Origin of the sequence: Pseudomonas sp. SC3(2021) (assembly GCF_019856535.1) — a bacterium.
Classification (GTDB): domain Bacteria; phylum Pseudomonadota; class Gammaproteobacteria; order Pseudomonadales; family Pseudomonadaceae; genus Aquipseudomonas; species Aquipseudomonas monsensis.
The window spans coordinates 3,689,348-3,747,018 of record NZ_CP082236.1; the positions used below are offsets into that span (position 1 = coordinate 3,689,348).

Annotated in this window: 47 protein-coding genes (2 of these 47 running past the window's edge); 15 read left to right on the top strand and 32 right to left on the bottom strand. The window is 62.1% G+C overall.

The features are described from left to right. Nucleotides 1-225: the 5' end (the start) of a sensor histidine kinase gene (locus tag K5Y35_RS16540; RefSeq protein WP_123466469.1), read on the bottom strand. The gene continues 669 nt to the left of window position 1, outside the view; 225 of the gene's 894 nt are visible here — the first part of the coding sequence; it begins with the start codon at nt 223-225; its stop codon lies beyond the left edge, outside the window. 492 nt (nt 226-717) lie between these two features. Beyond that, nucleotides 718-1,188: a hypothetical protein gene (locus tag K5Y35_RS16545; RefSeq protein WP_123466468.1), complete on the bottom strand. Its 471-nt coding sequence runs from the start codon at nt 1,186-1,188 to the stop codon at nt 718-720. 453 nt (nt 1,189-1,641) lie between these two features. Here K5Y35_RS16545 and K5Y35_RS16550 point away from each other — a divergent pair, with 453 nt between their 5' ends. Both K5Y35_RS16550 and K5Y35_RS16555 read left to right on the top strand, forming a co-directional pair. Next, nucleotides 1,642-2,577 (top strand): chemotaxis protein CheV, encoded by a 936-nt coding sequence (locus tag K5Y35_RS16550; RefSeq protein ID WP_123466466.1) that lies wholly within the window; start codon nt 1,642-1,644, stop codon nt 2,575-2,577. A 142-nt stretch (nt 2,578-2,719) separates the two neighbouring features. After that, nucleotides 2,720-3,526 carry an MOSC domain-containing protein gene (locus tag K5Y35_RS16555; RefSeq protein WP_222832368.1) on the top strand — a complete coding sequence of 269 codons (807 nt, stop codon included), beginning with the start codon at nt 2,720-2,722 and terminating at the stop codon, nt 3,524-3,526. Between the two features lie 70 nt (nt 3,527-3,596). Here the strand turns inward: K5Y35_RS16555 and K5Y35_RS16560 are convergent, their stop codons facing one another. From K5Y35_RS16560 to K5Y35_RS16595, 8 genes are all read right to left on the bottom strand, one after another. After that, the gene (locus tag K5Y35_RS16560) at nt 3,597-3,881 is read right to left on the bottom strand and encodes a pyrimidine/purine nucleoside phosphorylase (RefSeq protein ID WP_007940055.1); all 285 of its coding nucleotides are present in this window, start codon (nt 3,879-3,881) and stop codon (nt 3,597-3,599) included. A 106-nt stretch (nt 3,882-3,987) separates the two neighbouring features. Continuing rightward, the gene (locus K5Y35_RS16565; protein ID WP_123466462.1) at nt 3,988-4,530 is read right to left on the bottom strand and encodes an exonuclease domain-containing protein; all 543 of its coding nucleotides are present in this window, start codon (nt 4,528-4,530) and stop codon (nt 3,988-3,990) included. A gap of 70 nt (nt 4,531-4,600) precedes the next feature. Beyond that, nucleotides 4,601-6,562, bottom strand: a complete 1,962-nt coding sequence (locus tag K5Y35_RS16570; protein WP_222832369.1) for an acetyl/propionyl/methylcrotonyl-CoA carboxylase subunit alpha — start codon at nt 6,560-6,562, stop codon at nt 4,601-4,603. Between the two features lie 119 nt (nt 6,563-6,681). Next, nucleotides 6,682-7,479 (bottom strand): enoyl-CoA hydratase/isomerase family protein, encoded by a 798-nt coding sequence (locus K5Y35_RS16575; protein ID WP_128615832.1) that lies wholly within the window; start codon nt 7,477-7,479, stop codon nt 6,682-6,684. Further along, on the bottom strand, nt 7,476-8,633 hold the full coding sequence (atuD, locus tag K5Y35_RS16580; RefSeq protein ID WP_222832370.1) for a citronellyl-CoA dehydrogenase: 1,158 nt from the start codon (nt 8,631-8,633) through the stop codon (nt 7,476-7,478). The genes K5Y35_RS16575 and atuD overlap by 4 nt, the downstream gene beginning before the upstream one ends. 30 nt (nt 8,634-8,663) lie before the next feature. Further along, nucleotides 8,664-10,280, bottom strand: a complete 1,617-nt coding sequence (gene atuC, locus K5Y35_RS16585) for a geranyl-CoA carboxylase subunit beta (protein ID WP_186746419.1) — start codon at nt 10,278-10,280, stop codon at nt 8,664-8,666. 3 nt (nt 10,281-10,283) lie between these two features. Next, nucleotides 10,284-11,153 (bottom strand): SDR family oxidoreductase, encoded by an 870-nt coding sequence (locus tag K5Y35_RS16590; protein WP_123466451.1) that lies wholly within the window; start codon nt 11,151-11,153, stop codon nt 10,284-10,286. A gap of 12 nt (nt 11,154-11,165) precedes the next feature. Then, nucleotides 11,166-12,950 (bottom strand): acyclic terpene utilization AtuA family protein, encoded by a 1,785-nt coding sequence (locus K5Y35_RS16595; RefSeq protein ID WP_222832371.1) that lies wholly within the window; start codon nt 12,948-12,950, stop codon nt 11,166-11,168. A 183-nt stretch (nt 12,951-13,133) separates the two neighbouring features. Here K5Y35_RS16595 and K5Y35_RS16600 point away from each other — a divergent pair, with 183 nt between their 5' ends. From K5Y35_RS16600 to K5Y35_RS16610, 3 genes are all read left to right on the top strand, one after another. Next, nucleotides 13,134-13,757 carry a TetR/AcrR family transcriptional regulator gene (locus K5Y35_RS16600; RefSeq protein ID WP_186746415.1) on the top strand — a complete coding sequence of 208 codons (624 nt, stop codon included), beginning with the start codon at nt 13,134-13,136 and terminating at the stop codon, nt 13,755-13,757. A 92-nt stretch (nt 13,758-13,849) separates the two neighbouring features. Further along, a complete protein-coding gene (locus K5Y35_RS16605; protein WP_222832372.1) occupies nt 13,850-14,647 on the top strand; it encodes a substrate-binding periplasmic protein in 798 nt (265 codons plus the stop codon). Nucleotides 14,648-14,725: 78 nt separating this feature from the next. Further along, a complete protein-coding gene (locus tag K5Y35_RS16610; RefSeq protein WP_222832373.1) occupies nt 14,726-15,739 on the top strand; it encodes a GNAT family N-acetyltransferase in 1,014 nt (337 codons plus the stop codon). Nucleotides 15,740-15,835: 96 nt separating this feature from the next. Here the strand turns inward: K5Y35_RS16610 and K5Y35_RS16615 are convergent, their stop codons facing one another. Next, entirely contained in the window at nt 15,836-16,390 is a 555-nt protein-coding gene (locus K5Y35_RS16615; protein WP_123466439.1) for an RNA polymerase factor sigma-70, read from the bottom strand. Between the two features lie 368 nt (nt 16,391-16,758). Between K5Y35_RS16615 and K5Y35_RS16620 the strand changes: the two genes are divergently transcribed. Both K5Y35_RS16620 and K5Y35_RS16625 read left to right on the top strand, forming a co-directional pair. Continuing rightward, nucleotides 16,759-29,757, top strand: a complete 12,999-nt coding sequence (locus K5Y35_RS16620; protein WP_222832374.1) for a non-ribosomal peptide synthetase — start codon at nt 16,759-16,761, stop codon at nt 29,755-29,757. Between the two features lie 217 nt (nt 29,758-29,974). After that, the gene (locus K5Y35_RS16625; RefSeq protein ID WP_222832375.1) at nt 29,975-30,799 is read left to right on the top strand and encodes an alpha/beta fold hydrolase; all 825 of its coding nucleotides are present in this window, start codon (nt 29,975-29,977) and stop codon (nt 30,797-30,799) included. A 99-nt stretch (nt 30,800-30,898) separates the two neighbouring features. On the opposite strand, the gene dsbG is transcribed toward K5Y35_RS16625, so the two are convergent. The 4 genes from dsbG to K5Y35_RS16645 form a co-directional block, all read right to left on the bottom strand. Further along, nucleotides 30,899-31,669 carry a thiol:disulfide interchange protein DsbG gene (dsbG, locus tag K5Y35_RS16630; RefSeq protein ID WP_123466433.1) on the bottom strand — a complete coding sequence of 257 codons (771 nt, stop codon included), beginning with the start codon at nt 31,667-31,669 and terminating at the stop codon, nt 30,899-30,901. Next, nucleotides 31,645-32,526 carry a TlpA disulfide reductase family protein gene (locus K5Y35_RS16635; RefSeq protein ID WP_186746411.1) on the bottom strand — a complete coding sequence of 294 codons (882 nt, stop codon included), beginning with the start codon at nt 32,524-32,526 and terminating at the stop codon, nt 31,645-31,647. The genes dsbG and K5Y35_RS16635 overlap by 25 nt, the downstream gene beginning before the upstream one ends. Beyond that, on the bottom strand, nt 32,526-34,262 hold the full coding sequence (dsbD, locus tag K5Y35_RS16640) for a protein-disulfide reductase DsbD (protein WP_222832376.1): 1,737 nt from the start codon (nt 34,260-34,262) through the stop codon (nt 32,526-32,528). Before dsbD ends, K5Y35_RS16635 begins: the two co-directional genes overlap by 1 nt. Before the next feature lie 82 nt (nt 34,263-34,344). Then, nucleotides 34,345-35,055 (bottom strand): hypothetical protein, encoded by a 711-nt coding sequence (locus K5Y35_RS16645; protein WP_222832377.1) that lies wholly within the window; start codon nt 35,053-35,055, stop codon nt 34,345-34,347. A 253-nt stretch (nt 35,056-35,308) separates the two neighbouring features. Here K5Y35_RS16645 and K5Y35_RS16650 point away from each other — a divergent pair, with 253 nt between their 5' ends. The 5 genes from K5Y35_RS16650 (at nt 35,309) to K5Y35_RS16670 (ending at nt 39,780) form a co-directional block, all read left to right on the top strand. Continuing rightward, nucleotides 35,309-35,989 (top strand): response regulator, encoded by a 681-nt coding sequence (locus tag K5Y35_RS16650; protein ID WP_007908710.1) that lies wholly within the window; start codon nt 35,309-35,311, stop codon nt 35,987-35,989. Further along, nucleotides 35,989-37,311: an ATP-binding protein gene (locus K5Y35_RS16655; RefSeq protein WP_123466424.1), complete on the top strand. Its 1,323-nt coding sequence runs from the start codon at nt 35,989-35,991 to the stop codon at nt 37,309-37,311. Before K5Y35_RS16650 ends, K5Y35_RS16655 begins: the two co-directional genes overlap by 1 nt. 120 nt (nt 37,312-37,431) lie before the next feature. Further along, the gene (locus K5Y35_RS16660; protein ID WP_222832378.1) at nt 37,432-37,917 is read left to right on the top strand and encodes a GNAT family N-acetyltransferase; all 486 of its coding nucleotides are present in this window, start codon (nt 37,432-37,434) and stop codon (nt 37,915-37,917) included. 142 nt (nt 37,918-38,059) lie between these two features. Next, entirely contained in the window at nt 38,060-39,472 is a 1,413-nt protein-coding gene (locus K5Y35_RS16665) for an aspartate aminotransferase family protein (RefSeq protein ID WP_222832379.1), read from the top strand. Nucleotides 39,473-39,555: 83 nt separating this feature from the next. Beyond that, a complete protein-coding gene (locus K5Y35_RS16670) occupies nt 39,556-39,780 on the top strand; it encodes an MbtH family protein (protein WP_123466418.1) in 225 nt (74 codons plus the stop codon). 132 nt (nt 39,781-39,912) lie between these two features. Here K5Y35_RS16670 and K5Y35_RS16675 read toward each other — a convergent pair whose 3' ends face one another. Genes K5Y35_RS16675 through K5Y35_RS16710 form a run of 8 tightly spaced genes read right to left on the bottom strand, consistent with a single transcriptional unit; the run spans nt 39,913 to nt 46,191 of the window. Continuing rightward, a complete protein-coding gene (locus K5Y35_RS16675; RefSeq protein ID WP_222832380.1) occupies nt 39,913-40,818 on the bottom strand; it encodes a metal ABC transporter substrate-binding protein in 906 nt (301 codons plus the stop codon). Further along, nucleotides 40,819-41,718, bottom strand: a complete 900-nt coding sequence (locus tag K5Y35_RS16680) for a metal ABC transporter permease (RefSeq protein ID WP_123467302.1) — start codon at nt 41,716-41,718, stop codon at nt 40,819-40,821. After that, nucleotides 41,718-42,581 (bottom strand): metal ABC transporter ATP-binding protein, encoded by an 864-nt coding sequence (locus K5Y35_RS16685; RefSeq protein ID WP_261991198.1) that lies wholly within the window; start codon nt 42,579-42,581, stop codon nt 41,718-41,720. Before K5Y35_RS16685 ends, K5Y35_RS16680 begins: the two co-directional genes overlap by 1 nt. Continuing rightward, entirely contained in the window at nt 42,578-43,507 is a 930-nt protein-coding gene (locus K5Y35_RS16690) for a metal ABC transporter substrate-binding protein (protein ID WP_222832381.1), read from the bottom strand. The genes K5Y35_RS16685 and K5Y35_RS16690 overlap by 4 nt, the downstream gene beginning before the upstream one ends. A gap of 35 nt (nt 43,508-43,542) precedes the next feature. Then, on the bottom strand, nt 43,543-44,118 hold the full coding sequence (locus tag K5Y35_RS16695) for a DUF6162 family protein (RefSeq protein ID WP_123466410.1): 576 nt from the start codon (nt 44,116-44,118) through the stop codon (nt 43,543-43,545). Beyond that, nucleotides 44,115-44,456 (bottom strand): hypothetical protein, encoded by a 342-nt coding sequence (locus K5Y35_RS16700; protein ID WP_123466408.1) that lies wholly within the window; start codon nt 44,454-44,456, stop codon nt 44,115-44,117. Before K5Y35_RS16700 ends, K5Y35_RS16695 begins: the two co-directional genes overlap by 4 nt. Then, nucleotides 44,453-44,995, bottom strand: a complete 543-nt coding sequence (locus K5Y35_RS16705; RefSeq protein ID WP_186746382.1) for a thiamine pyrophosphate-binding protein — start codon at nt 44,993-44,995, stop codon at nt 44,453-44,455. The genes K5Y35_RS16700 and K5Y35_RS16705 overlap by 4 nt, the downstream gene beginning before the upstream one ends. Further along, a complete protein-coding gene (locus K5Y35_RS16710) occupies nt 44,992-46,191 on the bottom strand; it encodes a PepSY-associated TM helix domain-containing protein (protein WP_186746380.1) in 1,200 nt (399 codons plus the stop codon). The genes K5Y35_RS16705 and K5Y35_RS16710 overlap by 4 nt, the downstream gene beginning before the upstream one ends. A gap of 311 nt (nt 46,192-46,502) precedes the next feature. Between K5Y35_RS16710 and leuC the strand changes: the two genes are divergently transcribed. Both leuC and leuD read left to right on the top strand, forming a co-directional pair. Further along, nucleotides 46,503-47,921 carry a 3-isopropylmalate dehydratase large subunit gene (gene leuC / locus K5Y35_RS16715; RefSeq protein ID WP_222832382.1) on the top strand — a complete coding sequence of 473 codons (1,419 nt, stop codon included), beginning with the start codon at nt 46,503-46,505 and terminating at the stop codon, nt 47,919-47,921. Continuing rightward, complete coding sequence (gene leuD / locus K5Y35_RS16720; RefSeq protein WP_222832383.1) at nt 47,918-48,532, top strand: 3-isopropylmalate dehydratase small subunit; 615 nt, start codon at nt 47,918-47,920, stop codon at nt 48,530-48,532. The genes leuC and leuD overlap by 4 nt, the downstream gene beginning before the upstream one ends. A 117-nt stretch (nt 48,533-48,649) precedes the next feature. On the opposite strand, the gene K5Y35_RS16725 is transcribed toward leuD, so the two are convergent. The 5 genes from K5Y35_RS16725 to soxR all read right to left on the bottom strand — a co-directional run bounded on the left by K5Y35_RS16725 (nt 48,650) and on the right by soxR (nt 53,178). After that, complete coding sequence (locus tag K5Y35_RS16725) at nt 48,650-49,564, bottom strand: LysR substrate-binding domain-containing protein (RefSeq protein WP_185015805.1); 915 nt, start codon at nt 49,562-49,564, stop codon at nt 48,650-48,652. A gap of 57 nt (nt 49,565-49,621) precedes the next feature. After that, on the bottom strand, nt 49,622-50,923 hold the full coding sequence (locus K5Y35_RS16730) for a dicarboxylate/amino acid:cation symporter (protein WP_222832384.1): 1,302 nt from the start codon (nt 50,921-50,923) through the stop codon (nt 49,622-49,624). A 96-nt stretch (nt 50,924-51,019) separates the two neighbouring features. Then, nucleotides 51,020-51,895 carry an alpha/beta fold hydrolase gene (locus tag K5Y35_RS16735; protein ID WP_222832385.1) on the bottom strand — a complete coding sequence of 292 codons (876 nt, stop codon included), beginning with the start codon at nt 51,893-51,895 and terminating at the stop codon, nt 51,020-51,022. Between the two features lie 207 nt (nt 51,896-52,102). Continuing rightward, the gene (locus K5Y35_RS16740) at nt 52,103-52,561 is read right to left on the bottom strand and encodes a VOC family protein (RefSeq protein ID WP_186746370.1); all 459 of its coding nucleotides are present in this window, start codon (nt 52,559-52,561) and stop codon (nt 52,103-52,105) included. A gap of 161 nt (nt 52,562-52,722) precedes the next feature. Next, nucleotides 52,723-53,178: a redox-sensitive transcriptional activator SoxR gene (gene soxR / locus K5Y35_RS16745; RefSeq protein WP_123466391.1), complete on the bottom strand. Its 456-nt coding sequence runs from the start codon at nt 53,176-53,178 to the stop codon at nt 52,723-52,725. A 92-nt stretch (nt 53,179-53,270) separates the two neighbouring features. On the opposite strand from soxR, the gene K5Y35_RS16750 reads away from it, so the two are divergent. Beyond that, nucleotides 53,271-53,624, top strand: coding sequence for an antibiotic biosynthesis monooxygenase (locus K5Y35_RS16750; protein ID WP_123466389.1), 354 nt, complete (start codon nt 53,271-53,273; stop codon nt 53,622-53,624). Here K5Y35_RS16750 and K5Y35_RS16755 read toward each other — a convergent pair. The 4 genes in view from K5Y35_RS16755 to msuE are tightly spaced (at most 44 nt apart) and all read right to left on the bottom strand, a layout consistent with a single transcriptional unit that may run on beyond the window. Beyond that, nucleotides 53,621-54,724, bottom strand: a complete 1,104-nt coding sequence (locus tag K5Y35_RS16755; protein ID WP_222832386.1) for a sigma-54 interaction domain-containing protein — start codon at nt 54,722-54,724, stop codon at nt 53,621-53,623. The genes K5Y35_RS16750 and K5Y35_RS16755 overlap by 4 nt on opposite strands. Before the next feature lie 24 nt (nt 54,725-54,748). Continuing rightward, on the bottom strand, nt 54,749-55,936 hold the full coding sequence (locus K5Y35_RS16760) for an acyl-CoA dehydrogenase family protein (protein ID WP_222832387.1): 1,188 nt from the start codon (nt 55,934-55,936) through the stop codon (nt 54,749-54,751). A gap of 44 nt (nt 55,937-55,980) precedes the next feature. Further along, on the bottom strand, nt 55,981-57,120 hold the full coding sequence (gene ssuD, locus K5Y35_RS16765; RefSeq protein WP_222832388.1) for an FMNH2-dependent alkanesulfonate monooxygenase: 1,140 nt from the start codon (nt 57,118-57,120) through the stop codon (nt 55,981-55,983). Between the two features lie 10 nt (nt 57,121-57,130). Next, nucleotides 57,131-57,671, bottom strand: partial view of an FMN reductase gene (gene msuE / locus K5Y35_RS16770; RefSeq protein ID WP_222832389.1) — the 3' portion only. It continues 23 nt past the right edge of the window; the window shows 541 of its 564 coding nt (coding positions 24-564); its start codon lies off the right edge, out of view; it ends in the stop codon at nt 57,131-57,133.

Sequence of the window (57,671 nt, forward strand, 5' to 3'; positions counted from 1 at the left end):
TTCCTGTGGCTGGAACTTGATCGATTTGCGCGACAGTCGATATTGCACCCAGACACACGCGGTCGCGGCGAAGTTGAGCAGCAGCAGCCCGACGTGAACGGGTGCGGAAAAACCATAGGTCAGCAGACTGCCAAGCGCTGCCGCGATACACAGTATGAGTGTGAACCGGCGGGCGTTTTCCCGGGAAGGTGGCCATGTGATGATTGACTTGAGGCTGGCGTACATAACGGATGGAGCCAATGGATGTTCGCTGCGGGTAGATCGACCGGTCGCGGGCGGATCTCTGTCTGGAAATACTGTCAATAATGTTATTGGTTTCAACGCGGATCAGTAAGCGAAAGTTGACGGCAAACTTTGCATGATTGTCGATCACTGAAGTCACTGTGCCATTAATTGAAAGCAACTAATGGGCGGCATAATACCACTTAAGATACCGTTGGTCGCGTTTGCTATATATGTCCAATGAGTCAGGAAATACGCCGTGTTGGACGCGAGTTCCATTATGGAAACCCCGTTTAATTGTCTTGCGTGGATATCGCCGGCAGCGCAATTTGATGGCTTTAGCTGCACACAGGAAAACCCTGAGGTCGCCGGAAAAGATCCGTCTCGGTCAGGCGCAATTATTTAATTCGTTATGTCGCTGGCAGGTATGAACTATTCATTTGCGACATGTGGCATGGCAGTCTCACTGAGCAGCTCAGTGTGTACTCGCGCCGGTCAGGCCTGTCGCTCCGACCAGGAAAGGGGCGCCAAACGTTTGCCCGTCATGGCTGGCTGGAACCGGGTCTGGCCGACCTGGAAAGCAAATGCCTCGATCAGCGAAGCCTGTTCGCTTTCATCGAGGCTCAACTGGCCGGTGCTCGGATCGACCAGCTCAAGCTGCCAGGCCATCAAGGTCAGGCAGTCCTGCAAGGCTTGCAGCGCCTGTTCGTGCAGGTCGATCTGATCCTGGGCCTGAATGAGCAGATCGTGGATATTCAGGGAAAACTCGGACACCGCCTCAAGCGCCAGGGCCTGGGCCCGGCTCGCGAGTTTGAGCAGCGTGCTGAGCATGCAGTCGATGGCGTCCTTGTCATTGCTGATCAGTTGCAGGTGACTGAGGCATTCTTCGGACTTGGCCAGGAGCGTTTCGGCCTCGACGAGAAATTCGGGGAACCGCTGGGTCCACTCTTTACGGTCGATAGGCATGCTTATCTCCACAACGTCATGTCTGATGAGGGAATGCCGTGTGTGCCGACGATCATGCACCGTCGCGAGATCGCGCCCCACTGCGCAGGTGCACAGATCCGGGGTTTCGAGAGGATGTGTTTCCACTGACCTGCGATCGCACACAATAGCCTGACTCCGTTCATGCAATGAGAATGGCGTCACATTAATGGCTATTGGATATTGCGAACATCAGGTTGGGCCTGATTGTGACTAGGGGAATCCCTTAGGCGCGGGAACCTAACGTGCGAACCGAGGTCGCGCCGTCAGGACTGTAGCAGATGAAATCACGAGAGCCAGTAAAGCATGATGTTAATGTGACATCAATGCCCGGCTGTGGCATTTTGATGGCGAATTTTGCGGGAATCAAGATTCGTTATTTACCGCCGATAACCCTTCTTAGTGAATTCAACAGAACAAGCCCAGGAGTCATTGATGGCCGGCATTCTCGACACGGTAGACCAACGCACGCAACTGGTGGGTGAGAATCGCCTGGAAATTCTCATGTTTCGACTGGCCGGACGCCAATTGTTCGCAATCAACGTGTTCAAGGTGCAGGAAGTCCTGCAACTGCCGAAACTGACCTTGATGCCACAACGTCACCCGTTCGTGTGCGGTGTGGTCAATCTGCGCGGGCAGACCTTGCCGGTGATCGACCTGTCCCAGGCGATCGGCATGCGTCCGTTGGTGCCCGGGCCGAACAGCACGATTATCGTGACCGAGTACAACCGTTCGGTACAGGCGTTCCTGGTCGGTGGCGTGGACCGCATCGTCAACATGAACTGGGAAGCGATCCTGCCGCCGCCGACCAGCGCCGGCCGCCAGCATTACCTGACGGCCATCAGCAAGGTCGACGATCAACTGGTGGAAATCATCGACGTCGAGAAAGTGCTCGCCGAAATCGTCCCGTACAACGCCAAGGTGTCCCGCGACAAACTCGATGATCCGGTGCTGGAGCGCGCCCGTGGCCGTGAAGTGCTGCTGGTGGACGACTCCAACGTGGCGCTCTCGCAATTGCGCGACACCCTCGGCCAGCTCGGGGTGAAAATGCACATTGCCAGCGACGGTCTGAAGGCGCTGAACATGCTCAAGGCCTGGGCTGACACCGGCGTGAGCATGACCGACAAATTGCTGATGGTCTTCACCGACGCGGAAATGCCGGAAATGGACGGCTATCGCCTGACCACCGAAATCCGTAACGACCCGCGCCTGCGTGGGCTGTACGTGGTGTTGCACACGTCGCTGTCGGGCAGTTTCAACGACTCGATGGTGAAGAAGGTTGGCTGTGACAACTTCCTCTCCAAATTCCAGCCGGACAAACTGGTCGATGTAGTGCGTCAGCGTCTGATGCTGGATGAAGTGCCGGCCTGATCACACCACCCCACGGCATCCGTAGGCGCTGTCGAGTGAAGCGACGCTGCGCCTGCGTTGTCGTGCAGTGCCCGGACTCAGGCTTTGATTCGCAGATAAAGCTCGTATAGGGTGGCTTTCTTTAGCCACCAGGGAGCTGGCCATGCTGCGTCTGAGCGCGCTTTATCGTTACCCGTTAAAATCCGGCAAGCCCGAGGTTCTGCAATCGATTGGCCTGGACAAACTGGGCCTTGAAGGTGACCGCCGCTGGATGCTGGTGGACGAGGCCAGCGGACGGTTCCTGACCCAGCGCGCCGAAGCGAAAATGAGCCAGCTGTCGGCGCTGTGGAATGCGCAGGGCGGGTTGACCCTGAGCGCTCCCGGGCACGCAGCGCTGGAGGTGCCATTGCCTGAGGCTGATTCCGACCTGCGCGGCGTGACCATCTGGCGCGATACCTTGCGCGTTCCGGATGCCGGCGACGATGCGGCCCGCTGGGTCAGCGAGTTCATTGGCAAACCCACGCGGCTGGTGCAGGTGCCACTGAGTCGCGCTCGCATGACTCAATCCGGTTATGGCCATGAGGACGACCAGGTTGCGTTTGCCGACGGCTTCCCGTTGTTGCTGATCGGTGAGGCGTCGTTGCAGGACCTGGTACAAAAGGTTGGGCGGCCGCTGGAGATGCTGCGTTTCCGACCGAATCTGGTGATCGAGGGCAGCGAAGCGTTCGCCGAGGATGGCTGGAAGCGGATCCGTATCGGTGATGTTGAGTTCCGGGTCGTGAAGCCGTGCTCGCGGTGCATTCTGACCACCATCGATCCGCAGACCGGCGAGCGCAGTGCCGATCGCGAACCGCTGGCGACCTTGCAGAAATACCGTGCCCAGGCCGACGGCGCAATGTTCGGGCAGAATCTGGTCAACGACAGCAAGGGTCAGTTGCAAGTCGGAATGCCGGTGGAAATCCTCGAGTAACCGGCCCTGAAATGAAAATGCCCGTGTCCTTGGACACGGGCATTTTTTTGCGCCGGGAAAAACCGCGGTATCAGCCGCGGTATTCGCACAGGTAAGCGGTGTCGACGGCGACTTTCAGCTGGAACTTGCTGTTGGCCGGAACGTTGAACTGGCTGCCGGCGGCGAAGGTTTCCCAGTCGCTGCTGTCCGGCAGTTTGACCGTCAGAGCGCCGGAAACGACGTGCATGATTTCGCGCTGGCTGGTGCCGAATTCGTATTCGCCCGGGGCCATGACGCCGATGGTCGCCGGACCTTCAGCAGTGCCAAAGGCGATCGACTTGACGGTGCCGTCGAAGTACTCGTTGACTTTAAACATGGGCGATTCCTCGAAAAAGGGCTAAAAAATGGAGGCGGCCAGTATGCACAAGGCTTCTGGCGCCGTCACCTGCCTGGCGACTGTCCAGTGAGTTCTCGAATTGACCCTAGAGTGGCAAGACCAGCGGCAGCAACCGCGCAGTGTTGCGCGCATCTTCCAGGGCGCGATGCTGTTGGCCAGTGAACTGCAAGCCGGCCAGTTGCAATGCACCGTTGAGGCCCAGCGGCCGCTCCAGGCGTCGCGCCTTGGCAAAGCGCTGCTTGAGGTTCATGTGCGGCACCCGGCTCAAACCGCTGTCGAGTTGCAGGCGCTGCCACTCTTGCAGCAATTGCTTTCGGTCGTAATCGCCCCAACTGGCCCAGCCTTCGAGCCGAGCCTGATGCTGGGCGAGCCAGCGTTCGAACGCCGGCCAGACTTCGCTTAACGGCTGCGCAGCGTCGATATTGGCCTGGGTGATGTGCGTCAGTTCACGGCAAAACGGCGTCAGCAAGGGCCGCCGAGTCGGTTTGACGAAGCGCTGAAAGTGATCCTGCTCGCGTCCGGCGCGATCGACGAGTGTTGCGCCGATCTCGATAATTTCCATCTCGGTGACCGGCCAGCCCCCCTCATCGGTGGTGGCTTCCAGATCTATGACCAGCCAGTGTGGCATCGCAGGGTTCCTGATTTCCGCGTCCTGATTCATCAGAGCGTAGTCAAACCCGGCGTTTGTGTCTGGGCGACTACTCGACCTGCAACAGAACCTGACGATTTTTTACCTGATCGCCAACCTTGACCTGCACCCGCTTGAGCACGCCGTCGATGCCGGCCTTGAGCGGATGCTCCATTTTCATTGCCTCCAGCACCACCAGCAGCTGACCTTTGCTGACCGCGCTGCCTTCGCTGACCAGGACGTCGACGATGGCGCCGTCCATCGGTGCCTTGAGGGTGCCGGAACTGACGCTGATCTGACTGCTGATGATGGCGTGAGTTCGATCCTCCAGATGCAGACTGCCGGGATGGCTGAACAGCCAGAGGTGCCCGCTATCCAGTCGATACGCGTGACGCTGGCGCAAACCATCGATTTCCAGTGTCAGCGACTGCGTGTTCTGGTCGATGAGTGTTAGCTCGAGCGTGCGCTCGGCAACCTGCACGGTGAAGGCGCCTTGCGCGTGAGCGAGCAGTTGCACTGTCCAGTTCTGCTCATCGAGCCCGAGTCGATAATGCAGCGGCACACTGGCGTTGTTGCGCCAGCCGGTGAGTGGCGCGCGGTGGGCAAGGGCGCTGGTTTGATAAAAAAGCACTGTTGCGATCGCCAGTTCCTCGGCATCGGGGATGTAGCGGTGCAGACAAGGGTGTTCGCTGAAGTGCCGGGCAATGAATGCCGTACTGAATTCGCCACTGATGAACTGCGGATGTTGCAACAGGCTGACGAGCAGGCGCTGATTGCTTTGCACGCCCAATAACACCGTGTCCTGTACCGCGCGCAAGAGTTTGCGCCGGGCTTCTTCGCGGGTGGCGCCAAAGGCGATGAGTTTGCCCAGCATCGGGTCATAGAACGGGCTGACCGATTGCCCTTCAAGCAAGCCATGATCGATTCGTGCACCGTGTTGCAGCGCCGGTTCCCACGCGGTGACGCGACCGGTCTGCGGCAGGAAATCCTGCGCCGGATCTTCGGCATAGAGGCGCACCTCCATGGCATGGCCGTCGAGCACGACCTGGTCCTGCGTCAGCGGCAGCGGTTGCCCTTCGGCGACCAATAGCTGCCAGGCGACCAGGTCCAGCCCGGTGATCAGTTCGGTCACCGGATGCTCCACCTGCAGCCGGGTATTCATCTCCAGAAAATAAAACTGCCCACGTGCGTCGAGCAGAAACTCCACGGTGCCGGCGCCGACATAGTTGACAGCGCGTCCGCCCTTGAGCGCCGCTTCCCCCATGGCCTGACGCAGCTCGGCGGTCATCACCGGGCACGGTGCTTCTTCGATGACTTTCTGATGGCGGCGCTGGACGGAGCAGTCACGTTCGCCGAGGTAGATGAGCTGGCCATGTTGATCGCCGAACACTTGCACTTCGACGTGCCGCGGTTCGATCAGCGCCTGTTCGAGGATCAACTCGTCACTGCCGAATGCGCTCATCGCTTCCGAGCGGGCGGTGCGCAGTTGCGCCGGCAAATCGGTTGCGCTGTGCACCAGGCGCATGCCGCGACCACCACCGCCGGCACTGGCCTTGATCATCAGTGGATAGCCGATGTGTTCGGCTTCGCGCAGTAAAGTGGCATCGTCCTGCGCGGCGCCCTGGTAACCGGCGATGCACGGCACGCCGGCGCCGAGCATGGCGATTTTCGACAGGCGCTTGCTGCCCATCAGCTCGATGGCCTCGGCACTCGGGCCGATAAAGGTCAGGCCAGCCTCTGCGCAGGCCCGGGCGAACCCGGCATTTTCCGAGAGGAAGCCGTAGCCGGGATGGATCGCGTCGGCGCCGCTACGGCGCGCGGCGTCGAGGATCGCCGGGATGTTCAGGTAGGACTGCTGCACCGGTGCCGGGCCGATGTTCACTGCCTGGTCGGCCATCTGCACGTGCAGAGCATCGGCGTCGGCGTCGCTGAACACGGCGACCGTGCGATAGCCCAGAGCCTGGGCAGTGCGCTGGATGCGGCAGGCGATTTCACCGCGGTTGGCGATCAGGATTTTGTGGATGGCGGGCATAGTCTTGTTCCTGAAGTTGTGGCGGTGAATGTGTTGGCCTCATCGCGAGCAGGTTCACTGCTACAGATTGTGTGAGTGACACAAAACCCCTTGTAGTAGTCAGCCTGCTTGCGATGCTTTTAAAGGGCCCACCCGGGTTTACGCTTTTGCACAAAGGCCATGGTGCCCTCGATCCCTTCGGCCCCGGTTACCGCCTCGCTGAACCACTGCGCCGCCTCATCCAGCAATTCACTCGACGGTTGCCCGGCGCTGGCCAGCAGTAACTTCTTGGTCATGGCGTTCGCCTCCGGTGCGCAACACAACACATGCTGCAGAACCTCATCGAGGCGCTCGGCCAGCGCCTGCGGGTCCTGCTCGACAAAGTGCACCAGCCCCAGGCGTCGTGCCTGATGGCCGTCGAAGCGCGCCGCGGTCAGTGCCAGTCGGCGGGTTTCGGTGAGGCCGATGCGTTGCACCACGAACGGGGCAATCTGCGCTGGCAGCAGGCCGAGGCTGGTTTCCGGCAGACCGAACTGCGCCTGGTGATCGGCGATGGCGATGTCACTGACGCAGGCCAGGCCGAACCCGCCGCCCAGCACTGCGCCCTGAAGCACGGAGATCAGCACTTGCGGCGCGTGCTGAGCTTCCTCCAGAAGGGCGCCGAAAGCGCGGTTCAACTCGCGATAGGCTGCAGCCCCCTGGGCGCGGGCATTGGCCATGTCCTTGATGTCGCCACCGGCACAGAAATGGCCGCCGGCGCCACTGAGCACCAGAGCGCGAACACGGCGGTCATCCCGCACAGCCGCCAACACCGCACGCAGTTCCGCAACCATCTGCAGGCTCATCGCATTGCGGCTGTCCGGGCGATTGAGGGTGATGTGCAACACGCCGCCATGCTCTTCGAGCAGCAGGGTCTGGCAAGTGGGCAGGGGGCTCATTTCTTTTTCCCCGGCAGGATGCCCATCAGTTTGCAGATGATCCCGAGCATGATTTCGTCGGCGCCGCCGCCAATCGACACCAGCCGCACATCGCGATAGGCGCGGGCTACCGGGTTGTCCCACATGAAGCCCATGCCGCCCCAATATTGCAGGCAGCTGTCGCTGACTTCGCGGCCGAGGCGTCCGGCCTTGAGCTTGGCCATCGACGCCAGACGCGTGACGTCCTGGCCCCTCACATACTGCTCGGTAGCCTGATAGACCAGCGCGCGCAGGCATTCGATTTCAGTCTGCAACTCGGCAAGGCGGAAGTGGATCACCTGATTGTCGATCAGTGCGTTGCCGAAGGTCTTGCGCTCCTTGCAGTACTCGATGGTGCTGTCGACGCAATATTCCAGGCCCTTGATCATGTTCGCCGCACCGAACAGGCGTTCTTCCTGAAACTGCAGCATCTGCATCATGAAGCCGGCGCCTTCGTGGCCGATGCGGTTGCGCTGCGGCACGCGAACGTTATCGAAAAACACCTGGGCGGTTTCCGAACTGCGCATGCCGAGTTTGTCCAGGTGCGAACTGAGGCTGATCCCCGGCGTGTTCATCGGCACCATGATCAGTGACTTGTTGATGTGCGGCTTGTCGTCCGAGGTGTTGGCCAGCAGGCAGATGAAATCGGCGCTCGGCGAGTTGGTGATCCACATCTTGCTGCCGTTGATCACGTAGTCGTCGCCGTCCTTGCGCGCGCTGGTTTTCAGCCCGGCGACATCGGAGCCGGCGCCGACTTCCGAGACGCCGATGCAGCCGACCTGCTCGCCGGTAATCGCCGGCCGCAGGAACTCTTCACGCAGTTCATCGGAGCCGAAGCGGGCCAGCGCCGGGGTGCACATGTCGGTCTGCACGCCGATCGACATCGGTATGCCGCCGCAATGAATGGTGCCGAACTCTTCGGCGGCGACAATCGAGTAGCTGTAATCCAGGCCCATGCCGCCGAACTTTTCCGGTTTGGAAATCCCCAGCAGACCGAGGTCGCCCGCCTTGCGGAAAATCTCGTGGATCGGAAAGCGTCCGGCCTTTTCCCACTCGTCGACGTGCGGATTGATCTCGTGTTCGACGAACTGGCGAACGGTGCGGCGCAGGGCTTCGTGTTCCGGGGTGAAGATCATTTTTATTGTTCTCCTTGGGATCCGTGGCAGTCAGAAGCGGCTGACGCCGAAGCTGTTGGGTTGCAGCGTGCGAATGTCGGCCTCGTGGCAGATGTCCAGCAGGTAGCCGAGCAGGGTGCGGGTGTCGCGCGGATCGATCAGGCCGTCGTCCCACAGGTTGGCGCTGCCGTAGAGTGCGGTGGACTGGCTGTCGAGTTTCTGCGCGGTGACCTGCTCGAGCATGTCGAGCATTTTCGGGTCTGGCGTCAGGCCATCCTTGAGCTGTTTGGCTTCAGTGACGATGCGCAGGACTTTACCGGCCTGCGCGCCGCCCATCACCGCCGTGCGGCTGTTCGGCCAGGCGAAAATGAAGCGTGGATCGAGACCGCGCCCGCACATCGCATAGTTGCCCGCGCCGTAGGAGCCGCCGACGACAATCGTCAGTTTAGGCACCCGCGCATTGGCCACTGCCTGAATCAGTTTCGAACCGTGCTTGATCACGCCTTGCTGTTCGGATTCGGTGCCGACCATGAACCCGGTGGTGTTGTGGAAAAACAGCAGCGGCGTCTGGCTCTGGTCGCACAACTGAATGAACTGCGCGGCCTTGCTCGCGCCATTGGGCGTGATCGGGCCGTTGTTGCCGATGAAGCCGCAGGCGCGGCCCTGGATCTTCAACTGGCCGCAAAGGGTTTGCTGGTCGTACTCGCCCTTGAATTCGAGGAAGTCCGATTCGTCGGCGATCCGCGCAATGATTTCGCGCACGTCATACGGCTTTTTCGCATCGTCCGGAATCAGTCCGAGCAACTCCTCGATGGGGTACAGCGGTTCCTTGTATTGCGGCTCCGGCAGCCACGGCAGTTGCTCGTTCCACGGCAACATACGGAGGATTTCACGCACCTGACGCACGCCGTCGGCGTCGTTCTCGGCCAAGTATTCGGCAGTGCCGGCAATTTGTGCGTGCATCTCCGCGCCGCCCAGTTCCTCATCGGTGGCCACTTCTCCGGTCGCGGCTTTGAGCAGCGGTGGCCCGGCGAGAAACAGCTTGGCCTTGCCGCGCACCACCACGACGTAATCCGACAGCCCCGGCTGATAGGCGCCACCCGCCGTGGCCGAACCGTGCACCACGGTAATCTGCGGCAAACCCATTGCCGACATGCGCGCCTGATTGGCGAAGCTGCGTGCGCCTTCGACGAAAATTTCTGCGGCGTAATTAAGGTTGGCGCCGCCGCTTTCGGCAAGGGTGATCAAAGGCAGTTTGTTTTCCTGGGCGATCTGCTGCAGGCGCAGGGACTTTTTCAGGCCGCTCGGCGAAATGGTGCCGCCCTTGATCGCACTGTTGTTCGCCACCACCATCGCGCGCACGCCGCAGACGTAGCCGATACCGGCAATCAAGCCGCCACCGGCGGCGCTGCCGTCCTTGTCGTCGTGCAGTTTGTAGCCGGCCAGGCTCGCCAGTTCGAGGAACGGTGCGCCGGGGTCGAGCAACAGGTTCAGGCGTTCGCGGGGTAGCAATTGCCCGCGCTTGTCGAATTTCGCCTTGGCTTCGGCGGCTTTGTTCAACAGGTTCTGTTCGAGTTGCTGGACGTGCTCGATGGCCGCGAGCATCGCCGCGCGGTTGCGGGCGAAGTCTTCGCTGTGCGGATCGAGTCGGGACTGGATCTGCGCCATGGTTTATTCCTTATCCTTGAGCACGTCGGGCAGGTACGCCCGGTGGAACCCGTTGAATGATTCGCTGTGGGTCGCCTTGTGCAACGGCCACGCACGGCTGCCAAGGCTGGCGGCACCGTCGATTTTCAAGGTGCTGCCACTGATGAACGCCGCGGCCGGGCTGAGCAGGAACACAATCGCCGCACTGACTTCCGATTCGGTGCCGATGCGCTTGAGCGGCACGTGTTCGCGCAAGGTCGGGATCACCGCTTTGAAGGCGCCTTCGTAGGTGTCCATGCCGCTGGAGGCGATCCAGCCCGGTGCCACCGCGTTGACCCTGACCCCGGCGTAACCCCACTCGACGGCGGCAGTCTTGGTGAAGTTGTCCATGCCCGAACGCGCCGCGCCGGAGTGGCCCATGCCGGGCATGCCACCCCACATGTCGGCGAGCATGTTGACGATGTTGCCACCGTGCTTGCTCATCGACTGGTTGAACACTTCCCGGGCCATCAGGAAGCCGCCGACCAGATTGGTGCGCAGTACGGTTTCAAAACCTTTCTGATTGATCGAGGCCAGGGGGGAGGGGTACTGGCCGCCGGCATTGTTGACCAGTCCATGAATCGGCCCGTGTTCGGCGATCAGTTCGCGGACCCGTTGTTTCACCGCTTCTTCGTCACGGATGTCGCAGGCTTTCCAGTGCACACGGCCGCCGTCTTCGGCGATTTCGGCGGCGACTTTTTCGAGCTTTTCCGGTTTGCGCCCGACCAGCAGCACATTGGCGCCGAGCGCCGCCAGTTCATGCGCGGTACAACGCCCGATGCCGCTGCCACCACCGGTGACGATGAGGGTCTGGCCGCTGAACAGATCGTTTCTGAAAACCGACGCGTAAGCCATGCACACCATCCTCTAGTCGAACTGTTCGGCGATGCTCTGCGGCACCGGTATCTGGATTTCCAGCAGTTGCTGGGCGAAGGCTTTGCCTTGCGGGTCGATGCGCAGGCTGGCCACACCGCCGCCGCCGAGGGCGTTTTCCAGCAGGAAATTCAGGCTGTGGGTGCCGGGCAGGTACCAGCGCTCGACGCGGCCATGGATCGGATCGAGCACGTGGCTCATCCAGTCGACGATGACGGCCGGGGTCAGCGCCTCGGCGATCCAGGGCAGGTAGTCGGGTTTACGCGGCATGACGCCGATGTTGCTGTGGTTGCCCTTGTCACCGGAGCGCGCCACGGCCAGTTTCACCAGCGGCACACTGACGTCGGCCCGGCCTTGAGGCCTGGGTGGCTGGTCGGGCGCTGGCAGCGCCTGGCTGTCGAGTGGCATGGGCGCCGGCAGGGCGCAGGGATGGCGTTCGCCGGCGATATCGACTTCGAGGTTGCAGACACTTTTATCGATCAGGAACGAGAACAGGCGGATCACCGGGTACACCGTCGGCCGGCCGCCGACAATACCGGTCAGTCCCGGCGCCATGCCGGTGGCCGCCTGGGCGATTTCCCGGGAGAACAGGACCAAGGCCTGTTTGTCCGCATGGCGCACGGCGATCTTGATCACCACTTCGCGGCTGTCGCGGCGCCGCCCGTGGGGGCCATAGGTGGCTTCGCTGCCGAGCAGTTCGATATCGGTTTCGCTGTAGGGGGCCCAGCCGCGCTGGCTGAACATCCCGGATGTCTTGTCGATGATCGCCTGACTGACGCGCCGGGCCTTCTCCACCGCGTCGATACCGGCGATCAGGCAGCTGGCGGTGCAGCGAAAACCGTCCGGGTAGGTGGCGCTGACCTTGTACTTGTCGCTCGGTGGCAGACCTTTGGCACCGTGCACATGCACGGCGTTTTTGCCTTGTTGCTGGAGTTTGACCTGTGTGAAGTCACAGACCACATCGGGCAACAGATACGCCTGCGGGTCGCCGATTTCATAAAGCATCTGCTCGCCAACGGTGAGCGGCGTGACCAGTCCACCGGAACCTTCGGGTTTGCTGACGATGAACTGGCCGTCGCTACTCACCTCGACGATCGGGAAACCGATGTGTTCGTAATCCGGCACGTCGCGCCAGTCGGTGAAGTTACCGCCGGTGCATTGTGCGCCGCATTCGATGATGTGCCCGGCCAGGGCGGCCTGGGCAAGTTTGTCGTAGTCATGCCACGACCAGCCGAACTCATGCACGAGGGCCGCGCTGACCACCGCACTGTCGACCACTCGCCCGGTGATGACGATGTCGGCACCCAGTCGCAGCGCTTCGACAATCCCCGGTGCGCCGAGGTAGGCGTTGGTCGATACGCACATCGGCGGCAACGGCGCACCACTGAACATTTCACTGACGCCGCCGAGCTGTTTGAACTGCGGTTGCAGGTCATCGCCAAGTAATACGGCGATTTTCAGCGCGACCCCGGCCTTGTCGCAGGCGGCTTGCAGAGCGGCGGCGCAGGCTTGCGGGTTGATGCCGCCGGCATTGCTGATCACGCGGATTTTCTGCTTCGCCAGTTGTGACAGCAGTGGTGTGAGGACTTCGATGAAGTCACCGGCAAAACCCGCTTGCGGATCCTTCATGCGAGCACCCGCCATGATCGACATCGTGATCTCGGCGAGGTAATCAAACACCAGATAGTCCAGGCGCCCACCGCCTACAAGCTGCGCGGCGGCGGTGGAGGTGTCTCCCCAGAATGCGCTGGCGCATCCGATGCGGACGGTGGTGGGCATTTTTATCTCCGACTCAGAAACCTGCGACAGAAGTGTCTGGAGGCTACCAAGCAAGCGCTTGGTTTGTAAACAGCTGAAATATCTTCTGCCCAAGCGCTTGCTTGGTCGTCGTCGGCGGCTTAAATTGCGCGCAACCCTGTGGTTTCAGGGGGCAACAGACTGATCGACTGTAGGAGAGAACGGGTGGACGAGCAAAAAGCCCTGAGGGTCATGCGCGAATTGGTCGATCAAGGCCAGTTGACCGACCCGGACAGCGCCCGCGGCAAATTGCTGCAAGTGGCGGCTCACCTGTTTCGCAACAAAGGCTATGAGCGCACCACAGTGCGCGATCTGGCCGGCGCGGTCGGTATCCAGTCGGGCAGCATTTTTCATCACTTCAAGAGCAAGGACGAAATCCTCCGTGCGGTGATGGAAGAAACCATTCGCTACAACACGGCGTTGATGCGAGCGGCGCTGGCCGAAGCGAGCAATGTGCGTGAACGCGTGTTGGCGCTGATTCGCTGCGAATTGCAATCGATCATGGGTGGCAGCGGTGAAGCCATGGCGGTGCTGGTGTACGAATGGCGTTCGTTGTCCGAGGACGGCCAGGCCAAAGTCCTCGCGTTGCGCGATATTTACGAAGCGATCTGGTTAGAGGTGCTGGGTGAGGCCAAGGACGTCGGGTTTATTCGCGGCGATGTATTTATTACCCGACGTTTCCTCACTGGCGCGTTGTCCTGGACCACCACCTGGTTCCGTGCCGGGGGCAGTTTGAGCCTCGATCAACTGGCTGACGAGGCATTGATTCTGGTGCTCGAAGAGCGTTGAGCCACTTTCTATCGGGCCGGGAAACTGGCTAACTGGGCGAAACCGCCTAGCTTGAATGCATTGATCGGTATTTTTTCGGGGAGTGGGGTGTTTTGAAGTCTTCGCCAGTTCGGACGGCCGCTGGGCTGATGCTCGCAGCGCTGGCTGCATTATGGGTTTTGCCCGCGCAGGCAGCGCAATTGGTTCGGGTGGGTGCAGCGCATTTTCCGCCTTACACCATTCGCCCGGAAAACGGGGCCGACACCGGCCTGTTGCCGCAATTGGTCGAGGCGTTGAATCGGTTGCAGAGCGACTATCAGTTTGTCCTCGTACCGACCTCGATTCCCCGACGGTTCGGTGATTTCAAGCAAGGCCGGATCGACATGGCGATCTTCGAGAACCCGGAGTGGGGCTGGAAGGACATTCCCCACTCGGACGTCGACATGGGCCTTGAGGACGCGGAGATTTTCGTCGCGCAACGGGAGGACGGTCGCCAGCAAAACTATTTCGCCGATCTGTCGGGCAAGCGTCTGGCGCTGTTCAGCGGTTATCACTATGAATTCGCCAACTTCAATGCCGACCCGAAGTATCTCGCCCAGAACTACAACGCCACACTGACCTATTCCCACGACAGCAACCTGTTGATGGTTCTGCGCGGCCGCGCCGATATCGCATTGGTGACCCGTTCCTATCTGTTCGATTACCTGCTGCGCAATGAAAAGGTGCGCGAGGCGTTGCTGGTCTCGCAGCGTATCGATCAGGTTTACCACCACTACGCCATTCTTCGCCCGACCGCACCGATCACCGGTGAAGCGTTCGGCAAGTTGCTCAAAGGCCTGCGCGACAATGGCGAAATGCTGAAAATTTTCGAGCCGTACAAGATTGCGGTGGTGCCGGTGCCCCATCACTGATTGTCCTGCTGGCCTAAATTTCCACTCTCGGCTCACGTCCCATCGTTGAACTGTCGACGAATATCGTGAGCCCGACCCATGCCCAATCTGAATGACCTGACTGCCCTGGCGTTGCCTTCGGGCCGTCACCTCGCAGCCGATGCCACTGAAAGCCGTCTGAGCCTGAGCCTGGACGGACAGCCGCTGATTCGTCTGCGCCTCGAACGTGATGGCAAGGGACCGATCCAGCTCGATGAGCGTTATGCGCTGCCTGTGGGGCAAGCGCTGTGGGCAGCCTGTTACTGGTTGTTCGCCCGCGATCCCGCGTGTCAGCAATTGACCTGGCAACTGGATCAACCGCCGACCGACGCCTTGCGCAGCGGTTTGCTGGTGAGCACCGAGGTAGCTGGCGAGTACCGCTGCCAGCGCACGCTGTTCTGGCAACTGCCGCAACCGTGGCTCGGCACTTCACTGGCTGGCAGCTATCCGCAGCACATGGTCATCACCCAGGGCAGGCGCCATCCGCTGCGTCCGGTGAAGCCGCGCGGTGAAGTCTATCGGCGTTTCGATGCGCGTCTTGGCGCGTGGATTTCCCTGCGTTCGCTGGAAATCGAAGAGGATTTGCCACGCTTCCATCGCTGGCAGAACAGCCCGCGGGTCGCCCGTTTCTGGCAGGAAGAGGGCAGCATCGAGCAGCACCGCGAGTACCTGAGCAAACTCGAAACCGATCCACACACCCTGACGCTGATCGGTTGTTTCGACGATCAGCCGTTTGCCTATTTCGAGGCGTATTGGGCGAAAGAGGATCGCATCGCGCCGTTCTACGACGCCGATAATTACGACCGCGGCATTCATATGCTGGTGGGGGAGGAGGAGCATCGCGGGCCGCACAAGGTGGCGAGTTGGCTATCGGCGCTGGTGCATTACCTGTTTCTCGATGATCCGCGCACGCAACGCGTGGTGGCCGAGCCGCGTGCCGACAACGCGAAGATGATCGGGCATATGCAGAACCAGTGCTTCCACTGCGAGAAGGAATTCGACTTTCCGCACAAACGCGCGGCGCTGATGCTGCTGGGGCGCGAGCGGTTTTTTGATCGGTGCACGTTGGCGTAAAAGCAAAAGATCGCAGCCTTCGGCAGTTCCTGCATGAAACGTATTCCTCTGCAGGAGCTGTCGAAGGCTGCGATCTTTCTTGGCCGCGAGCCGGGCTTAGCGACGACCCAACGATGCCGCATCCCCACGACTGCCCGACACCTTGCGGCAGTGCACCAGGGCATCACGAATCATGAAGTTGACCAGGGTCGGCGAGACGCCGAGTTCCTTGGCGATGTCCTTTTGCGGCACGCCGTGCAGGCGGTACATCTCGAACGCATAACGGGTGCGGCTGGGCAGCTCGGTCAGCGCGTCGGCAATGTGTTCCAGGGTCGAGAAGTTGATGTGTGAGGTTTCTGGCGAAGCGCCCTGAATGACCACATTCAACCCTTCCTCTTCGGGGCCCGAATACTTCTGCTCCAGCGCTTGTTTGCGGTAGTGATCAATGGCGAGGTTGCGCACGATCTGGAACAGATAACTCAGTTGAGCCTTGATTGAGGACGTGATCGGTGGCGCCGATTGCAGTCGGAAAAACGCATCCTGCACCACGTCTTCGGCACGCGACCGGCACCCGGTAATGCGGGCGGCGATTTTGACCAGAATCAGTCGATTGTCGACAAAGGCCTGAAGTAGCGGTGAATCGCACCTGCTTGTGGATACTTGTTCCGTCATGGAAATCACCTTGCTGCCAATAGGTTAGTGGGACGGCTGGGGGAGGGGCCGTCCTACACATCGAGCGACAAATTATGTTGAATGATAATGATTGTCAATTGAGAAAGAGAAGTAATGCGCCACAAAGGTGCGTTCTGAGAACTGCGACACGCCGCCACACCCCAGCCCTGTTGGCGCTCCCGCCCGCTGACTAATTATTTCCAGACGTCATCCGTTCTCATTGGTGAATGGCTCCGGCTGCACAGCCCCGGCCAGCCAGCATTCCCAAGCCTTGCGTGGTCGGCACAGACCGCGCCCTGCATGCCCTTGAAGGGGCGTGACGCAGCAACCCGATTCCACTAGCAAGCCGACTTCAGGCAGGAAACCTCATGACCGACGCGTTCGAACTCCCCAGCACCCTGGTCCAAGCCCTCCAGCGCCGCGCGGCCCTGACGCCGGATCAACTGGCCTTGCGTTTTCTCGTTGAAAACCCAGAGCAGGCTGTGGTACTCAGCTATCGCGAACTCGATCAGCGCGCCCGCAGCATCGCGGCCGCGCTCCAGGCTGAAGCCGAGTTCGGCGATCGCGCGGTGCTGTTGTTCCCCAGCGGCCCGGACTACGTTGCGGCGTTCTTTGGTTGCCTGTACGCCGGAGTGATTGCGGTCCCGGCCTATCCGCCGGAGTCGACGCGTCGCCACCATCAAGAGCGTCTGCTGTCGATCATTGCCGACGCCGAGCCGCGTTTGCTGCTGACCAGCGCCGACCTGCGCGATGCCTTGCAGCAGATCGACGGCGCGCCGCCGCTGTTGTGCGTCGACACCCTCGACAGCGCACTGGCCGAGCGTTGGGTTGAACCGACGCTGCCGCCAGAGCACATCGCTTTCCTGCAATACACCTCCGGTTCCACCGCGTTGCCCAAAGGCGTGCAGGTCAGCCACGGCAATCTGGTTGCCAACGAATTGCTGATTCGCCGCGGCTTCGGCATCGACGTGAACCCCGACGACGTGATCGTCAGCTGGTTGCCGCTGTACCACGACATGGGCCTGATCGGCGGTCTGCTCCAGCCGATTTTCAGCGGTGTGCCGTGCATTCTGATGTCGCCGGCGTACTTCCTCGGCCGACCATTGCGCTGGCTCGAAGCGATCAGCCAATACGGCGGCACCATCAGCGGCGGACCGGATTTCGCTTACCGCTTGTGCAGCGAACGGGTCAGCGAATCGGCACTGGAACGGCTCGACCTGAGCCGCTGGCGCGTAGCCTATTCCGGCTCGGAACCGATCCGTCTCGACACCCTTGAACGCTTCGCCGAGAAGTTCACCGCGTGCGGCTTCAGCGAAGACAGTTTCATGGCTTCTTACGGTTTGGCCGAAGCGACGCTGTTCGTGGCCGGTACTCCGCGTGGCACCGGCATTCCGGCACTGCGCGTGGACGATCAGGCATTGGCGCAAAACCGCGCCGAGCCGGGCGACGGCAGCCCGATCATGAGTTGCGGCATCAGTCAGCCAGAGCACGCGGTGCTGATCGCCGACCCGGTCACGCTACAGGAGCTGGCTGACAACACTGTCGGCGAAGTCTGGGCTGCGGGCCCGAGCATCGCCCGCGGTTACTGGCGCAACCCCGAAGCCAGCGCCAGGACTTTCGTCCAGCACGCCGGCCAGACCTGGCTGCGCACCGGCGATCTGGGCTTCGTTCGCGATGGTGAACTGTTCATCACCGGGCGTCTGAAAGACATGCTCATCGTGCGCGGTCACAACCTGTATCCGCAGGACATCGAGCAAACCGTCGAGCGCGAAGTCGAGGTGGTGCGCAAGGGCCGGGTCGCGGCATTTGCGGTTTCTCAGGACGGCGAGGAAGGCATTGGCATCGCTGCGGAAATCAGCCGCAGCGTGCAGAAAATTCTCCCGCCCGAAGCGCTGATCAAAGCCATTCGCCAAGCGGTGGCCGAGGCGTATCAGCAAGCGCCGAGCGTGGTGGTGCTGCTCAATCCGGGCGCCTTGCCGAAGACCTCCAGCGGCAAGCTGCAACGTTCCGCCTGCCGCAATCGTCTGGCCGATGGCAGCCTCGACAGCTATGCGCTGTTCCCGTCCGCGCAGGCCTCCAGCATCGAATCGGCCGTGCAAACCAACGAACTCGAAGCCCTGATCGGCAGGATCTGGGCCGAGCAGCTCAACGTGCAACAGGTCAACGCCGACGACCACTTTTTCCTGCTTGGCGGTAATTCCATCGCCGCCACGCAAGTGATTGCCCGGGTGCGTGAAGCGCTGTCGCTGGAGCTGAATCTGCGCCTGCTGTTCGAGGCGCCGACCCTGTGCGCATTTGCCGCCGCCGTGGCGCAACAGCAACAGGACGGTGGGAGCGCTCAAGGGCAAATCAACTCGCTCTCGCGCAGCGAGCCAATCGTGCAATCCCTGGCACAAAACCGTCTGTGGATCACCTGGCAGCTCGACCCGCACAGCAGCGCCTACAACATTCCCGGTGCCCTGCGTCTGCGCGGCGAACTGGACCAGGACGCCGTGCGCGCCAGCTTCCAGCAACTGATCGAACGCCACGAATCGCTGCGCACGCGCTTTTTCGAACGCGACGGCGTGGCCCTGCAACAGGTCGAGGCGGCGACTGAATTCAATCTGCAACTGATCGACATCAGCGACCTGCCAGCCCACGAGCGTGAAGCCCGCGCGCAACAGATCCGTGAAGACGCAGCGCGCACCCGGTTCGACCTGGAAAAAGGCCCGCTGCTGTGGGTGACGCTGGTGCGGCTCGGCGACGAAGATCATCAACTGCTGGTGACACTGCACCACATCATCGCCGACGGCTGGTCGCTGAACCTGCTGATCGACGAGTTCTCGCGCCTGTACGCCGCTGCCACCCAAGGCCAGCGCGCCGACCTTGCGCCGCTGCCGACCCAATACGCCGACTACGGCAGCTGGCAGCGCCAATGGCTGGCGCAAGGCGAGGGCGAGCGGCAACTGGCGTACTGGAAAGCACAACTGGGCGACGAACAGCCGGTGCTGGAACTGGCCACCGATCATCCTCGCTCGGCCAGACAATTGCACAGCGCCGCCCGCCACAGCGTGCGCCTCGGCGTCAGCCTCAGCGATGCGATCAAACAGACCGCCCAGGCCCACCAAGCGACGCCGTTCATGCTGTTGCTCGCGGCCTTGCAGAGCCTGCTGCACCGCTACAGCGGTCAGCGCGACATTCGCATCGGCGTGCCCAATGCCAACCGTCCGCGCCTGGAAACCCAAGGCCTGATCGGCTTCTTCATCAACACCCAGGTGCTGCGTGCCGAGGTCGATTCGCACCTGTCGTTTGTCGAGTTGCTGACGCAGACCCGCGAGGCCACGCTTGGCGCTCAAGCCCATCAGGACTTGCCGTTCGAACAACTGCTCGAAGCCTTCCCGCAGGCTCGCGAACACGGCCTGTTTCAGGTGATGTTCAACCACCAGCAACGCGATCTCGGCGCGCTGAAACGCTTGCCGGGGCTGCTCGCCGAAGAACTGCCGTGGCACAGCCGCGAGGCCAAGTTCGACCTGCAACTGCACAGCGAAGAGGATCGCAACGGGCGCCTGACATTGTCCTTCGACTACGCCGACGAGTTGTTCGAAGCGGCGACCATCGAGCGTCTGGCCGAACACTTCAGCAACCTGCTGTGCGCCGTCTGCGAGCAGCCGCAACAGGCGATCGGCGACCTGCAATTGCTCACGCCGTGCGAGCACGAACAGCAACAGGCATGGAGCGTCGCACCATGCACCCCGGCGCGACAATGGCTGCCGGAACGGCTCAACGATCAGGCGCGCCAGACCCCGGAACGCACTGCGCTGGTGTGGGACGGCGGCAGTCTCGATTTCGCCGAATTGCACGCCCAGGCCAACCGCCTCGCGCATTACCTGCGCGACAAAGGGGTCGGCCCGGACGTATGTGTGGCGATTGCTGCCGAGCGTTCACCGCAACTGCTGATCGGCCTGCTGGCGATTCTCAAGGCCGGCGGTGCCTATGTGCCGCTGGACCCGGATTACCCGGCCGAGCGTCTGGCCTACATGCTCAGCGACAGCGGTGTCGAACTGCTGCTGACCCAGACCGCGTTGCTTGACCGTCTGCCGGCCCGCGACGGCGTCAGTGTGATCGCGATGGACGCGCTGCACCTGGAAAACTGGCCGAGTCAGGCGCCGGGTCTGCACCTGCACGGCGACAACCTCGCCTACGTGATTTACACCTCGGGTTCCACCGGCCAACCGAAGGGCGTCGGCAACACTCACGCCGCCTTGGCCGAACGTCTGCAATGGATGCAAAACACCTACGGCCTCGATGAAACCGACGTGCTGATGCAAAAGGCCCCGATCAGTTTCGACGTGTCGCTGTGGGAGTGCTTCTGGCCGCTGATCACCGGCGCGCGGCTGTTGATTGCCGCGCCGGGCGAGCACCGCGATCCGCATCGCATCGCCCAACTGGTTCAGCAATATGGCGTGACGACGTTGCACTTCGTGCCGCCGCTGCTTTCGCTGTTCATCGACGAACCGCTCAGCGCCGAATGCACCAGCCTGCGTCGGCTGTTCTCCGGTGGTGAAGCGCTGCCGCCAGAACTGCGCAACCGCGTGTTGGCGCAACTGCCGGCGGTGCAATTGCACAACCGTTATGGCCCGACCGAAACCGCGATCAATGTCACCCACTGGCACTGCACAGCGGCTGATGGCGAGCGTTCGCCGATCGGCCGGCCGTTGGGCAACGTGATCTGCCGCGTACTCGACGCCGATCTCAATCCGGTGCCGGCCGGGGTGCCGGGTGAACTGTGCATCAGCGGCATCGGTCTCGCTCGCGGTTACCTTGGTCGCCCGGCGCTGACTGCCGAGCGTTTCGTGGTCGATCCGCTGGGTGAGCAGGGCGCGCGTTTGTACCGCACCGGTGACCGCGCACGGTGGACCTCGGACGGTGTGATCGAATACCTCGGTCGTCTCGATCAGCAGGTCAAACTGCGTGGCTTCCGTGTCGAGCCGGAAGAAATCGAAGCGCGCCTGCTGGCTCAGGAAGGTGTCGCCCAAGCCGTGGTGCTGGTGCGTGAAACCGCTGCCGGCGCGCAACTGATCGGCTATTTCACTGCTGCCGATGGCAGCGAAGATCAGGACGTACTGATTGCCCGTCTGAAAACCGCTTTGGCCGCCGAGCTGCCGGAATACATGGTCCCGGCGCAACTGATGCGTCTCGAACAAATGCCCCTGAGCCCCAGCGGCAAACTCGACCGTCGCGCCTTGCCCGAGCCGCAGTGGCAAGTCCGCGAGCATGTCGAGCCGGTCACTGAGCTGGAACAACAGATCGCCGCGATCTGGCGCGAAGTACTGGGTCTGGCGCAAGTCGGTCTGCGCGACGACTTTTTCGCCCTCGGCGGGCACTCGCTGCTGGCCACGCAAATCATCTCGCGCAGCCGTCAGGCCTGTGACGTCGAGTTGCCGCTGCGCGCCTTGTTCGAACACAGCGAACTTGGCGATTTTGCCGAGCAGATCCGCCTGATCCAGGCCAGCGGCAAGACCAACCAGCAGCCACCGATTGCAAAAGTCGACCGCAGCCAACCGGTGCCGCTGTCCTATTCGCAACAGCGCATGTGGTTCCTCTGGCAGATGGAACCGGACAGCCCGGCGTACAACGTCGGCGGCATGGCGCGCCTGCGTGGCGTGTTGCATGTCGAGCGTTTCGAGGCGGCCTTGCAGGCATTGATCCTGCGCCACGAAACCCTGCGCACCACCTTCCCGAGCATCGACGGCGTGGCCCGGCAGCAGGTGCATGCCGAGACGGGTGTACGCATGGGCTGGAAGGATTTTTCGAAACTGCCGGCTGACCAGCGTGAGCAGAAGGTGCAGCAACTGGCCGATGCCGAAGCGCACCTGCCGTTCGATCTGGAAACCGGGCCGCTGTTGCGCGCCTGTCTGGTGAAGACCGCCGGACATGAGCACTACTTTGTCCTGACCCTGCACCACATCGTCACCGAAGGCTGGGCGATGGACATCTTCGCCCGCGAACTCAGCGCGTTGTATGAAGCGTTCGTCGATGACCGCGACTCGCCGCTGGAGCCGTTGCCGGTGCAGTACCTTGATTACAGCGTCTGGCAGCGCAACTGGCTGGAGTCCGGTGAACGTCAGCGCCAACTCGACTACTGGACCGCGCAACTCGGACGCGAACATCCGCTGCTGGAGCTGCCCGGCGACCGTCCGCGTCCGCCGGTGCAAAGCCACCAGGGCGAACTGTTCCGTTTCGACCTCAGTGATGATCTCGCCGCCCGTGTCCGTGCCTTCAATGCGCAAAACGGTCTGACCCTGTTCATGACCATGACCGCCGCGCTCGCCACCTTGCTCTACCGCTACAGTGGCCAGACCGACCTGCGCATCGGTGCGCCGGTGGCCAACCGTATCCGCCCGGAAAGCGAAGGGCTGATCGGCGCGTTCCTCAACACCCAGGTGCTGCGTTGCCAGCTCGACGGCCAGATGTCGGTGGGCGAGTTGTTCGAGCAGGTGCGCCATACCGTGATCGAGGGCCAGTCGCATCAGGACCTGCCGTTCGATCATCTGGTCGAAGCCCTGCAGCCACCGCGCAGCGCCGCGTACAACCCGCTGTTCCAGGTCATGTGCAATGTGCAGCGCTGGGAGTTCCAGCAGAGCCGCCTGCTCGCCGGGATGACCGTCGAGTACCTGGCCAACGATGCGCGAGCGACCAAGTTCGACCTCAACCTTGAAGTCACCGACCTCGACCATCGCCTCGGTTGCTGCCTGACCTACAGCACTGATCTGTTCGATGAACCGACCATTGCACGCATGGCCTGCCATTGGCGCAATCTGCTCGAAGCGCTGATCAGCGATCCGCACCAACGCCTCAGCGAGTTGCCGCTGCTGGCGGCGCCAGAACAACAGCAACTAATCGACAGCCTCGGTGCGGAGCCGGGCGAACATCGCCTCGATCAGTGCATCCATCACCTGTTCGCCGAGCAGGCGCTGGCCCGTAAAGACGCGCCGGCCCTGACGTTCGCCGGGCAGACCCTGAGCTACGCCGAACTCGACGCCCGCGCCAATCGCCTGGCCTGGGCCCTGCGTGAACGCGGCGTCGGTCCGCAAGTGCGGGTCGGTCTGGCGCTGGAGCGCTCGCTAGAAATGGTTGTCGGCCTGCTGGCGATTCTCAAGGCCGGCGGCGCGTACGTGCCGCTGGACCCGGAATATCCGCTCGACCGTTTGCACTACATGATCGAAGACAGCCGCATTGGTCTGCTGCTCAGCGATCAGGCAATGTTCAATGCTCTTGGTGATCTGCCGCCGAGCGTGGCGCGCTGGAGCCTGGAAGAAGACAGTCCGGCACTGGCCGGCTACCCGGCCACCGAGCTGCCGTTGATCAGCTTGCCGCAGCATCAGGCGTACCTGATTTACACCTCCGGTTCGACCGGTAAACCGAAGGGTGTGGTGGTTTCTCACGGCGAAATCGCCATGCACTGCCAGGCCGTGATCACGCGTTTCGGCATGCGCCCGGACGACTGCGAACTGCACTTCTATTCGATCAACTTCGACGCCGCCACCGAGCGGCTGTTGGTGCCGCTGCTCAGCGGCGCGCAGGTGGTGCTGCGGGCGCAAGGGCAGTGGGATGCCGAAGAAATCTGCGGTTTGATCCGCCGCCACAAGATCAACGTCCTCGGTTTCACCCCGAGCTACGGCAGCCAGTTGGCGCAGTTCCTCGCCACGCAAAATCAAACGCTGCCGGTGCGGATGATCATCACCGGCGGCGAAGCGCTGACCGGCGAACACCTGCAGCGGATTCGTGCCGCGTTCAAACCGAGCCTGTTTTTCAACGCCTACGGCCCGACCGAAACCGTGGTCATGCCACTCGCCAGTCTGGCCCCGGAAGTGCTGGAAGAAGGCGCCGGCAGCGTGCCGATCGGCAGCGTGATCGGCGACCGCCTGGCGTACATTCTCGACGCCGATCTGGCGCTGGTGCCGCAAGGCGCGACCGGTGAGTTGTTCGTCGGCGGCGCCGGTCTGGCGCAGGGTTATCACGACCGCCCGGGCATCACGGCCGAGCGTTTTGTCGCCGACCCGTTTGCCGCGAATGGCGGGCGCATGTACCGCACCGGCGACCTGGTGCGCCAGCGTGCCGATGGCTTGGTGGAGTATCTGGGGCGGATCGACCATCAGGTGAAAATTCGTGGTTTCCGCATCGAACTGGGCGAGATCGAAACCCGCCTGCTTGATCACGCTTCGATCCGTGAAACGGTGGTGCTGGCGCTGGATGCGCCGAGCGGCAAACAACTGGTTGCCTATCTGGTCAGCGAAGTCGCCGAGCAAGGTGAAGTACAACAGGCCGAACTGCGCGACGCATTGAAGGCGCACCTCAAAGCGCAACTGCCGGACTACATGGTGCCGACGCACCTGATCCTGCTGGCGCGCATGCCGCTCACCGCCAACGGCAAACTCGACCGTCGTGCTTTGCCCGCGCCGGACCCTGAGCTGAATCGTCAGGACTACGTCGCCCCGAGCAACGAACTGGAACAGGCCCTGGCGCAGATCTGGTGCGAAGTGCTCAACGTCAAGCAGGTCGGCCTCAACGACAACTTCTTCGAACTCGGTGGCGACTCGATTCTGTCGATTCAAGTGGTCAGTCGGGCGCGGCAGCAGGGCATCCATTTCAGCCCCCGGGACCTGTTCCAGCATCAGACTGTGCAGACCCTCGCCGGGGTCGCCAGCCGCAGCGAGCAAGTGACTGCCGAACAGGGGCTGGTCAGCGGTGACTCGGCGCTGACGCCGATCCAGCACTGGTTCTTCGACACTGAAATCCCGGAGCGTCAGCACTGGAACCAGGCCTTGCTGCTGGAGCCGAGCGTGGCGCTGGAACCGCAGCGTCTGGAGCAGGCGCTGCTGGCGGTGATCGAGCAGCACGACGCGCTGCGTTTGCGCTTCATGCAGACCAATGATCAGTGGCAGGCAACGCATCAAGTGGTGTCCGATGCCGAGGTACTGTGGCAAGTACGGGTGGCAGCGATGGACAAGTGCCAAGCGCTGTTCGCCGATGCCCAGCGCAGCCTCGAACTGCAAAACGGCCCGTTATTGCGCGCGTTGCTGGTCGATGGGCCAGAAGGACAGCAGCGGTTGTTCATTGCCATCCATCACCTGGTGGTCGACGGTGTCTCGTGGCGCGTGCTGCTCGACGATCTGCAAACCGTGTATCGCCAACTCGACGCCGAACAAGCGGTGAAGCTGCCGGCGAAAACCAGTGCCTTCAAGGACTGGACGGCACGCTTGCAGGCCTACGCCGGCAGCGAATCCCTGCGCGAAGAACTGAGTTGGTGGCAGACGCAACTGGCCGGGCCGAGCGCCGACCTGCCATGCGAAAACCCGCAGGGTGGACGGCAGAACCGGCATGCGCAAACCGTCAGCGTGCACCTCGATGCCGAGCGCACTCAGCAACTGCTGCAACAGGCGCCGCGTGCCTATCGCACGCAGGTCAACGACCTGTTGCTGACTGCGCTGGCCCGCGTCTTGTGCCGCTGGAGCGGGCAGCCGTCGGCGCTGATTCAGCTCGAAGGCCACGGCCGCGAAACCCTGTTCGACGAGATCGACCTGACCCGCACCGTCGGCTGGTTCACCAGCGCCTATCCATTACGCCTGACCCCGCACAACATTGAAGAAGCGGCCGGGCAGGGCGCTTCGATCAAGGCGATCAAGGAGCAACTGCGCGCGGTGCCGCACAAAGGCCTGGGCTATGGCGTCCTGCGTTATCTGGCCGATGACCTCAGTCAGCGCAGCATGGCGGCGTTGCCCAACGCACCGGTCACCTTCAACTACCTCGGCCAGTTCGACCAGAGTTTTGGCAGCGATGCGCTGTTCCGTCCTCTCGATGAACCGGTCGGCGCCGCTCACGATCCGCAGGCGCCGCTGCCCAACGAGTTGAGCATCGACAGTCAGGTGTATGGCGGTGAACTGCTGCTGCGCTGGACTTTCAGCGCCGAGCGTTATGACGCGCCGACCATCGTTGATCTGGCCGACGCCTACCTTGGCGAACTGCAAAGCCTGATCGCCCATTGCCTGCAAGACACGGCCGGCGGGTTGACGCCGTCGGACTTCCCGCTGGCGAAACTGACTCAGGCGCAACTCGATGCGTTGCCGGTGCCGGCGGCGCACATCGAAGACGTCTATCCGCTGACGCCGATGCAGGAAGGCATGCTCCTGCACACCTTGCTCGAACCGGGCACGGGCCTGTACTACATGCAGGATCGCTACCGCATCAACAGCGAACTCGATCCCGAGCGTTTTGCCCAGGCCTGGCAAGCGGTGGTCGCCCGTCACGAAGCGCTGCGTGCGTCGTTCTGCTGGAACGTCGGCGAAGACATGCTGCAAGTGATTCACTCCCCGGGGCGCACGCCGATCGAGTACCTGGACTGGAGCAACGTTGCCGAGGCCGAGCAAGAACCGAAGTTGCAGGCGTTGCTCAAAAGCGAGCGCGAGGCCGGTTTCGATCTGCTCAATCAGGCACCGTTCCACCTGCGCCTGATCAAGGTCGGCGCGGCGCGTTACTGGTTCATGATGAGCAACCACCACATCCTGATTGATGCCTGGTGCCGCTCGTTGCTGATGAACGATTTTTTCGAGATCTACACCGCCCTCGGTGAAGGTCGCGAAGCGCATTTGTCGGTGCCGCCGCGCTACCGCGATTACATCGGCTGGCTGCAACGCCAGAGCCTGGCCGAGGCGCGCCAGTGGTGGCAGCAGAACCTGCAAGGGTTCGAGCGCACCACGCCGATCCCGAGCGACCGGCCATTCCTGCGTGAACATGCCGGCGAAAGCGGCGGCATGATCGTCGGCGACTGCTACACCCGCCTCAATGTCGAGGACGGTGCACGTCTGCGTGAACTGGCCCAGGCCCATCAACTGACAGTGAACACCTTCGCTCAAGCGGCGTGGGCCTTGGTGCTGCGCCGCCTGAGCGGTGATCGTGACGTGCTGTTCGGTGTGACCGTGGCCGGACGTCCGGTGGACATGCCGGAGATGCAACGCACCGTCGGCCTGTTCATCAACAGCATTGCCCTGCGGGTGAAGATGCCCGAGGACGATCAGCGCAGCAGCGTGCGCCAGTGGCTGAGCGCGCTGCTCGACAGCAACATGCAACTGCGCGAGTACGAATATCTGCCGCTGGTGAACATTCAGGAACAGAGCGAACTGCCGAAAGGCCAGCCGCTGTTCGACAGCCTGTTCGTGTTTGAAAACGCGCCGGTGGAAGTCTCGGTACTGGACCGTGCGCAGAGCCTCAACGCGACCTCTGATTCTGGCCGCACCCACACCAACTTCCCGTTGACGGCGGTGTGTTATCCGGGCGATGACCTTGGGTTGCATCTGTCGTATGACCAGCGCTACTTCGACGAGTCGACCATTGAGCGCATGCTCGGCGAGTTCAAGCGTCTGTTGCTGGCGCTGGTCGATGGCTTCCATGGCGACATGGCCGAACTGCCGTTGCTGGGCCGTGAGGAGCAGGACTTCCTGCTGCACGGTTGCAACCGGAGCGCACACGATTATCCACTGGAGCAGAGCTACGTGGCGCTGTTCGAAGCGCAGGTGGCGGCGCACCCGCAACGCATCGCTGCCACATGCCTGGATCAGCAACTGAGCTATGCCGAGCTGAACCATAACGCCAACCGCCTCGGCCATGCCCTGGTCGCAGCCGGGCTGCAGATGGATCAACCGGTGGCGTTGCTGGCCGAGCGTAACCTCGATCTGCTCGGGATGATCATCGGCAGCTTCAAGGCCGGTGGCGGTTACCTGCCGCTGGATCCCGGCCTGCCGGGCCAGCGCCTGCAACGCATCCTTGAGCTGAGCCGGGCGCCGGTGCTGGTGTGCAGTGCCGCCTGCCAGGCACAGGCGCAGGCCTTGCTGGATGAATTCAGCTGCGCCAACCGTCCGCGTCTGTTGGTCTGGGAAACGCTGCAAGCGCAGACGACATCGGTGGAAAACCCGGGTATTCACAGCGGCCCGGACAACCTCGCCTATGTGATCTACACCTCGGGCTCGACCGGCCTGCCGAAAGGCGTGATGGTCGAGCAGCGCGGCATGCTCAACAACCAGTTGAGCAAGCGTCCGTACCTCGATTTGAGTGAGGCCGATGTGATCGCACAGACCGCTTCGCAAAGCTTCGATATTTCGGTCTGGCAGTTCCTCGCCGCGCCGCTGTTCGGCGCTCGGGTGGATATTGTGCCGAACGCCATCGCCCACGATCCGCAGGGGTTGCTGATGCATGTGCAGGCGCAGGGCATCACCGTGCTGGAGAGCGTGCCGTCGCTGATACAAGGCATGCTTGCCTCGGAGCGCCTGAGCCTCGACGGCCTGCGCTGGATGCTGCCGACTGGCGAAGCGATGCCGCCGGAACTGGCGCATCAGTGGCTGTTGCGTTATCCGCAGATCGGGCTGGTCAATGCTTACGGTCCGGCAGAATGTTCCGATGACGTGGCGTTTTTCCGCGTCGATCTGGCCTCGACCCGCGGCAGCTACTTGCCGATTGGTACGCCGACCGACAACAACCTGCTCTATCTGGTCGATGGCGCGCTGGAATTGGTGCCGTTGGGTGCGGTGGGTGAGTTGTGCGTGGCCGGTACTGGCGTCGGTCGCGGTTACGTCAGCGATCCGCTGCGCACCGCGCCGGTGTTCGTACCGAACCCGTTCGGCGCGCCGGGCGAGCGTCTGTACCGTACCGGTGACCTGGCGCGACGCCGCAGTGACGGTGTGCTGGAGTACGTCGGGCGGGTCGACCATCAGGTGAAGATTCGCGGTTACCGCATCGAACTGGGTGAAATCGAGGCGCGTCTGCACGAGCAACCGGAAGTCCGTGATGCGGCCGTCGGGGTGCAGGAAGGGGTCAATGGCAAGCACTTGGTCGGCTATCTGGTCGCGGCGGACTCGGCGCTCAATCCGAGCGAACGCCTGGAACGGATCAAGCAACGCCTGCGCAGCGAACTGCCGGAATACATGGTGCCGCTGCACTGGTTGTGGCTGGATCAGCTGCCGCATAACGCCAACGGCAAACTCGACCGCAAGGCCCTGCCGGCGCTGGAGATCGGCCAGTTGCAGAGCGCGGATTACCTGGCCCCGCGCAACGAGCTGGAGCAGACCCTGGCCGATATCTGGGCCGAGGTGCTGAAGGTCGACAAGGTCGGCGTGCGCGACAACTTCTTCGAGTTGGGCGGGCATTCGTTGCTGGCTACGCAGATCGCTTCGCGGGTGCAGAAAACCCTGCAACGCGATGTGCCGCTGCGGGCAATGTTCGAGTGCAGCACGGTGCAGGAGCTGGCCGAGTACATCGAAGGCCTGGCGGCCAGTGACATCACCGAGGACAAGGTGGATCGGTTGAATGACCTGATGGCGGAGCTGGAAGGGTTGTAATCTGCGGCCCCATTGCTGGCAAGCCAGCGCCCACAGTGATCGAACGTGTTCACAACATTTGTGTGCAGCGTAGAACCTGTGGGAGCTGGCTTGCCAGCGATGGCGTCAGTGAATTCAACACAAATAAACCGGCACATTCACGTACATTTCCCAGGTTGACGACAAACCACCGGCAGCTCAGGCTGCCGGTTCTCTTTTTCTACCGCGGGGGTGGTCGATGGCTTTTTTCACGGTTGACGGACAAGCGCTGCACTACATTGATCAAGGCACCGGCCCGGCCGTGTTGCTGGTGGGCAGTTATCTGTGGGACACCGCCATGTGGGCGCCGCAGATTGCTGCACTGTCGCCGCACTATCGGGTGATCGCCCTGGATCTTTGGGGCCACGGTGAGTCCGGCGCGTTGCCGCAAGGCACCACTTCGCTGGACGACATCGCCCGTCAGGTGCAGGCGTTGCTCGATCACCTGGAGATCGACCAGGTCACTCTGGTCGGGTTGTCGGTCGGAGGCATGTGGGGCGTACGCCTGGCATTGTCGGCGCCGCAACGGGTCAACGGCCTGGTGCTGATGGACACTTACGTCGGCGTCGAGCCAGAGCCTACCCGCCAGTACTATTTTTCGCTGTTCAAGCAGATCGAAGAATCCGGCGAAATCTCTGACCTCTTGCTCGACATCGTCGTGCCGATCTTCTTCCGTCCGGGCATTGATCCGCAGTCGGCGCTTTACCAGGATTTCCGCGCGAAACTGGCGGCGTATTCGTCTGACCGTCTGCGCGACAGCATCGTGCCAATGGGGCGTATCACCTTCAGTCGGGATGATCTGTTGCCACGCCTGGGCGAGTTGAATGCACAGGCCACGCTGGTGCTGTGCGGCGATCAGGACAAACCACGGCCACCGGCGGAAACGCAGGAAATGGCTGAGTTGATTGGTTGCCCGTGGTTGTTGGTGCCGGAGGCAGGGCATATCTCCAGTCTGGAGAATCCGGCGTTTGTGAACGAGGTGCTGTTCAGCTTCTTGAGCGAGCGCAACCGCCACACCGCGTAAACGTTCTTCGCGAGCAAGCCCGCTGCCACAGAGGATTTCAATCCAGGGTGGGAGCGGGCTTGCTCGCGAAAGGGCCGCCAGGTTTCGAAAGGTCCGGAGCTATTTGGGGCCGAGAATCTTCGCCAGCTTGTCCGGCGAAGGCGCCCCTTGCTGTTGTTGCAGCTCACCCTTGTCGTCCATGTAGAAAATCGCCGGGGTCGCCTGCAAGTCCAGGTCCTCCATCAACTGCATGTTGGCCGCCAGTTTGGTCTGCACCGCCGCCGGAATGTCCTTCAAGGCCTTGAGCGAACTGGCCTTGCCAGCCTTCTCGTGATCCTCCAGCGCCTTGGCCGGATCCTTGGCTGCCAGCAGCGCGGCGGACTTGCCCGGGCTGTCTTCGCGAATGATCCCGACCATGATGTGCCGCAACTGCACTTTGCCGGCCTTGACCCAAGGGCGTGCCTGTTCCCAGAACATGTTGCAGTACGGGCAGTTCGGGTCGCTGAACAGGTACACCGTGCGCGGTGCATCCTTGTTGCCGTCCTGAATCCAGTTGCTCGCCTCGAACTTGGCCCAGACTTCCTTGGCCATCGGCGCATACACCAGTTTCTGCAACGGTTCGCTGCTCAGGTCTTTGCCGTCGGCGTCGTACAGGTTGCCGAGCAGCACGTGCTTGCCATCGGGGGTCAGGTAGAGCGCCATGCCACGGTTCTGGTATTGCGCCGCGTAACCACGCAAACCATCAGGCGCATCGAACTGGCCGACGATTTTTGCGCCTTTGGCCTCGATCTGCTTGATCGCGGCAGGCAGTTCTTCAGCAGCCTGCAGCGACGGCAAATGCAACAGGGCAGCGCCCATTGTCAGCGTCAGCAGGTGGCGGAGGCGGGGCATGGCAGTTTCCTTGCAGAGGTGGCCGGAGCAATGGCCGGGTTCGATTGGGAGTGTGGCGCATCGAAATTTTCCAGTGCGCGAGCCAGACTGGCATTGGACAACTCACCCAGGTGGCTGCTCAGCAGGCGACCGTCGGGGCTATAGAACAGGGTAGTCGGCAATGCCATGGAGCCCACGGCCTGGCCCACTTGGCCGCTGCGGTCGAACAACACGTTGGTCAGGCTCAGGCCCTGGGTTTCGAGAAATGTCGCCACGCTTTGCATGCTTTCGCCCTGATTGACAAACAGGAAGGTCAGGTCAGGCCGTTGCAGTTGGGCATTTTCCAGGACCGGCATCTCGCGCCGGCACGGTGGACACCAGGTCGCCCACAGGTTGATCACCAGCGGACCGCCCTGATAATCGCTGAGCTTGATGGTTTCACCGGCTGCGTTACGCAGGGCGATGTCCGGCAGACGGGTGCCTTGTTCGTAGATGTTCAGTGACAGGGTCGCCAACAGCCAGAACAGCACACCACTGGCCACGCCAAAACCCAGCGGGCGCCGCAACCCCGGGCGCCGCCAGCCGCGATACAGCGCAACGAGCAGCAACACGATCACTCCCGGCCAGGCGAGGAAGCCGCCATCGCGCAGGTCGACGATCTGCCACGGGTCATTGCGATAATGCGACCAGTACACCGCCACGAACGCGATACGCGCCGCCAGCATGCCCAGCAGGAACAGACTGAACAGCGCCGACTCGGGGTTCTCGCCACCGCGTTTGGCCACCCGCCAGCCGACAAAGGTCGCCAGCGCCAAAGCACTGATCAGCAGCAGATGGTTCAGCGCTATGGCAAAGGTGCCGAGGGTGAAAGTCAGCATTAATGAGCGTCTCGGGTGGTGGTCCAGCGTTGCAGGAACGTCTCGGCATCGACTTCGCCGGTGATGCGCTGGCTGCGGCGCTCTTCACCGTCGGCGCCGATCCAGACGAAACTCGGTGGGCCCGGAACCTTGTAACGGCCAAGCAGTTCGCGGCTGGCCGCATTGTCAGCGGTGACATCCAGCCTGAGCAGGCGCACGTCGCTCAGCGCCTGCATCACCTTGGCCTGGCCAAACACCTGCTTCTCCATGACTTTGCACGACACGCACCAGTCGGCGTAATAATCGAGCAGCACCCACTGGCCCTGGGCCTTGGCGGCATCCAGCTCGCGTTGCAGCGCTGCGGGGTCCTTGATCGTGGTGAACGCTTCATGACCGCTCGGTGCCGCGCTGGCCACACGGCCGGCGCTGTATACCTGCAAGGGTTGATACGGATCGTCGCTGCCGCCCGCCGCGCCGATCATCAGCAGGCTGCCCCACAGTCCCAACAACAACGAGATGGCGCCGAACACCTGCGCGACCCGGCCATACCCTTCCGATTGCTTCCAGGCGCAGAACGCGGCGATCAGCAGCAGCGCGCCGCACAGGCCCAGCCACAACGACGAATCCAGTACCGGGCGCAACATCAGCAACGCGGTGGCGAGGAACAGGAAACCGAAGATGCCCTTGAGCAGATTCATCCAGGCGCCGGGTTTGGGCAGGAAGCGATTGCCGACGGTTACCAGCAACAACAACGGCACACCGATGCCGATGCCCAGCGCAAACAGAATCAAGCCGCCGTGCAGCGCGTTACCGCTCTGGGCGATATACAACAGGGCTCCGGCCAGTGGTGCGGTCATGCATGGGCCGACCAGCAGACCGGACAAGGCGCCCAGCACACCGGCACCGATCAGGCTGCCACCGCTGCGGCTGCGCGAGGCGTGTTCGAGGCGATCGCGCAACGCCACCGGCAATTGCAGTTCAAAGAAGCCGAACATCGGCAGTGCCAGCACCACAAATACCGCAGCGAACGCCCCCAGCAGCCACGGGTTCTGCAACCAGGCCTGAAGGTTGGCACCCAGCAGCGCGGCAATCACGCCCATGGCGGCGTACACCAGTGCCATGCAGATCACGTAACTGCTGGCGAGCGCAAAACCACGACGGGGCGTCGCGCCACTGCCGACGATCATGCCCGCCAGAATCGGCAACATCGGCAACGAGCACGGGGTAAACGCCAGCAACAGGCCAAGGCCGAAAAACACCAGCAGACTCCAGCCCAGCGCCCGCTGTTGCAGACTGCTGGCCAGGGCTTGATCCGGTGCTTCGTCGCTCGCCGTGGTGGCGGATGCCTTGCCGCCCAGATCAATGACCCGGGTTTGCGGCGGATAACACAGTCCGGCATCGGCACAGCCCTGGTAACTGACCTTGATCTGCCCGCTGGCCGTCGCCGGGATTTTCACTTCCAGGCCTTGGCGATACACCGGTTGTTCACCGAAAAACTCGTCGCTGTGGGACTCGCCCTCAGGCAGCGCCGGTTGGTGCGCCGCCGCCAGACCGTCGAATTTCAGGCGTTTCTGGTACAGGTAATAGCCGTCGGTGATCTGCCAGAACAACTGGGTTTCCCCAGACTCCAGACGTTCGGAGGTGAGCACGAAAGCCTTGTCGACCGGCAGAAACTCCGGTTTTGTATCAAATGGATTGTTTCCAGCCTGGGCCAGGCTGGACATCAGCAGAGCAAACAAAAGAAAAAAATGACGCATGGAGGAGCCTTGTCCCTGTGCAAGTGAGGTGCACAATGGGCGGTGGCGATTAACCGATGATTAACCGGCCGAGGCGCCCGGTTCAAGGCAGGCCGCAGAGCAAACCGGGCCAGCTGTCTTCATCCACATCGATAGGGCCGTATTCCACCCGATTGCGCTGCATGTTGTAGCAAATGTATTGGTTGTTGTTCAGGAAAATGTAGAAGTAACTGGCCGCGAACGTACGATCATTCTGCACCGCCGTGATGATCCTGTCCCGGTAAGGCTCAAGGCCCGGCCAGGATTCGGCGTTGATGCTCTCGTGCTGGATATCGCTGTTGGACAGGTTGATTGCGACGGTATGGCCGTCATTCATGAGAAACCGGAACACCTGGCTACTGGAACCGGTCATTTGCCACCAGGTACCGGCAACGATGCGCTCAAAGTAAGGGCGAAGTCGCGCCCAGACGGTATTTTCCAGAGGTTCCATGCTGCGGACCTTATCCAGGTCCTGATCGTATTTACACACCATCGGTCGGCCATTGTCGCTATAAAAAAGCCACAAGACATCGTCGTCGAAGCCACTTTGTGCGTCAGGAATGATTCCCGTGGTGGTGAATCCAAAACGCAGATTGCGTACGTGTCGATGAAAGTCGCCCCAGTTATCGGCGTTGGCTTCGGCGGGATATTCGGCGGGCACCCGGTTGGTGCCGATGTTGAAGCGTGAATAGGTATTGGAGTCCTTGAAAAAAAAGTAGATCCGGTCAGGCCCCGAGCGCCAATCCACGGCGACGACATTTTTTAAATGAGGCATTGTTCTTAAATCCGTTTAAGGGTTGTAGTAGCAGTCAGTTTCGACCGCAGGCTAAACCAGCACCAAACGGATAGACAGGCGCAAACTGTTTCAGTGTTGGTAATCAAACCGATGGCTAGTCTGACCTGGTCGAATTCCAGGTCACACAGCGAGCGGGTTACCGTGCGGCGTGCTTTCCGTCAGCCGGCGCGGCGGCCATAATTGCCACTTAATCCTCGCCTGTTTGACTCGCCTTTTTATTCATGGAGCGCCCATGCACGTATTGGTTTGCGAAGACGACGAGTTGATCGCCAGCGGGATCGTTGCCGGTCTGACCGCTCAGGGCCTGACGGTCGAACACGTCAACACCGCGTCCAAGGCGCGGGCGATGCTCAAGGTCGCCGAATTTGACGTGATGGTGCTCGATCTCGGCCTGCCCGACGAAGATGGGCTCAAGTTATTGCAACAACTGCGTCAGAGTGGCCTGGAGATTCCGGTGCTGATTCTGACCGCGCGCGACTCGGTCACTGACCGGGTCGACGGTTTGCAGGCGGGGGCCGACGATTACCTGCTCAAGCCATTCGATCTGCGCGAACTGTTCGCGCGCCTGCAAACCCTGCTGCGGCGGGTGGCCGGGCGCAGTGTCAACCTGATCGAACACGGTGCGCTGACCTACGACCCGAGCAGTCGCGAGACCACTCTGGCCGGGCAACCGGTGGACTTGTCGCGGCGCGAGCAATCGCTGCTTCAAGCGTTGCTGCACAACCGTGGCCGGGTGCTGTCTACCGAGCAGTTGAAGGACAGCGTCTACGGCTTCAACGATGAACTGGAGAGCAATGCGCTGAACGTGCATATCCATCACCTGCGCAGCAAACTCGGCAAGGGCATCGTCGAAACGGTGCGCGGCCTCGGTTATCGACTGGGCCCGGCCGACGGTGGAGATCAAGGCAAGTGATGAGTCTGCGACTGCGCCTGAGCCTGACCCTCGGCGCCGCGTTTGCGCTGATCTGGGCGCTGGCGGCGGCCTGGATGCTCAGCGATCTGCGCAATCAGATGATGTTTTCCCTCGATCAGCGGCTGGTGGCCTCCGCACGCATGGTCGCCGGGCTGCTGGAGCAATTGCCGGCCTTGCCGAGCAAGGGCGAGGGCACGCATTTCAGTGCCGAACAGTTGAACATTCCCGGCGGTATGGCGTGCCAGGTCAGTTCGTTGCGCGGGGAAATTCTCGCCCGCAGTCACAGCAGTCCCGAGCAGGCTCTGGAAGCCGAGAAAATGGGCTTTCACGATCAGATGATCGACGGTGCGCCGTGGCGCAGCTTCACCCTTGCCCGGGGCGATGTCCGCATCACCACAGCCGATCGGCAAATCGAACGCGAAGCGTTGAACATGTCGATTCTGCTGGCCGCTTCGGTGCCGGTGGGTGTGGCATTGCTCGGTTGTCTGTGCCTGCTGTGGCTGGGGATCGGACAGGGCCTGGCGCCGCTCAACCGACTGCGCGAAGCCTTGATGCGGCGCAATGCCGATTCGCTTGAACCGCTGCAATTGCAATCGTTTCCCAGTGAATTGAAACCGTTGCTCGACACCCAGAATCAACTGTTCCAGCGCATTGGCAAAACCATCGAGCGTGAACGCCGCCTCACCGGTGACGCCGCCCACGAACTGCGCAGCCCGCTGACCGCAATCAAGACCCACCTGCAAGTGGCGCGCATGACCGAGGGTAGCGCCCGTGATCAGTCGCTGGCGCGGGCCGAGGAGGGCGCCGACCGCCTGCACCGCACCCTTGAGCAATTGCTGTTGCTGGCGCGGGTCGAGGGCAGTCTGTCGTTCGATGACGGCTCGCAGTGTAGCGCCGAGCAAGTCGCCAGGCTGGCGATTGCCGACGCCACCGGCGGTGAGCGCCTGCGGATCCAGTTGAAACTGCCGGCCGATCTGTCGACCGCTGCACTGCAGATGCCGGCGGTGCTGTCGATTGCGGCGCTGCGCAACCTGCTCGACAACGCCCTGCGTCATACGCCGCAGGACTGTGCAGTCGAATTGAGCCTGGAAACCATCGGCAACCGTGTGCGCTTTGTCGTGCGCGACCATGGCCCGGGCATCCCCCCGGACGATTTGCAGCATTTGACCCAGCGCTTCTGGCGCAACGGCCAGAGTACCGGTTGCGGCCTCGGTCTGGCGATCGTTCAGGCAATCGTTCAGCGTTGCGACTGTGCGCTGCACTTCGACAGCCGCCCGGACGGTTTGCGCGTGGAGTTGACCATGCCGTTGCAAGCCGTCTGAGTTCACCCCGTCAGCTCTGTGTATTGGCACATCAAATGTAACTTCTCTCCATTAGTCATCCGGCCGCTGCGGGGTTAAGGTCGCTGCAGCTTTGACTCAATGGATTGAGGGGATCGCGCCATGGAAGCACCCATCTGTATTCGTCCGGCCACCCTGGCCGACACCGGCATTATCAGCCGCATCATCGAGCGTTCGATCCGCATCGGTTGTGCACTCGACCACCGCAACAATCCCCGGCAAGTCGATGCCTGGGTCCGCCAGCAGTCCGCCGGACACCTCTGTACGTGGCTCGCCGATGCACGTTTCTACCTCAACCTCGCCCTGTTGCAGGACAAACCGGTGGGAGTCGGCATGGCGCTGGCCAGTGGCGACATCACCCTGTGCTACGTGCAGCCGGAGTGCTTCCGCCGTGGCGTCGGGCGGGCGCTGATGGATGATCTTCAAGGCTGGTTGTGCCTGCGCGGGGTGCAGCGGGTCAGTCTCAACAGCACCCGTACCGGCGAGGCGTTCTATCGACACCTGGGCTATCGCCAAGCGGCGCCGCCCTTGACCCATGAAGGTTTGCAGACTCTGCCCATGGTCCGGTCGTTTCCCGCCTGCGCCTGACAAACGATCAAGGGCCTAAATCCTCGGGACGCTTAAGCGTTTCCAGAACAGGAAAACCTGCATGTGCGCTCCGCGACCGGAACGCGCACCTGTCCAGTGTGCTGTTTTGGTCACTATCCATAGCGTATTGAGGGGTCGAGAGATGTCAGTCGCCACCAGCCTTATCGAACAGTCATCGGCCCGGGTCGCCTCGGCGCCGGCCGAAACGTTGTACCAGTTCCATGAATCACCGTTGCTCGCTCGCCAAAGCCAGCAGGAATCCAATGCGCGCAGTTATCCACGGCGCATTCCCCTGGCGCTCAAGCGTGCCAAGGGCCTGTACGTCGAAGACGTCGAAGGACGCAGCTTCATCGACTGCCTGGCCGGTGCCGGCACGCTGGCACTGGGGCATAACCACCCGGTGGTGATCGAGGCGATCCAGCAAGTGCTGGCCGATGAGTTGCCGCTGCACACCCTCGACCTGACCACGCCGGTCAAGGATCAGTTCGTGCAGGATCTGTTCGGTCTGCTGCCGCCGGCGCTGGCAGCGCAGGCGAAAATCCAGTTCTGCGGCCCGACCGGCACCGATGCCGTGGAAGCCGCGCTGAAACTGGTGCGCACCGCTACCGGGCGCAGCACCGTGCTGTCGTTCTCTGGCGGTTACCACGGCATGAGTCAGGGGGCGTTGAGCCTGATGGGCAGCCTGGGGCCGAAAAAACCGTTGGGCGCCTTGCTCAGTAACGGCGTGCAATTCATGCCGTTCCCTTACGACTACCGCTGCCCGTTCGGTCTCGGTGGCGCTGCCGGTATCAACGCCAACCTGAGCTACCTGGAAAACCTGCTCAACGATCCGGAGGCCGGCGTGCAGTTGCCGGCGGCGGTGATTGTCGAAGCGGTGCAGGGCGAGGGCGGTGTGATCCCGGCGGACATTGAGTGGCTGCGCGGTTTGCGCCGTATCACCGAGAAGGCCGGCGTGGCGTTGATCGTCGACGAGATCCAGAGCGGGTTTGCTCGCACCGGCAAGATGTTTGCCTTTGAACACGCCGGCATCACCCCAGACGTGGTGGTGCTGTCCAAAGCCATCGGTGGCAGCCTGCCGCTGGCGGTGGTGGTCTACCGCGACTGGCTCGATACCTGGCAGCCGGGCGCCCACGCCGGCACGTTCCGTGGCAACCAGATGGCGATGGCCGCCGGTTCTGCGGTGATGCGTTATCTGGTCGAACACAAGGTGTGCGAGCACGCCGAAGCCATGGGCGCACGTCTCAGCGAGCATCTGCGCATTCTGCAGCGCGACTTCCCGCAACTGGGCGATATCCGTGGGCGGGGCCTGATGCTCGGGGTTGAACTGGTCGATCCGAGTGGCCCGGTGGACGCGCTCGGTCATCCACCGGCCTTCGCTCGCCTGGCACCGCTGGTGCAGCGCGAGTGCCTCAAACGCGGCCTGATCCTCGAACTGGGCGGTCGTCACGGCGCGGTGGTGCGTTTCCTGCCGCCGCTGGTGATCACTGCCACCGAAATTGATCGCGTCGCCGAGATCTTCGGTCGCGCGTTGGCCGCTGCCACCGCTGCGCTGTAAATTTTTTGCCGCGCCGCACGTTCTTTCTACATACCCGGCTGCACCTGTGGTGCGGCCCACCCTTACAACGATGGAGAACCAGCATGACGTCAGTATTCGACCGCGAGGACATCCTCTTTCAGGTCGTGGTCAACCACGAAGAGCAGTATTCGATCTGGCCGGACTACAAAGCCGTGCCGCAAGGCTGGCGCACCGTGGGCAAGAGCGGCCTGAAAAAGGAATGCCTGGCCTACATCGAAGAGGTCTGGACCGATATGCGCCCACTGAGCCTGCGGCAGAAAATGGAAGCGCAGGTTGCCGCGCAATAAGCTGCCGGGCAAAAAGAAACCCGCTGAACCGGAGACGGTCAGCGGGTTTTTTCATGCCCCGGATTTGTGTTGGCTGGGCAGGCCCTATCGCTAGCCTGCTAGCGATGAACGGTAACGCGGTTTCGGCTGAAACTAAGCCCCGCTCAGACCTTTGAGCAGCAAATCCACATTACCCTCAAGCTCCGCCACCGGATCCGCCGCATCGGTGCTCAACACCACCAGACGACTACCCGATTCGGCAATCGCCGCTTTCACCGGCTCCGAAGGCTGGCGATGATGCAGCACCACCGCGACATCGTTGTCCTTGAGCGTTGTCGTGAGTTTCTTCAGATCCTCTGCCGTCCACTCCGCATCCGGTCGAGGATCCTGGCCGATCAGCTCCAGATTGAGGCTGCCGATCAGATAACCGAAGTGATCGCTGAGGCTCATCACGCTCAGATTGTCAGCGCTGGCCAGACGCGCCTCACTGTCGGCACTGAGTTTCAGCAGGCGCTGTTTCAATGCCGCCAGATTCGCCTCGATGGCAGGCTTGGCGCTAGGGGCCAGGCGCACCAGGTCCGCCGCCATCACGTCGGCCATGCGCCCCATGTTATTGCTCGCCAGCCAGGGCTGACTGTTCAGGCCATCAACCTTCAGGCCCGGTTGCACGGCAATGCCGGGCAGGGCGCCGTCCACCGGGCGCGCGGCGTCGACTTCAACGATGCGGATATTGCTGCGCCGAGCGATCGGGTACAGCGGATCATCGGCCCACAGCGAGCGCACGCCGATCACGGCATCGGCATCGGTCGCCAGTTTGCCCAGCGCCGGAGCACCACGACCGGTGAAGTACGCGGTCTGACGACTGCCCGGCAGGTTTGCCGGCGCCGCACGTTCAAGGTTGACGTCAGTGCCTTTGAGCAGCACTTCACCCAAGCCGTAAGTGATCGGCAACGAGGCCAGCACGCGCAGGGGCTTGGCGTTTTCGGCCGCCAGCAACGGTGTGCCGACCACACCGCACAGCGTGATGGCCAGGGTCAGTTTTCGCAGAGAAAAAGTCATTTATCCAAGGTTCCCTTTCAGGCTCGGGACAACCCCGCGCGCGATGGCGGCGAGGGCGAAGGCAATGCCGGCGACCAGAATGATCGCGGCGCCGGACGGAATCGGCAGATCGAACACGATCGGCGCCAGAATCCCGCACAAGGTGCTGACCGTGGCGATCACTACCGAGCACCCGAAAAAGCCTTTCAGCGACTGGCTGAGCAAACGCGCAGCGGCGGCGGGAATCACCAGCAGGGCGCCGACCAGAATCGCACCGATCACTTTCACTGCGGCGACGGTGATCAGCGTCACCAGAATCACGAACAGATAATCCAGGGTCTTCACGGCCACGCCACGTACCGCCGCCAGTTGCGGGTTGAAACTGGCGAGCATGATGCGGTTGTACAGCGGCAGCGCCAGGGCCATGACCAGCGAACCGACGATGGCCAGCACCGCCAGATCATTGCCATTGACCGTCAGTACCGAGCCGAACAGCACATTTTCCAGAATGTGCACGTTGATCTTGCCCGCCAGAATCAGCAGCAGGCTCGCCCCCAGGGCCAGCGATACCGAGAGGAACACGCCGATCAAGGTGTCCGGCGCCAGGCCGGTGCGGTTGCGCAGGTAATTAAGCAGAATGCCGAACAACAGGCAGTAACCGAACAGGCTGCCGTACGGCCCGGTGTAGGGTTCGCCAAGCAGAATGCCGATGGCCACGCCGGTCAGCGCCGCGTGGCCGACCGCTTCAGAGAAAAACGCAAAGCGCTTGACCACCACCAGCGTGCCAAGGCCGCCGAGTACCGGACCGATCAACAGCCCGGCAAGCAGCGCATTGACGACAAAACCGTAGGCCAATGCTTCCGGCAGATAACCGGACGAGGCCCAACCCTGGACCATCAAACGGAAGGCTTCGTAACTCATCAGGCACCACTCCGTGGATGGGTCGAGAACAAGGTCAGCAGGCGTTCCGGGGTCAGTGCCTGTTGCGGCGTGGCATCGAACAGCACGCGACGGTTGAGACCGGTGACGCGATTGGCCAGACGGCCAACGGCTTCCAGGTCATGCTCGATCCACAACACGGTAATGCCTGCGGCACGCCAGTCTGCGAGCAGGCGTTCGAACACCTGAATCCCGGCTTCATCGAGGGCTGACATCGGCTCATCGAGGACCAGCAATTGCGGCGCCGGGATCAAACCCTGGGCGAGAAGCACGCGCTGCCGTTCGCCACCGGACAAGGCGCCCATGCGGCGTTTGCGTTTGTCCTGCATGCCGACGCGTTCCAGCGCTTCACCGATGGCGCCGGCGTAGTGCTTGCTCAAACCGAGAAACGCCGGGCGACGCTGGCACATGGCGGCCATGAAATCGTCGACCGTCATTGGCAAGCCGCGATCGAACTCCAATGCTTGTGGCACGTAACCGATGGTGCCGGGCGCGCCGGGCCATTGCAGGCTGAGCTGGCCCTGATGCGGCATCTGCCCGAGCAAGGTCTTGATCAGCGAACTCTTGCCGCCGCCGTTGGGGCCCACCAGTGCGTGCACGCTGCCGGGCTGCACCTGGAAGCTGACGTTGTCGAGAATGGTTGTGCGGCCGAGCGTCAGACTGACCTGCGCAAATTCCAGCGTCGGCCCCGAAACCTGTGGGAGCGACGGTGCAACGATTCGACTTGCCCGCGAATGCGGTGTGTCATTCAACAATGATGTCGGCAGATCTGGCGCCTTCGCGAGCAAGCTCGTTCCCACCGGGGTTTCGGTGTTTTCGGCGATCAGGTTTTCTTTGGAAGTCATGCGCCGGACTCCTGAATCGCCCGCACCACGGTGTTGAGGTTGCCGGTCATTTCCTTTTCGTATTTGTCGGCGGTGTATTCGCCATAGGAAATGTGCGACAGCGGGTACAGCTTGACGCCGGACTCACGCTGGATGGTTTCGACGTACGTCGACGGGAAGTCCATCTCCGAGAAGATCACTTTCACGTCGAGTTCGCGCAGTTGATCAATGGTCTTTTTCAATTGGCTCGGACTCGGCTCGATGCCGTGAGCCGGTTCGACCACGGCGGTCACTTCCAGACCAAACTCGCGCAGCAGGTAGTCGTAAGCCGCGTGCACCGTGGCCACGCGCAGTTCGGCGTTCGGCGCCTGGGTCAGTTTGGCCAGTGCGTCGGCGCGCATCTGCCGCAGGCGTTTGCCGTAGGCGCGGGCGTTCTGGGTGTAAGTCTTGGCGTTGTCCGGGTCGAGCTTGCCCAGTTCGCGGGCGATGTTGTTGACCTGGGCAATGGACGCGCTGATTGACAGGAACGTGTGCGGATTCACCACTTTGCCGGCCCCGCGCGCGGCGGTGCCGGTGGCGGCCAGCAGCGGCACGTTTTCGTTGGCTTCGATGGTCTTGATGTTCGGCGTTTCACTGGCGGCGATCATGCGGTCGGCGAAGTCGTCATGGCCGACCCCGTTGAGCACGATCACGTCCAGTCCGCTGATGCGTTTGATGTCTTCGGCCCGGGGCTCGTAGGCGTGCGGGTTGAAGCCGGCGGGAATCAGCGGCACCACGTCGGCCTTGTCGCCGACGATGTTCGCCACGTAGCTGTAATAAGGGTGCAGGGTGATGCCGATGCGCAGGCGCTTGGCCGGATCGGCGCTGACCAGCGGGCTCAGCAGGCAGGCGCAAAGGCCAGCCAGAAACAGACGCAACAACGGACGGCGAGGGGATGAAATAGACATGGGCAAACGGTCTTCTCTCGAATGCGGGCGAAGGATCAATGGCGATGTTCGCGGGTAACCCCGGCATCGAATTGCGCGACGATCTGTTTCCAGCCGGCAGCGGACAGGGCGGCGGCGTCCAGCTGTTTCGGGGTTTGCACGGCCGCGTCACGGTTGAGCCAGATGTCCGGCGCGGCCTGCGCGTCGGCGCCGGGCAGCATCACGAACGAACCGGCGACGGCAGGCGTCTGGCTATGGCCGAAATAGGCGCTGTCCGCCAGCAATTGCCAGGCGTGGCCGCCGCGACTGACCGAACTGGCATCCTGGGCAAACGGCGCGAATCCTTCATCGGCAAGATTTTGCGGAGTCGGCAGGGTGTGCTGTTCTTCGCGCAGCAGGCGAATTTCGTCCAGCGTCACCCGCAGGTCGGCATAGATGCCTTGCTCGGCGGCGCTGAGATCGCGGCGGGCGTCCAGCTGGTTGCTGGCGACCGGCTCCGGCTCATGGTCCACCCCGCGCCACGCCACCACCGAACCGGCAATCGCCAGAATCAGCAGGCACAACAGCAGCACATTGAGGGTTTCATGCCCGGCGCCGGCCGGGCGCACGATGTGTATGGTTGGCTTCGTCATGGGGCCTCGATATCGGCTTGGTCGATCTCGACCACGTGGCCGGGGCCCGCGTCGAACAGCACGTAGAATTCGGCACCGGGCTTCTTGAAGGTCAGGGTCGAATCGGCACCCAGTTTGCCCGGTACCAGAATGGTCTCGTCATAACCGATCACATCGAGGGTCACCCCTGGCGCACCGCTGCCGTCGGAAAAACCGCCGGTGCATCTGATCTGCTCAGCGTCGATGGCTTTGCACTCGCACATCGGGTTATGCGCCAGGGCGCCGGTACTGAAACCGGCGCCGAGCACCAGCAGGGCGGCACTCAACCGCAGGCGCAGAGAGCGTTGAGAGCGGGTCATGGTTTGGCTCCTTGTTTGTTCAGCCAGGCCAGCGTGGCGGGGGAGGCCTGGCTCAATGGGATCGAGGCCTGATGCATGCTGCCGTCCCAGCCTTCCATGGTGATCCACAGTTCGGCGTCGGGACGGGTCTTTTCCGGGATCGGCATTTGCGTGCCCATGCGGTAGGGGGTGCCGAAGAAAATGGTGCCGGCGGCGCGCAGGCTGCGTGGCTTGCCGATGCGCAGGTAGGTGGCCTTGACCTGCTCGATGCAGGTGTCGCAGAGCGCGGCGCTGAAGTTCTTCATGTAGCCGGCCGGGCCAGTGAGTACCGGCGCTTCGTTGCGCAGTTCGGCCAGGCGCAGGCTCCACGGACCGACCTGGATGTCGCCGATTTCCCGTTGCCCGAGACCGCTGTCGCCGCGAAACAGCGAGGCGTCGGCGAAGTACTTGGGCATGAAGCCCAGCGGGATCAACAACAGCAGGACATTGATGTGGAAACGCCATTTGCGCCACAAGCGTGACAGGGGCGAAGGTGGCGTGGTCGCCTTGGACTTGCTCACAGGCTGGCCTCCGAAGGTTCACGGCTCATGACCGGTTGCGCCTTGATGCGGTTTTTCTTGTCCTCGCGCTTGAGCGCGTTGGCCGTGGCCAGGGCGGTGCGCTTGGTCCAGATCAGCAGGCCGCTGAGTACCATCAGGCTCAGCAGCAGGCCGAAGAAGAACCAGATCAGCTTGATCCAGATACCGCCGAAGTCACCGGTGTGCAGCGGGCGCATCGATTCGGTGACGAACTCCAGCGAGGAACGATCGGAGAGCAACCGTGAAGCGGCCATGTCGCCGTTGTACGGGTTGAGCGTGGCGGTCTGGAACATCAGCGGATACCAGCCGCGTCCACCGACGCTCATGTGGCTGTAGGCATTGCCCGGCAGGCTGACGAAACTGGCTTCCAGCCCGGGAATCTTCTGCTGGGCGATTTCGACGGCCCGGTCCAGGCTGATCCGTGGTGGCGGTGTGCCGGCCGCGGAAATCGGCACGCTCTCACGGGACATCGCCGGAATGATCGGCTCGCTGGAGATGGAAATCTGATTGTCGAACAGAATCGCGCGAATCAGGAACCAGATGCCGGTGATGGAGATCACCGCGATGAACCAGATCGACCAGATGCCGCACAACCGATGGAAGTCGCCCCAGAAGATCCGGGCGCCATGGCGCACTCGCAGGGTCGGGCGCAGGAAGCCTTTCCAGAATTTTTTGTAGACCACCAGGCCGGTGATCAACGACACCAGCATCGGCACGCCGAGGAATGACACCAGGTACCAGCCCCAGCTGTAGCCGTTGGTGAACGGCACCAGCCACCAGCCATGCAGGGCGCGGGTGAAGGCTTTGAAATCGAAGCTGGGCGCGGTGCCCTGGATCACCCCGGTGTACGGATTGACGTAGACCGTCAGCGAGCGCCCGTCGGGGTAGCTGACTTCAACGTCCAGGGCAAAGTGCGACTCGTCCGGCCGGCTGATGCTTTGCACCAGGGTTTGCGGCTCGGCGGTTTTGATCGCCGCCAGAACCTCGTCGTAGCTGAGCCGTGGGGCGTCGTCCGACGGCGGGCTGGCGCGCATTTGCGGGTTGGCCAGCCAGACGATTTCCTGACTGACCACCGCCAATGTGCCGGTGACACAGACGATCAACACAAAAAACCAGATCGGTAACGCCAGCCAGCTATGCACCAGGAACCACAGTTTGGAGCGGGATTTCTTCGACATGATTGCGCGTCTTGATAGCGGTGAAAGGGCGCGTGGCTACGGGCTTCGCAGCACGGCATTCCCCGAAAGACCGGTCGTGGCTTTTGCCTACGCGAACGGCCTGCATCTCTATAGGACGGATGAGCGAGGCAAATCCCGATAAAGGATATGAAAGTAAATGTTTCGCAGTTCGCTCGATGCCCTCCCACAGGGGGCGTTCGAGGCCGGGATTGAACACGATTCATGATCTGCGCCATCACTGTCCGCCGATTGATGGCCAGCCCCCGCTCCCTATGATGGAAACCACACGGTTTCCTTGAGTGAGCGCTTTGATGACCCCCAGAACCCTCTACGACAAACATATCGACTCGCACACGGTGTGCCGCCTCGACGATCAGGGCCACGTGCTGCTCTATATCGACCGGCAGGTGATCAACGAATACACCAGCCCGCAGGCCTTCAGCGGTTTGCGGGCTGCCGGCCGCACGGTCTGGCGGCCGGGCACGGCGCTGGCGGTGGTCGATCACGTCAACCCGACGGCGCCGCTACGGGTCGCCGCTATGCCCGATGCCGGCGGGGCGCGGCAGGTGTCGTATCTGGCGGAAAACTGCCGTGACTTCGGGATCGAACTGCTCGACATCCTCGACAAGCGCCAGGGCATCGAACATGTGATCGCCCCGGAGCAGGGTTTCATCCTGCCGGGCATGGTCATTGCCGCTGGCGACAGCCACACCACGACCTACGGCGCGCTGGGTGCATTCGGTTTCGGCATCGGCACCTCCGAGATCGAGCACCTGCTGGCCTCGCAGACCCTGGTCTATAAACGCCTGAAAAGCCTGCGAGTGACCGTCGATGGCGAGCTGGCACCGGGCCTGACGTCGAAAGACCTGATCATGGCGCTGATCGGCCGGATCGGCGCGTCCGGGGCCACCGGTTACGCCATCGAGTTCTGCGGGGCGACCATTGATGCCCTGAGCGTCGAAGCCCGCATGACCATCTGCAACATGGCGGTCGAGGCCGGCGCCCGCGGCGCTTTCATGGCCCCGGATGAGAAAGTGTTCGCTTATCTCAAAGGCAAACCACGTGCGCCGCAAGGTGAGCTGTGGGAACAAGGCCTGAAGACGTGGCGCGAATTGCGCAGTGATCCCGGGGCGCTGTTTGACCGGGAAATCCACCTCGATGCCCGTGAACTGGAACCGATGGTCACTTGGGGCACCAGTCCGGACCAGGTTGCCCCGATGGGCGCGCGAGTGCCCGATCCGCAAACCGTCAGCGATCCGATCCTGCGTCAGGACATGCGCCGCGCCCTCAACTATATGGGCCTGGAACCGGGCATGGCGCTGAGCGATATCGTCATCAGCCACGCTTTTATTGGCTCATGCACCAACGCCCGGATCGAAGACCTGCGCGATGCCGCCAGTGTTGTGCGTGGTCAGCAAGTGGCCGGGCATGTGCGGGCGATGATCGTGCCCGGCTCCAGTGAGGTGCGCGCCCAGGCCGAAGCTGAAGGCCTGGCGCAGATCTTTATCGACGCGGGGTTCGAATGGCGTCAGTCCGGTTGTTCGATGTGCCTGGCGATGAACGATGACGTGCTCGCCCCCGGCGACCGCTGTGCTTCCAGCACCAACCGCAATTTCGAAGGCCGTCAGGGTGCCGGTGCGCGTACCCACCTGATGAGCCCGGCGATGGTCGCCGCCGCCGCGATCCGCGGTTGTCTCACCGACATCCGCCACTTTGGAGAACGCCCATGAGCCTGCAACCCTTCACCCACGTCAGCGGCCAGGCCGCGCCATTGCTGGCGGCCAACGTCGACACCGACGTGATCATGCCCAAGCAGTTTCTCAAAGGCATCGACCGTCAGGGGCTGGATCGCGGATTGTTTTTCGACCTGCGATTCCGGCCGGATGGCACGCCCGATCCCGCATTCGTGCTGAACCAGCCTGCGTGGCAGGGTGCGAGTTTCCTGGTGGTCGGTCCTAACTTCGGCTGTGGTTCCAGCCGTGAACACGCGGTGTGGGGCTTGCAGCAAATGGGCATTCGCGCGCTGATCGGCAGCAGTTTTGCCGGGATCTTTTTTGATAACTGCCAGCGCAACGGGGTGTTGTTGATTACCCTGGACGGCGCGCAGGTACAGCGGATCGGAGCGCTTGTCGGGCAGCCTGAAACGGCGCGGATCAGCATTGATCTGGAGGCGCAACACATTGCCCTGGCGGATGGCAGCGTGATCGGGTTCCAGATCGACACTTTGCGCAAAACCGCGCTGCTGCTCGGGCTGGACGCCATCGGCAGCACCTTGCAACGCCGCGAACAGATCAAAGATTTCGAACGCCAGCACCTGGCCAACAACCCTTGGCTTTCCTGATATCCCTTGTAGGCGTGAGCCTGCTCGCGATGGCGGTGTGTCAGGTACAACGGTCCTGACTGATCCATCGCTATCGCGAGCAGGCTCACTCCTACAGGGAGGGTTGTGGTGTCGGGGCTACAGCGATAACCCTTTGAAATGTTCCTGCAAGAACTCTACGCACGCGCGCAATTTTCCCGAATGCGCCAGCCGCGTCGGGTACACCGCCCAGACGTTCGCGCTCTGGCTGTAGTCCTCCAGCACCTGCACCAGCCGCCCTTGCGCCAGCAGCGGTTTCACATCCCACAGTGAGCGCAGCAACACCCCGCGTCCGTCCAGCGCCCATTGCAAGACAATCTCGCCGTTGTTTGACGACAACGGCCCACTGACCCGCACGCTCTCTTGCCCGCCATCGCGATCCAGATTCCAGATGCCGAAGGCGTTGTCGCGCTCCTTGATCACCAGGCAATCGTGCTGTTGCAGTTCATCCAGGGTCTGCGGTGTGCCGCGACGTTGCAGATAACCGGGGGCGGCGCACAGCACCCGCCGGTTACTGGCCAGACGCCGGCCGAGGTGCTGGCCGGGAATGTCATCGCCAACGCGGATCTCCAGGTCGAAGCCTTCGTTGATGATGTCCACCACCCGGTCGAACAGGTCGAGGCGAATTTCCAGGTGCGGATAACGTTCCGCCAGCAACGACACCGCGGGTGCCACGTGATTGCGCCCGAAACCGAAACTGCTGCAGATGTGTAAACGCCCACGTGGGCTGTCGTGCGCGTCGGACAGTTCGTCGTGCAGTTGCTGAAAGTCATCGAGAATGCGCAACGCCCAGCGCTGCACCCGTTCGCCGTCCTCGGTCAGCGAGACACGACGACTGGTGCGGTGCAGCAGGCGAGTGCCGAGGGTGGTTTCGAGAATCTGGATGCGTTTGCTGACGTAGGCCGGTGACAGGCCCAACTCATCGGCCGCGGCGGCGAAGCCGTTCTGGCGGATCACGGTGAGCAGCACACGCAGGTCTTCGGGCAGGGGCACGGTGTCTTTCTTCTGGGACATGTCAAAAACGAACACTGGCGGCACAAGCCGCCAGAATAGCATTGCCGTTGGCGGCGATTACTCGGTGGCAACTCTGGCTTTGGCGGCACTGGCATGACGGCCGGACTTGAGGGCGATGGGCGCGAGTTTGTCGCGATCCAGTTCACCCTCCCACACGGCGATGACCAATGCAGCAACCGCGTTGCCAATGATGTTGGTCAGTGAACGGCATTCGGCCATGAAACGGTCGACGCCGAGGATCAGCACCATCGCCGCCACCGGCACGGTCGGCACCACGGCCAGGCTCGCCGCCAGCGCGACAAATCCGGCGCCGACCACGGCGCCCGCACCTTTGGAGGTGAGCATGGCCACCGCCAACAAGGTCAGCTGCTGTTCCAGCGACAAGTCGATATTGGTCGCCTGGGCAAGGAACAACACCGCCAGGGTCATATAGATGTTGGTGCCATCCAGGTTGAAGGTGTAACCGGTCGGCACCACGATGCCGACCACGCCTTTCGAGGCGCCCAGGCTTTCCAGTTTCTGGATCAGTTGTGGCAACGCTGATTCGGAAGAGCTGGTGCCGAGCACGATCAATAGTTCAGCCTTTATATAGCCGAGCAGTTTGAAAATGCTGAATCCGGCGTACCGCGCGATCGCGCCGAGCACGCAGGCCACGAAGATAAACGCGGTCAGGTAGAACGTGCCGATCAGCTTCAACAACGGCAGCAGCGAGCCGACCCCATACTTGCCAATGGTGAAGGCAATCGCGCCGAACGCGCCAATCGGTGCCACCCGGGCAATCATGCCGACAATGCGGAAGAACACTTCACTGGCCTGATTGATGATGCCCACCAGCGGCCGGCCCTTTTCACCGACCATCACCAGCGCCACGCCAAACAGCACCGAAACGAACAGCACCGGGAGAATTTCTCCCTTGGAGAACGCGTCGAAAAACGTCGTCGGAATCACATGCAGCAGAAACCCGGTGATGCCCTCGCCGTGCTCGGCCTGACCGACAAAACCGGCAATCGCCGAGGAGTCGAGGGTCTTCACGTCAATGTTGAAACCGGCGCCGGGATGCAGCAAATGCGCGGCAAGGATGCCGATCACCAGGGCGAGGCTCGACACCACTTCGAAGTACAGCAACGCTTTGCCGCCGACCCGGCCGACCTGTTTCACGTCGTGCATGCTGGTGATGCCGGAGACCACCGTGCAGAAGATGATCGGGCCGATGATCATCTTGATCAGTTTGATGAAACCGTCACCCAGCGGCTTGAGTTCGACTCCGGCCTGCGGCCAGTAATGGCCGATCAGCACGCCGAGGGCGATGGCGACGAGCACCTGTACATAAAGGGTTCCCAGTAGTTTTCGAATAGTCATTGTTATTATCTCGAGACGGATTTCGGGCATGACGATCCCGCACGGGCCAGTCGAGGCCCGTGGCAGGAAACGGTTCAGGTCAGGGCGAAGCGGCGGTCAGCGCAAAAAGGTCAGCGCTTCGGCGAGCAACAGTTCCGGGACTTCTTCGGCGAGGTAGTGGCCGGCGGGCAACGCCTGGCCGCTGACGTTGGCTGCCACCTGCTGCCATTCCTTGAGCGGATCGAAGCAACGCCCGACGGTGCCTTCGGCGCCCCACAACACGCGCAGCGGCAACTTCAGGTGGTGTCCGGCGGCGATGTCGGCGCGGTCGTGCTGCAAGTCGATGTCGGCGCTGGCGCGATAGTCTTCGCAGATGCCGCGGGCACTGCCCGGTCGTTGCAGACAGCGTCGATATTCCGCAAAAGCCTCGTCGGTGAACGGCTTGAGCCCGGCACTGCGGCTGCCCATCACGCTGCGCAGATAAGCCTCGGGATCGGCTTCGATCAGGGTTTCCGGCAATGGCGCCGGGCGGATCAGGAAGAACCAGTGCCAGTAGGCGCGGGCAAATGCTTCGTTGGTCTGCGTGTACATCGACAGGGTCGGCGCGATATCGAGCAGCATCATGCGCTGCACGGCATCCGGGTGATCGAGGGCCAGGCGGTGGGCGACCCGCGCGCCCCGGTCGTGGGCGAGTATCGAAAACCGCTCGCAGCCCAGCGCTTGCATCAACTCGACATTGTCGCGGGCCATTTCGCGTTTCGAGTAATTGCGGTGCAGCTCATCGGCGGCGGGGCGAGCGCTGTCGCCATAGCCGCGCAGATCGGCGGCGACCACGGTGAAGTGTTCGGCCAGTTGCTCGGCAATCTTGTGCCAGATCACGTGGGTTTGCGGGTGACCGTGCAGCAGCAACAGGCCCGGTCCGCTGCCGCCGACGCGGCAGGCAATGTCGACGCCGTTGACGTGGCGCTGGTCCTTGAGAAATCCGGCAAACATCGGGCTGATCCTTTTTCAGGGTTCTTGTTGGATGCATCCTGAAAGGGTGTGGCGCTGGGGGCAATACGGGAAGCGTGGTGTGGCGGTTCATGAAGTGTGTTGCGTGTGCCGGCCTCTTCGCGGGCAAGCCCGCTCCCACATTTGGAATGCGTTCCCTTGTGGGAGCGGGCTTGCCCGCGAAGAGGCCATTGCTGGCGCCGAACAAACTCAGCCTTGCTGAAACATCTCCAGCGCCCGCTGCCGAATCTGCGCTTCGGTCAGATCTTCCTTGCGCGAAGCGAGAAACCACAGGTGCCCATAGGGATCCTTCAACGTCCCGCTGCGATCCCCGTAAAACTGATCCTTGACCTCGGACACCGTCGTCGCCCCGGCGTCGAGTGCCCGTTGAAATGATTTGTCGACATCGGTGACATACAGATGCAAACCGACCGACACCGCGTTGTCCGGGCCGCTCAACGGCCCCTGATCGCAAGGCGTACCGAGCATGATCGCGCTGTCGCCGATGCGCAGCTCCGCATGGCCGATTCGGCCGTCGGGCATGTCCAGACGCATGACTTCGGTGGCACCGAAGGCTTTTTTGTAGAAGTCGATGGCTTCGGTGGCCTTATGGATGCCGAGATACGGGGTGATGCTGTGATACCCCTCGGGAATGGGTTTGACGCTCATGACGTTCTCCCTGATTGTTGTTCTATAAATGGGCTTCACCGGTTTTCCGGAAGAATCACTATAGAACTGTCCTGACGGCCAGGATTTTCAACCGACGAGCAGCACCCGCAAGGCCACGCTCACGTTGACCTTGTGGCAAGCTCCCTCGCCACAACGAACGATTAAGGCTCGACGGGAAAATGCGCCCCCGGCCCCTGTTCCCCCAGCACATCGCCCTGATTGCGCAGCGGACACGCCTCCATCGACAGACACCCACAGCCGATGCAACCGGTGAGCCGGTCGCGCAGCAGGGTCAGTTGGTTGATCCGCTCATCCAGTTCCTGCCGCCATTGCTCGGACAAAACCTTCCAGTCCGCCGCCGTCGGGGCGCGATCCTCCGGGAGCCGCTTCAGCGCCTCGCCAATCTCCGCCAGGGGGATGCCCAGACGCTGGGCGACTTTGATCAATGCCACCCGCCGCAACACCGCCCGTGGATACCGCCGCTGATTGCCCGCATTGCGCTGGCTCTTGATCAGTCCCTTCGATTCATAAAAGTGCAGGGCCGTGACCGCGACGCCGCTGCGGGCCGCGACTTCGCCGACGGTGAGCGGCTTGTGTACGTTTTCCTTGGTGATCATTGCAAAATGCTCTTGACCTTGACTTAACTAGAGGTTTTACCCTGCAGGCCTTCGAGTCGCAAGATTCGTCTAACGCCGAGAGGGGGCTTTCCATGAAAAACCGCAGCTTTACCCAATTGATCGAATTTGAAATCGAACCCCGTCAGCAACCGGCTCTGGTCAGCGCGCTGTCGGTGCAGACCGAACGCCTGGCCCAGCGTTACGACGGTTTCGTCAGCGCCAGTGTGCAGGCCAGCGACGATGGCCGGCGTGTGCTGAGCTTTCTGCAATGGCAGAGTCGTGAGGCGGGAGAGGCCGCGTTTCGCAGTTTCGAAAGCGGCGAGCAAGACTTCTGGCAACTGATCCACGCCCATCACGCGCGGACCATCACGTTCAACTCCTTCCAGGTGCTGAGCAGCATTGCCCGCAGTCACGACGATGCGCTGCACTGCAACCTGGTCGGCTAGATCGACAACTGGATCAAACGCTCACCTTGCAGGTTCTCGCTATGTCGCCGCTTGTTCACCGCCAGTTCACCGATCTTGATCAGGCGCGTGCGCGTGACGTTGCGGCTCAGACCGAGCAGCGCCGCCGTATGCACCTGGTTGTAATGGCAGAAGCGATAAGCGGCGCGCAGCAAGGCGTCTTCGACTTTTTCGTGCAACGCACCGGCCTGTTGCGCGAAGAGCTTTTCAAAGGCTTGTTCCAGCAAGGCTTCCGGTGAATCGTCGGCACTGCTGTGGTGATCGTCCGGTCGCTCGATGCGCAGGTTTGACAGGCGTAGATCATCACGCTCGATCACGCCGTTGCGGCAGATCAACAAGGTGTGATGGATGACGTTTTCCAGCTCGCGGATGTTACCCGGCCAGCCGTAGGCGCGCAGTTTGTGCTCGGCGCCGGGGCTGATATTGACGCGGCCGTAACCCAGACGCTGGCTGTAGGCCTCGATGAAATGCCGGGTCAGCGGCAGGATATCGCCGGGCCGTTCGCGCAACGGACTCAGTTCCAGATTGACCACATTGAGCCGGTAATACAGATCTTCGCGAAAGTTGCCGGCATTAATGGCCTTCTCCAGTTGCACGTTGGTGGCCGCCAGCACCCGCACGTCGATGGGAATGCTCTTGCGCGAACCGAGGCGCACCACCTCGCGCTCCTGCAACACGCGCAACAACTTCACCTGAATCGCCATCGGCAGATCGCCGATTTCGTCAAGGAACAAGGTGCCGCCATCAGCTTCCTCGAACCAGCCGGCCTTGGCGCTCAGGGCGCCGGTGAACGCGCCTTTTTCGTGACCGAACAATTCGGCTTCCACCAGCGATTCGGAAAACGCTCCGCAATTGACGGCGATGAATGGACGATGACGGCGATGGCTCAGGTTATGAATATGCCGCGCCACCAATTCCTTGCCGGTGCCGGTCTCGCCGATGATCAGCACGCTGGCCTCGCTCGGCGCGACCTGTTGCAGGTGCGCGAGCAATGCCTGGGATTTCGGGTCTTCGAACACCTGCGCGGTAGCGCGAATCGACGTCGCCAGGGCGGGTGAGGGCGGTAGGGTCAGCAGTTGCATGGGCGCGTCCTTATAGAGGCAGGATCAGGAGTAGAACGTCGGCACTGGCAGGGACTGGTTCAGCGCCCAGTCGCCCAACTCGTGGAGTTTGTAATCCAGCGGGTCGTGCAGGGTTTGCGTACGCAGGTTGCGCCAGTGGCGGTCGAGGCGCAGCGAGGCATGGGTGGAACGCGCGCCGGTCACCTCGAACAGACGGCTGCAGATCTCCAGGCCCTGGCGGCTGGCCGCGACTTTGGCCGTGGCAATCGCGGTGGCGACATGGCCGCGCTCTTCAGCGCTGAGGCTCGCACCCTTGGCCCACGCGGCATCGAGCAATGCCGCGGCGCGCTCGACCAGCAGGCGGATGCCTTCCAGGGCGACCCAGAATTCGCCGTAATGGGCGAGCACGTAAGGATCTTCGCGCACATCGCGGGCCGACGATTTGTGCCACAGCCGGGTTTCCTTGAGGGTGTATTGCCGCGCTTCCTCGAAAGCGCCTTCGGCGATGCCGAGAAACATGTGGGTGAAGGTCAGTTGCGCGATCAACGGCCGCAGGCAGGCGAACGGTGTGCTCAGCGGGCCGGGATCGAGGAGCAATTCCGACTCCTCGACCCGCACCCGTTCGAACGTTGCGCTGCCGCTGTCGGTCTGGCGCTGGCCGATGTTGTTCCAGTCATCGTGCAGGGTGATGCCACTGCGCCCGCTGGGGATCGCTGCGATCAGCAACTTGCCGCCGGCGTTTTCATCCACCGCCGAGGCGATCAGCATCTGCGAGTCGCTGGCGCCGGAGCAGAAGCTTTTCTTCCCGGAAAACTCGCGCCAGCCGCCGAGATCCTTAACCACGGTGCGGGTGTCGAGGGGATTGAGCGCATTGCCCCAGAACCAATTCTGCCGCGCCGTCTGTTCGAACCAGGGTTGCCATTGTTCCGGGCGGGAAAACAGGCGCACGGTGGCGAGCATCAAGTGATGAAAACCGAAGACGTGGGCGATGGAGCTGTCGACCTTGGCGAACTCGCGCACGATCTGCAGGGTTTCGCTCCAGCTCGCGCCGAGGCCGCCGTAGCGAACGGGAATGCTCAGCGCCAGCAGGCCACTGTCGCGCAGGGCATCGCGCTCAGCCTTCGGCGTGCCGCCACGTTCGTCGCGCTCGACGGCTGTCAGGGCAAATTCGGCGGCCAGTTGGCGGGCGGTCTGAAGTGGGGAAAGCAGGGTACTTTGCGGTTTGGCAGTCACACGGTGTTCCTCGAAATCGATTGCAGTCCCTCTGTGGGCGCGGGTCAGGACTTGGTGGGCAGCACATCATTGGCGATCATTTCGCCAAACGGCCCGGTGAGGTTGGTCACGCCGCGCCCGGCCAGGCTCGCGTAAGGTTCCGGCAACAGTGGGAACACCAGTTCGGCAAAACGGTAAGCCTCTTCCAGGTGCGGATAACCGGAAAAGATAAAACTCTCGATGCCCAGGTCCGCGTATTCCTTGATCCGCGTCGCCACTTGTTGCGGATCGCCGACCAGCGCGGTACCGGCACCGCCGCGCACCAGACCGACACCGGCCCACAGGTTTGGCGCGATTTCGAGGTTGTCGCGACGGCCATCGTGCAACGCCGCCATGCGCCGCTGACCCTCGGAGTCGAAACGCGAGAAGGATTTCTGCGCGGCTTCAATGGTTTCGTCACTGATGTGTTCAATCAGCTTGTCCGCGGCTTTCCACGCCTCTTCGGCGGTCTCGCGCACGATCACATGCAGGCGAATGCCGAACTTGACCTTGCGTCCGTGCCGCGCGGCGCGTTCGCGCACATCAGCGAGTTTTTCCGCGACGGCGGCGGGTGGTTCACCCCAGGTCAGGTAGACATCGACCTGTTCGGCGGCCAGGTCATGGGCCGCGTCGGACGAACCGCCGAAGTACAGCGGCGGGTAAGGTTTCTGCACCGGTGGGTACAGCGCTTTGGCGTTCTGCACTTTCAGGTGCTTGCCCTCGAAATCCACCGCCTCACCTTGCAACACCCTGCGCCAGATCTGCAGGAATTCGTCAGTGACTTCATAGCGTTCGCTGTGACTGAGGAAACTGCCGTCACCACGGTTCTCATCCGGGTCGCCACCGGTCACGACGTTGATCAACAGGCGGCCGTTGGACAGTCGGTCCAGCGTTGCCGCCATGCGCGCCGAGACAGTGGGTGAAATGATCCCCGGTCGGATCGCCACCAGATAGCGCAGGCGTTCGGTCAAAGGCACCAGCGCCGACGCGATCACCCACGAGTCTTCGCAGGAGCGCCCGGTGGGAATCAACACGCCGTGATAGCCGAGGCTGTCAGCGGCCTGGGCCACTTGTTTCAGATAATTGAGGGTGACCGGGCGGGCGCCTTGTGTCGTGCCCAGATAATGGCCGTCACCGTGGGTCGGCAGGAACCAGAAAACATCCATGAACAGCTCCTTAAGCGATCTTCAGCAACGGTTTGATTTGTGTGGCGAACAGCGGCGCGGCGCGTTCGGCGGCGAGACGGATACGTGCCTTCAGCGGTTCGCTGGTGATCTGGTAATCGACAAAATCGGCCTCGGTGGCATAAACGCCGATCGGCAGGGTGACTGCCTGGAAGAAGCTGAACAGCGGGCGCAACTGGTGATCGAGCACCAGCGCATGGCGTTCGCTGCCACCGGTGGCGGCTAACAGGACTGGGGTGTCGATCAGTGCGTTGAGGTCGATCAGGTCGAACAGATGCTTGAGCAGACCCGGGTAGGACCCGCGATAAACCGGCGCCGCAACAATCAACAGGTCGGCCTGTTCGATGGCGCGCAGTTCGGCCTCGACTTCGGCGCTCAACTCCTGACGCGAAAGGGCGCCGCCGAGCGGACGGGCGATGTCGCCGAGTTCGATCAGATGACTCTCGATCGACAAATGCCCGGCCAGTTCGGCGATCAGCGCCTGGGTCAGCACCAGGGTACGGGACGGACGCCAGGTGCCGCCGGAGAGGGCG

What these genes read in the sequence shown, in the direction of transcription:
- K5Y35_RS16700 (WP_123466408.1), bottom strand. Translation starts at nt 44,456, where the DNA reads ATGACCCGCTCTCAACGCTCTCTGCGCCTGCGGTTGAGTGCCGCCCTG.
- K5Y35_RS16680 (WP_123467302.1), bottom strand. Translation starts at nt 41,718, where the DNA reads ATGAGTTACGAAGCCTTCCGTTTGATGGTCCAGGGTTGGGCCTCGTCC.
- K5Y35_RS16620 (WP_222832374.1), top strand. Translation starts at nt 16,759, where the DNA reads ATGACCGACGCGTTCGAACTCCCCAGCACCCTGGTCCAAGCCCTCCAG.
- K5Y35_RS16665 (WP_222832379.1), top strand. Translation starts at nt 38,060, where the DNA reads ATGTCAGTCGCCACCAGCCTTATCGAACAGTCATCGGCCCGGGTCGCC.
- atuD (WP_222832370.1), bottom strand. Translation starts at nt 8,633, where the DNA reads ATGATCTTCACCCCGGAACACGAAGCCCTGCGCCGCACCGTTCGCCAG.
- dsbG (WP_123466433.1), bottom strand. Translation starts at nt 31,669, where the DNA reads ATGCCCCGCCTCCGCCACCTGCTGACGCTGACAATGGGCGCTGCCCTG.
- K5Y35_RS16695 (WP_123466410.1), bottom strand. Translation starts at nt 44,118, where the DNA reads ATGACGAAGCCAACCATACACATCGTGCGCCCGGCCGGCGCCGGGCAT.
- K5Y35_RS16645 (WP_222832377.1), bottom strand. Translation starts at nt 35,055, where the DNA reads ATGCCTCATTTAAAAAATGTCGTCGCCGTGGATTGGCGCTCGGGGCCT.
- K5Y35_RS16650 (WP_007908710.1), top strand. Translation starts at nt 35,309, where the DNA reads ATGCACGTATTGGTTTGCGAAGACGACGAGTTGATCGCCAGCGGGATC.
- K5Y35_RS16615 (WP_123466439.1), bottom strand. Translation starts at nt 16,390, where the DNA reads ATGACGGAACAAGTATCCACAAGCAGGTGCGATTCACCGCTACTTCAG.
- K5Y35_RS16560 (WP_007940055.1), bottom strand. Translation starts at nt 3,881, where the DNA reads ATGTTTAAAGTCAACGAGTACTTCGACGGCACCGTCAAGTCGATCGCC.
- K5Y35_RS16575 (WP_128615832.1), bottom strand. Translation starts at nt 7,479, where the DNA reads ATGAGCCCCCTGCCCACTTGCCAGACCCTGCTGCTCGAAGAGCATGGC.
- K5Y35_RS16725 (WP_185015805.1), bottom strand. Translation starts at nt 49,564, where the DNA reads ATGTCCCAGAAGAAAGACACCGTGCCCCTGCCCGAAGACCTGCGTGTG.
- K5Y35_RS16655 (WP_123466424.1), top strand. Translation starts at nt 35,989, where the DNA reads ATGAGTCTGCGACTGCGCCTGAGCCTGACCCTCGGCGCCGCGTTTGCG.
- leuC (WP_222832382.1), top strand. Translation starts at nt 46,503, where the DNA reads ATGACCCCCAGAACCCTCTACGACAAACATATCGACTCGCACACGGTG.
- ssuD (WP_222832388.1), bottom strand. Translation starts at nt 57,120, where the DNA reads ATGGATGTTTTCTGGTTCCTGCCGACCCACGGTGACGGCCATTATCTG.
- soxR (WP_123466391.1), bottom strand. Translation starts at nt 53,178, where the DNA reads ATGATCACCAAGGAAAACGTACACAAGCCGCTCACCGTCGGCGAAGTC.
- K5Y35_RS16635 (WP_186746411.1), bottom strand. Translation starts at nt 32,526, where the DNA reads ATGCTGACTTTCACCCTCGGCACCTTTGCCATAGCGCTGAACCATCTG.
- K5Y35_RS16555 (WP_222832368.1), top strand. Translation starts at nt 2,720, where the DNA reads ATGCTGCGTCTGAGCGCGCTTTATCGTTACCCGTTAAAATCCGGCAAG.
- K5Y35_RS16675 (WP_222832380.1), bottom strand. Translation starts at nt 40,818, where the DNA reads ATGACTTTTTCTCTGCGAAAACTGACCCTGGCCATCACGCTGTGCGGT.
- K5Y35_RS16550 (WP_123466466.1), top strand. Translation starts at nt 1,642, where the DNA reads ATGGCCGGCATTCTCGACACGGTAGACCAACGCACGCAACTGGTGGGT.
- dsbD (WP_222832376.1), bottom strand. Translation starts at nt 34,262, where the DNA reads ATGCGTCATTTTTTTCTTTTGTTTGCTCTGCTGATGTCCAGCCTGGCC.
- K5Y35_RS16710 (WP_186746380.1), bottom strand. Translation starts at nt 46,191, where the DNA reads ATGTCGAAGAAATCCCGCTCCAAACTGTGGTTCCTGGTGCATAGCTGG.
- K5Y35_RS16740 (WP_186746370.1), bottom strand. Translation starts at nt 52,561, where the DNA reads ATGAGCGTCAAACCCATTCCCGAGGGGTATCACAGCATCACCCCGTAT.
- K5Y35_RS16545 (WP_123466468.1), bottom strand. Translation starts at nt 1,188, where the DNA reads ATGCCTATCGACCGTAAAGAGTGGACCCAGCGGTTCCCCGAATTTCTC.
- K5Y35_RS16735 (WP_222832385.1), bottom strand. Translation starts at nt 51,895, where the DNA reads ATGTTTGCCGGATTTCTCAAGGACCAGCGCCACGTCAACGGCGTCGAC.
- K5Y35_RS16750 (WP_123466389.1), top strand. Translation starts at nt 53,271, where the DNA reads ATGAAAAACCGCAGCTTTACCCAATTGATCGAATTTGAAATCGAACCC.
- K5Y35_RS16565 (WP_123466462.1), bottom strand. Translation starts at nt 4,530, where the DNA reads ATGCCACACTGGCTGGTCATAGATCTGGAAGCCACCACCGATGAGGGG.
- K5Y35_RS16595 (WP_222832371.1), bottom strand. Translation starts at nt 12,950, where the DNA reads ATGCCCACCACCGTCCGCATCGGATGCGCCAGCGCATTCTGGGGAGAC.
- K5Y35_RS16670 (WP_123466418.1), top strand. Translation starts at nt 39,556, where the DNA reads ATGACGTCAGTATTCGACCGCGAGGACATCCTCTTTCAGGTCGTGGTC.
- K5Y35_RS16685 (WP_261991198.1), bottom strand. Translation starts at nt 42,581, where the DNA reads ATGACTTCCAAAGAAAACCTGATCGCCGAAAACACCGAAACCCCGGTG.
- K5Y35_RS16610 (WP_222832373.1), top strand. Translation starts at nt 14,726, where the DNA reads ATGCCCAATCTGAATGACCTGACTGCCCTGGCGTTGCCTTCGGGCCGT.
- K5Y35_RS16730 (WP_222832384.1), bottom strand. Translation starts at nt 50,923, where the DNA reads ATGACTATTCGAAAACTACTGGGAACCCTTTATGTACAGGTGCTCGTC.
- K5Y35_RS16755 (WP_222832386.1), bottom strand. Translation starts at nt 54,724, where the DNA reads ATGCAACTGCTGACCCTACCGCCCTCACCCGCCCTGGCGACGTCGATT.
- K5Y35_RS16590 (WP_123466451.1), bottom strand. Translation starts at nt 11,153, where the DNA reads ATGGCTTACGCGTCGGTTTTCAGAAACGATCTGTTCAGCGGCCAGACC.
- K5Y35_RS16690 (WP_222832381.1), bottom strand. Translation starts at nt 43,507, where the DNA reads ATGTCTATTTCATCCCCTCGCCGTCCGTTGTTGCGTCTGTTTCTGGCT.
- K5Y35_RS16660 (WP_222832378.1), top strand. Translation starts at nt 37,432, where the DNA reads ATGGAAGCACCCATCTGTATTCGTCCGGCCACCCTGGCCGACACCGGC.
- leuD (WP_222832383.1), top strand. Translation starts at nt 47,918, where the DNA reads ATGAGCCTGCAACCCTTCACCCACGTCAGCGGCCAGGCCGCGCCATTG.
- K5Y35_RS16625 (WP_222832375.1), top strand. Translation starts at nt 29,975, where the DNA reads ATGGCTTTTTTCACGGTTGACGGACAAGCGCTGCACTACATTGATCAA.
- K5Y35_RS16570 (WP_222832369.1), bottom strand. Translation starts at nt 6,562, where the DNA reads ATGCCCGCCATCCACAAAATCCTGATCGCCAACCGCGGTGAAATCGCC.
- atuC (WP_186746419.1), bottom strand. Translation starts at nt 10,280, where the DNA reads ATGGCGCAGATCCAGTCCCGACTCGATCCGCACAGCGAAGACTTCGCC.